The 57,671-nt window shown below is 65.4% G+C and carries 54 protein-coding genes and 2 pseudogenes (1 of these 56 running past the window's edge); 27 read left to right on the forward strand and 29 right to left on the reverse strand.

Annotated elements, in window-relative coordinates; genetic code table 11:
• Positions 1 to 398 precede the first annotated feature (398 nt).
• Complete coding sequence (locus tag IEW22_RS20125; protein ID WP_229742587.1) at positions 399 to 629, reverse strand: hypothetical protein; 231 nt, start codon at positions 627 to 629, stop codon at positions 399 to 401.
• A 36-nt stretch (positions 630 to 665) separates the two neighbouring features.
• Between IEW22_RS20125 and IEW22_RS20130 the strand changes: the two are divergent.
• The 7 genes and pseudogenes from IEW22_RS20130 to IEW22_RS12515 all read left to right on the forward strand — a co-directional run.
• Positions 666 to 731, forward strand: a pseudogene (locus tag IEW22_RS20130) (hypothetical protein); the annotation flags it as partial.
• Between the two features lie 255 nt (positions 732 to 986).
• Positions 987 to 1,253 (forward strand): annotated as a pseudogene (locus IEW22_RS12490) (DsrE family protein); the annotation flags it as partial.
• Positions 1,254 to 1,577: 324 nt separating this feature from the next.
• A complete protein-coding gene (gene dnaK, locus IEW22_RS12495) occupies positions 1,578 to 3,431 on the forward strand; it encodes a molecular chaperone DnaK (RefSeq protein ID WP_188586945.1) in 1,854 nt (617 codons plus the stop codon).
• Positions 3,428 to 4,060, forward strand: a complete 633-nt coding sequence (gene grpE / locus IEW22_RS12500) for a nucleotide exchange factor GrpE (protein WP_188586946.1) — start codon at positions 3,428 to 3,430, stop codon at positions 4,058 to 4,060. The genes dnaK and grpE overlap by 4 nt, the downstream gene beginning before the upstream one ends.
• 164 nt (positions 4,061 to 4,224) lie before the next feature.
• The gene (dnaJ, locus tag IEW22_RS12505; RefSeq protein WP_188586947.1) at positions 4,225 to 5,412 is read left to right on the forward strand and encodes a molecular chaperone DnaJ; all 1,188 of its coding nucleotides are present in this window, start codon (positions 4,225 to 4,227) and stop codon (positions 5,410 to 5,412) included.
• Complete coding sequence (locus IEW22_RS12510; RefSeq protein WP_188586948.1) at positions 5,409 to 5,831, forward strand: heat shock protein transcriptional repressor HspR; 423 nt, start codon at positions 5,409 to 5,411, stop codon at positions 5,829 to 5,831. The genes dnaJ and IEW22_RS12510 overlap by 4 nt, the downstream gene beginning before the upstream one ends.
• 192 nt (positions 5,832 to 6,023) lie before the next feature.
• A complete protein-coding gene (locus IEW22_RS12515) occupies positions 6,024 to 7,232 on the forward strand; it encodes a hypothetical protein (RefSeq protein WP_188586949.1) in 1,209 nt (402 codons plus the stop codon).
• A gap of 13 nt (positions 7,233 to 7,245) precedes the next feature.
• On the opposite strand, the gene IEW22_RS12520 is transcribed toward IEW22_RS12515, so the two are convergent.
• Positions 7,246 to 8,439 carry a globin domain-containing protein gene (locus IEW22_RS12520; RefSeq protein ID WP_188586950.1) on the reverse strand — a complete coding sequence of 398 codons (1,194 nt, stop codon included), beginning with the start codon at positions 8,437 to 8,439 and terminating at the stop codon, positions 7,246 to 7,248.
• 223 nt (positions 8,440 to 8,662) lie between these two features.
• Between IEW22_RS12520 and IEW22_RS12525 the strand changes: the two genes are divergently transcribed.
• The 3 genes from IEW22_RS12525 to IEW22_RS12535 are packed head-to-tail and all read left to right on the forward strand — an operon-like array spanning position 8,663 to position 12,345.
• Entirely contained in the window at positions 8,663 to 9,847 is a 1,185-nt protein-coding gene (locus tag IEW22_RS12525) for an amidohydrolase family protein (RefSeq protein WP_188586951.1), read from the forward strand.
• A gap of 47 nt (positions 9,848 to 9,894) precedes the next feature.
• The gene (locus IEW22_RS12530) at positions 9,895 to 10,734 is read left to right on the forward strand and encodes an NmrA/HSCARG family protein (protein ID WP_188586952.1); all 840 of its coding nucleotides are present in this window, start codon (positions 9,895 to 9,897) and stop codon (positions 10,732 to 10,734) included.
• A gap of 51 nt (positions 10,735 to 10,785) precedes the next feature.
• Complete coding sequence (locus IEW22_RS12535; protein WP_188586953.1) at positions 10,786 to 12,345, forward strand: MFS transporter; 1,560 nt, start codon at positions 10,786 to 10,788, stop codon at positions 12,343 to 12,345.
• Between the two features lie 63 nt (positions 12,346 to 12,408).
• Here the strand turns inward: IEW22_RS12535 and IEW22_RS12540 are convergent, their stop codons facing one another.
• Positions 12,409 to 13,386, reverse strand: a complete 978-nt coding sequence (locus IEW22_RS12540) for a helix-turn-helix domain-containing protein (protein WP_188586954.1) — start codon at positions 13,384 to 13,386, stop codon at positions 12,409 to 12,411.
• Positions 13,387 to 13,538: 152 nt separating this feature from the next.
• Here IEW22_RS12540 and IEW22_RS12545 point away from each other — a divergent pair, with 152 nt between their 5' ends.
• The 3 genes from IEW22_RS12545 to IEW22_RS12555 all read left to right on the forward strand — a co-directional run bounded on the left by IEW22_RS12545 (position 13,539) and on the right by IEW22_RS12555 (position 16,123).
• The gene (locus IEW22_RS12545) at positions 13,539 to 14,396 is read left to right on the forward strand and encodes an alpha/beta hydrolase (RefSeq protein ID WP_229742589.1); all 858 of its coding nucleotides are present in this window, start codon (positions 13,539 to 13,541) and stop codon (positions 14,394 to 14,396) included.
• Entirely contained in the window at positions 14,393 to 15,232 is an 840-nt protein-coding gene (locus tag IEW22_RS12550; RefSeq protein WP_373284182.1) for an alpha/beta hydrolase, read from the forward strand. The genes IEW22_RS12545 and IEW22_RS12550 overlap by 4 nt, the downstream gene beginning before the upstream one ends.
• 66 nt (positions 15,233 to 15,298) lie before the next feature.
• Positions 15,299 to 16,123, forward strand: a complete 825-nt coding sequence (locus IEW22_RS12555; protein WP_188586956.1) for an alpha/beta fold hydrolase — start codon at positions 15,299 to 15,301, stop codon at positions 16,121 to 16,123.
• 82 nt (positions 16,124 to 16,205) lie between these two features.
• On the opposite strand, the gene IEW22_RS12560 is transcribed toward IEW22_RS12555, so the two are convergent.
• From IEW22_RS12560 to IEW22_RS12580, 5 genes are all read right to left on the reverse strand, one after another.
• The gene (locus IEW22_RS12560; protein WP_188586957.1) at positions 16,206 to 17,144 is read right to left on the reverse strand and encodes a DUF5996 family protein; all 939 of its coding nucleotides are present in this window, start codon (positions 17,142 to 17,144) and stop codon (positions 16,206 to 16,208) included.
• Entirely contained in the window at positions 17,141 to 18,907 is a 1,767-nt protein-coding gene (locus IEW22_RS12565) for a pyruvate dehydrogenase (protein ID WP_188586958.1), read from the reverse strand. Before IEW22_RS12565 ends, IEW22_RS12560 begins: the two co-directional genes overlap by 4 nt.
• 161 nt (positions 18,908 to 19,068) lie before the next feature.
• Positions 19,069 to 19,476 carry a DUF732 domain-containing protein gene (locus IEW22_RS12570; protein ID WP_188586959.1) on the reverse strand — a complete coding sequence of 136 codons (408 nt, stop codon included), beginning with the start codon at positions 19,474 to 19,476 and terminating at the stop codon, positions 19,069 to 19,071.
• 111 nt (positions 19,477 to 19,587) lie between these two features.
• Positions 19,588 to 20,412: a family 1 encapsulin nanocompartment shell protein gene (locus tag IEW22_RS12575; protein ID WP_188586960.1), complete on the reverse strand. Its 825-nt coding sequence runs from the start codon at positions 20,410 to 20,412 to the stop codon at positions 19,588 to 19,590.
• Positions 20,413 to 20,491: 79 nt separating this feature from the next.
• A complete protein-coding gene (locus IEW22_RS12580; protein ID WP_268235484.1) occupies positions 20,492 to 21,574 on the reverse strand; it encodes a Dyp-type peroxidase in 1,083 nt (360 codons plus the stop codon).
• Positions 21,575 to 22,039: 465 nt separating this feature from the next.
• On the opposite strand from IEW22_RS12580, the gene IEW22_RS12585 reads away from it, so the two are divergent.
• Complete coding sequence (locus IEW22_RS12585; protein ID WP_188586962.1) at positions 22,040 to 22,717, forward strand: TetR/AcrR family transcriptional regulator; 678 nt, start codon at positions 22,040 to 22,042, stop codon at positions 22,715 to 22,717.
• A gap of 338 nt (positions 22,718 to 23,055) precedes the next feature.
• Here the strand turns inward: IEW22_RS12585 and IEW22_RS12590 are convergent, their stop codons facing one another.
• The 4 genes from IEW22_RS12590 to IEW22_RS12605 all read right to left on the reverse strand — a co-directional run bounded on the left by IEW22_RS12590 (position 23,056) and on the right by IEW22_RS12605 (position 26,087).
• Positions 23,056 to 23,907, reverse strand: coding sequence for a patatin-like phospholipase family protein (locus tag IEW22_RS12590; protein ID WP_188586963.1), 852 nt, complete (start codon positions 23,905 to 23,907; stop codon positions 23,056 to 23,058).
• Positions 23,908 to 24,035: 128 nt separating this feature from the next.
• Positions 24,036 to 24,884: a helix-turn-helix domain-containing protein gene (locus IEW22_RS12595; RefSeq protein ID WP_188586964.1), complete on the reverse strand. Its 849-nt coding sequence runs from the start codon at positions 24,882 to 24,884 to the stop codon at positions 24,036 to 24,038.
• A gap of 39 nt (positions 24,885 to 24,923) precedes the next feature.
• Positions 24,924 to 25,862 carry an alpha/beta hydrolase gene (locus tag IEW22_RS12600; protein ID WP_229742591.1) on the reverse strand — a complete coding sequence of 313 codons (939 nt, stop codon included), beginning with the start codon at positions 25,860 to 25,862 and terminating at the stop codon, positions 24,924 to 24,926.
• 66 nt (positions 25,863 to 25,928) lie between these two features.
• Positions 25,929 to 26,087: a hypothetical protein gene (locus IEW22_RS12605; RefSeq protein WP_188586965.1), complete on the reverse strand. Its 159-nt coding sequence runs from the start codon at positions 26,085 to 26,087 to the stop codon at positions 25,929 to 25,931.
• 62 nt (positions 26,088 to 26,149) lie between these two features.
• Here IEW22_RS12605 and IEW22_RS12610 point away from each other — a divergent pair, with 62 nt between their 5' ends.
• Together IEW22_RS12610 and clpB are read left to right on the forward strand one after the other, a co-directional pair.
• Complete coding sequence (locus IEW22_RS12610) at positions 26,150 to 27,229, forward strand: hypothetical protein (protein WP_188586966.1); 1,080 nt, start codon at positions 26,150 to 26,152, stop codon at positions 27,227 to 27,229.
• 262 nt (positions 27,230 to 27,491) lie between these two features.
• Complete coding sequence (clpB, locus tag IEW22_RS12615; protein ID WP_188586967.1) at positions 27,492 to 30,068, forward strand: ATP-dependent chaperone ClpB; 2,577 nt, start codon at positions 27,492 to 27,494, stop codon at positions 30,066 to 30,068.
• Positions 30,069 to 30,173: 105 nt separating this feature from the next.
• Here the strand turns inward: clpB and IEW22_RS12620 are convergent, their stop codons facing one another.
• Positions 30,174 to 30,569 carry a hypothetical protein gene (locus IEW22_RS12620; RefSeq protein WP_188586968.1) on the reverse strand — a complete coding sequence of 132 codons (396 nt, stop codon included), beginning with the start codon at positions 30,567 to 30,569 and terminating at the stop codon, positions 30,174 to 30,176.
• A gap of 300 nt (positions 30,570 to 30,869) precedes the next feature.
• On the opposite strand from IEW22_RS12620, the gene IEW22_RS12625 reads away from it, so the two are divergent.
• Positions 30,870 to 31,886: a zinc-binding alcohol dehydrogenase family protein gene (locus tag IEW22_RS12625; RefSeq protein WP_188586969.1), complete on the forward strand. Its 1,017-nt coding sequence runs from the start codon at positions 30,870 to 30,872 to the stop codon at positions 31,884 to 31,886.
• 19 nt (positions 31,887 to 31,905) lie between these two features.
• On the opposite strand, the gene IEW22_RS12630 is transcribed toward IEW22_RS12625, so the two are convergent.
• The 9 genes from IEW22_RS12630 to IEW22_RS12670 form a co-directional block, all read right to left on the reverse strand.
• Positions 31,906 to 32,853, reverse strand: a complete 948-nt coding sequence (locus tag IEW22_RS12630; RefSeq protein WP_188586970.1) for an isopenicillin N synthase family dioxygenase — start codon at positions 32,851 to 32,853, stop codon at positions 31,906 to 31,908.
• Between the two features lie 123 nt (positions 32,854 to 32,976).
• Entirely contained in the window at positions 32,977 to 33,600 is a 624-nt protein-coding gene (locus IEW22_RS12635; protein WP_188586971.1) for a helix-turn-helix domain-containing protein, read from the reverse strand.
• A 111-nt stretch (positions 33,601 to 33,711) separates the two neighbouring features.
• Entirely contained in the window at positions 33,712 to 34,029 is a 318-nt protein-coding gene (locus tag IEW22_RS12640; protein ID WP_188586972.1) for a hypothetical protein, read from the reverse strand.
• Positions 34,030 to 34,343: 314 nt separating this feature from the next.
• On the reverse strand, positions 34,344 to 34,814 hold the full coding sequence (locus tag IEW22_RS12645; RefSeq protein ID WP_188586973.1) for a hypothetical protein: 471 nt from the start codon (positions 34,812 to 34,814) through the stop codon (positions 34,344 to 34,346).
• A gap of 110 nt (positions 34,815 to 34,924) precedes the next feature.
• The gene (locus IEW22_RS12650; RefSeq protein ID WP_188586974.1) at positions 34,925 to 35,698 is read right to left on the reverse strand and encodes a hypothetical protein; all 774 of its coding nucleotides are present in this window, start codon (positions 35,696 to 35,698) and stop codon (positions 34,925 to 34,927) included.
• Positions 35,695 to 37,890, reverse strand: coding sequence for a TPR repeat region-containing protein (locus tag IEW22_RS12655; RefSeq protein WP_188586975.1), 2,196 nt, complete (start codon positions 37,888 to 37,890; stop codon positions 35,695 to 35,697). Before IEW22_RS12655 ends, IEW22_RS12650 begins: the two co-directional genes overlap by 4 nt.
• A gap of 85 nt (positions 37,891 to 37,975) precedes the next feature.
• The gene (locus IEW22_RS12660; protein ID WP_188586976.1) at positions 37,976 to 38,284 is read right to left on the reverse strand and encodes a type VII secretion target; all 309 of its coding nucleotides are present in this window, start codon (positions 38,282 to 38,284) and stop codon (positions 37,976 to 37,978) included.
• Between the two features lie 119 nt (positions 38,285 to 38,403).
• Entirely contained in the window at positions 38,404 to 38,553 is a 150-nt protein-coding gene (locus IEW22_RS12665) for a hypothetical protein (protein WP_188586977.1), read from the reverse strand.
• 141 nt (positions 38,554 to 38,694) lie between these two features.
• The gene (locus tag IEW22_RS12670; RefSeq protein ID WP_188586978.1) at positions 38,695 to 40,335 is read right to left on the reverse strand and encodes a dihydroxyacetone kinase family protein; all 1,641 of its coding nucleotides are present in this window, start codon (positions 40,333 to 40,335) and stop codon (positions 38,695 to 38,697) included.
• 184 nt (positions 40,336 to 40,519) lie between these two features.
• Here IEW22_RS12670 and IEW22_RS12675 point away from each other — a divergent pair, with 184 nt between their 5' ends.
• From IEW22_RS12675 to IEW22_RS12685, 3 genes are all read left to right on the forward strand, one after another.
• Entirely contained in the window at positions 40,520 to 41,164 is a 645-nt protein-coding gene (locus tag IEW22_RS12675; RefSeq protein ID WP_188586979.1) for a DNA-3-methyladenine glycosylase I, read from the forward strand.
• Between the two features lie 62 nt (positions 41,165 to 41,226).
• Positions 41,227 to 42,672 (forward strand): DUF2079 domain-containing protein, encoded by a 1,446-nt coding sequence (locus tag IEW22_RS12680; RefSeq protein WP_188586980.1) that lies wholly within the window; start codon positions 41,227 to 41,229, stop codon positions 42,670 to 42,672.
• Positions 42,673 to 43,009: 337 nt separating this feature from the next.
• A complete protein-coding gene (locus IEW22_RS12685; protein WP_188587003.1) occupies positions 43,010 to 44,416 on the forward strand; it encodes an MFS transporter in 1,407 nt (468 codons plus the stop codon).
• On the opposite strand, the gene IEW22_RS12690 is transcribed toward IEW22_RS12685, so the two are convergent.
• Positions 44,360 to 46,456, reverse strand: a complete 2,097-nt coding sequence (locus IEW22_RS12690) for a DEAD/DEAH box helicase (RefSeq protein ID WP_188586981.1) — start codon at positions 46,454 to 46,456, stop codon at positions 44,360 to 44,362. The two genes, IEW22_RS12685 and IEW22_RS12690, sit on opposite strands and share 57 nt — an antisense overlap.
• 110 nt (positions 46,457 to 46,566) lie before the next feature.
• Complete coding sequence (locus tag IEW22_RS12695) at positions 46,567 to 47,766, reverse strand: M20 family metallopeptidase (RefSeq protein WP_188587004.1); 1,200 nt, start codon at positions 47,764 to 47,766, stop codon at positions 46,567 to 46,569.
• Between the two features lie 226 nt (positions 47,767 to 47,992).
• On the opposite strand from IEW22_RS12695, the gene IEW22_RS12700 reads away from it, so the two are divergent.
• The 5 genes from IEW22_RS12700 to IEW22_RS12720 all read left to right on the forward strand — a co-directional run bounded on the left by IEW22_RS12700 (position 47,993) and on the right by IEW22_RS12720 (position 51,870).
• Complete coding sequence (locus IEW22_RS12700) at positions 47,993 to 48,493, forward strand: hypothetical protein (RefSeq protein ID WP_188586982.1); 501 nt, start codon at positions 47,993 to 47,995, stop codon at positions 48,491 to 48,493.
• Positions 48,494 to 48,616: 123 nt separating this feature from the next.
• Positions 48,617 to 49,894, forward strand: coding sequence for a hypothetical protein (locus IEW22_RS12705; RefSeq protein ID WP_188586983.1), 1,278 nt, complete (start codon positions 48,617 to 48,619; stop codon positions 49,892 to 49,894).
• Positions 49,895 to 49,962: 68 nt separating this feature from the next.
• Positions 49,963 to 50,478, forward strand: coding sequence for an orotate phosphoribosyltransferase (pyrE, locus tag IEW22_RS12710; RefSeq protein ID WP_188587005.1), 516 nt, complete (start codon positions 49,963 to 49,965; stop codon positions 50,476 to 50,478).
• Between the two features lie 37 nt (positions 50,479 to 50,515).
• On the forward strand, positions 50,516 to 51,226 hold the full coding sequence (locus tag IEW22_RS12715) for a TrmH family RNA methyltransferase (RefSeq protein ID WP_188587006.1): 711 nt from the start codon (positions 50,516 to 50,518) through the stop codon (positions 51,224 to 51,226).
• Between the two features lie 140 nt (positions 51,227 to 51,366).
• Positions 51,367 to 51,870 carry a hypothetical protein gene (locus IEW22_RS12720; protein ID WP_188586984.1) on the forward strand — a complete coding sequence of 168 codons (504 nt, stop codon included), beginning with the start codon at positions 51,367 to 51,369 and terminating at the stop codon, positions 51,868 to 51,870.
• Here IEW22_RS12720 and IEW22_RS12725 read toward each other — a convergent pair.
• Together IEW22_RS12725 and IEW22_RS12730 are read right to left on the reverse strand one after the other, a co-directional pair.
• On the reverse strand, positions 51,852 to 52,247 hold the full coding sequence (locus tag IEW22_RS12725) for a hypothetical protein (protein ID WP_188586985.1): 396 nt from the start codon (positions 52,245 to 52,247) through the stop codon (positions 51,852 to 51,854). The genes IEW22_RS12720 and IEW22_RS12725 overlap by 19 nt on opposite strands.
• A gap of 12 nt (positions 52,248 to 52,259) precedes the next feature.
• Entirely contained in the window at positions 52,260 to 53,081 is an 822-nt protein-coding gene (locus IEW22_RS12730; RefSeq protein WP_188586986.1) for a DedA family protein, read from the reverse strand.
• A gap of 176 nt (positions 53,082 to 53,257) precedes the next feature.
• On the opposite strand from IEW22_RS12730, the gene fbaA reads away from it, so the two are divergent.
• Positions 53,258 to 54,292 (forward strand): class II fructose-bisphosphate aldolase, encoded by a 1,035-nt coding sequence (gene fbaA / locus IEW22_RS12735; RefSeq protein WP_188586987.1) that lies wholly within the window; start codon positions 53,258 to 53,260, stop codon positions 54,290 to 54,292.
• 153 nt (positions 54,293 to 54,445) lie between these two features.
• Here fbaA and IEW22_RS12740 read toward each other — a convergent pair whose 3' ends face one another.
• A complete protein-coding gene (locus IEW22_RS12740; protein WP_188586988.1) occupies positions 54,446 to 55,636 on the reverse strand; it encodes a serine hydrolase domain-containing protein in 1,191 nt (396 codons plus the stop codon).
• Positions 55,637 to 55,932: 296 nt separating this feature from the next.
• Between IEW22_RS12740 and IEW22_RS12745 the strand changes: the two genes are divergently transcribed.
• The gene (locus IEW22_RS12745) at positions 55,933 to 56,400 is read left to right on the forward strand and encodes a hypothetical protein (protein WP_188586989.1); all 468 of its coding nucleotides are present in this window, start codon (positions 55,933 to 55,935) and stop codon (positions 56,398 to 56,400) included.
• An 87-nt stretch (positions 56,401 to 56,487) separates the two neighbouring features.
• Here IEW22_RS12745 and IEW22_RS12750 read toward each other — a convergent pair whose 3' ends face one another.
• Complete coding sequence (locus IEW22_RS12750; RefSeq protein WP_188586990.1) at positions 56,488 to 56,724, reverse strand: hypothetical protein; 237 nt, start codon at positions 56,722 to 56,724, stop codon at positions 56,488 to 56,490.
• A 78-nt stretch (positions 56,725 to 56,802) separates the two neighbouring features.
• On the reverse strand, positions 56,803 to 57,671 hold the end of the coding sequence (locus tag IEW22_RS12755; protein WP_188586991.1) for an Rv0361 family membrane protein. 1,093 nt of this gene lie beyond the right edge of the window; the window shows 869 of its 1,962 coding nt (coding positions 1,094-1,962); its start codon lies beyond the right edge, outside the window; it ends in the stop codon at positions 56,803 to 56,805.

The raw sequence follows: 57,671 nt of genomic DNA on the forward strand, positions 1-57,671 counted from the left end.
AACAAGCCGACATCAGAGATCGGCGACATACTCATGCCCATCACCGGCCTAAACGTGCTCAACACCTTTCATCACACCTCAAAAGCCGATCGGTGGATCGAGGCTTAGACCATCTCGAACAGAGTCTAAGGAATTTGGTTGTAGAGAGAAGGCCACCCTCCGCTAACGTAGAGATTGTCGTGCTCGATGCCTCTCGGATTCGCCCGAATGCTGAACTCTTCTCGCGCCCTTGATACTAGCTGCAGCGCCGATGGCACCCGGATCTCGTAGGCCGTGCACGGCGCGGGTCCGCCGTTGCTGCTCGCGTCATGCTGGCTCAGCCATCTCGAATTCGATTGGGAGAGCCCGGTCTGGCACCACTTCCTCACTTATCTTGGCCGGATCGCGACGGTGATCCGTTACGATAACCGGGGCTTCGGAACGTGGAGGATTTCGGTCTCGACGCCCGCATTGCCGAACTCGCCGCGGTCACCGACGCCGCCGGCCTCGACAAGTGCTATCGCCGACGCCCGGCTGATGACGCTCGACAGCGACAACCACATCACTCTCGCCGACGAGGCGGTGTAGCCGGACGTGGTCGACGAGATGCGGTCGTTCATCGCCAGCGACGCGGTCTCGGCAATCGACACCCAGCCCTGCGCAGCCTCAGTGCTGGCGAACTCGGCGTGTTGCGTCTGGCGAGCAGTGGCTATGACAACTCGGCGATCGCGTATGAACTGTCGTTGTCGGTCCGCGCGGTCGAGCGTCATATCGGAAGCATTTACTCGAAGTGGGGGCTCACCGGCCGTTCGGCGCGGGCGGCTGCCGTCGGGGCCTGCTTCGAGGGTGAACCTACGTCCCACCTGGGTGCGTGTCACCCGCCGTCGCCAGAGCCTCGATGGCGTCCGACACGGATTAGCCCGCGCCCACATTTTCCTAGCGTTGATCGTGTCGAAGCCGGCAGCTCGAAAGACTGCCAGGCAACAAACTGGGCGCCGTCCAGGAGAGGTCGTCCCACCACCATGTTCCTCACAAAGGAGGCCGTCCGGCTGGCGGTCAAAGGCGTGGCACTGGGGACCGCCTGCGCGGAGTGCCCGTCGCTGGAGAGTCTGATGGAGCGCTACGAGTCCGCCGGTGGCCGGTACCTCGTCTGTCCGATCTGTGTGAACTCCAAACAGATCGATCCGTCGACCTTCATCTCGGGAGCCGAGATGGGCGGCACGGTGCAACTGTGGGAGTGGATCGGCGACGGCGCCACCGCGTTCAGCTATTGAAGTGGTGATCACGCGGAATCGGGGTCAACGCCGTGGCCGTCGTACCCGTATTGCTGACGGCCGCGGCATCGCGCCCGGCCCATATCGACCACCGGACCAAACTTGATCGACATCGACTCAACTTTTTTCTCCAGATCGGGAATGGACTCCCAGACTCCTGAGTTGCACCCTGTGACGAACTTGAGCGTGACCGGCTCAGGGCTACTTGACGAGGTGATCCTCGCCGGGTAGGACTTGAGTCGGACGCGCTGAAGTTTTGCATCAGACGTGCACACACGAACTGCTCCGGACGCCGGAGCAGCCCATATCAGGAGGCAAACAAACATGGCTCGTGCTGTTGGAATCGACCTCGGTACCACCAACTCGGTGGTGTCCGTACTCGAAGGTGGCGAACCTACCGTCATCGCCAACGCCGAAGGCTCGCGTACCACTCCGTCCGTCGTCGCCTTCGCCCGTAACGGCGAGGTGCTGGTTGGCCAGCCCGCCAAGAACCAGGCGGTCACCAACGTCGACCGCACCATCCGTTCGGTCAAGCGCCACATGGGCGAGAGCGACTGGAACGTCGAGATCGACGACAAGAAGTACACCCCGCAGGAGATCAGCGCCCGCACCCTCATGAAGCTCAAGAGGGATGCCGAGAGCTACCTCGGCGACGACGTGACCGACGCGGTCATCACCGTCCCGGCGTACTTCAACGACGCGCAGCGTCAGGCCACCAAGGAAGCCGGCCAGATCGCCGGCCTCAACGTGCTCCGTATCGTCAACGAGCCCACCGCTGCCGCACTGGCATACGGCCTGGACAAGGGCGAGAAGGAACAGACCATCCTCGTGTTCGACCTCGGTGGTGGCACCTTCGACGTGTCGCTGCTGGAGATCGGTGACGGTGTGGTCGAGGTCCGCGCGACCTCCGGTGACAACCACCTCGGTGGTGACGACTGGGATCAGCGCATCGTCGACTGGCTCGTGGAGAAGTTCAAGGGCACCAGTGGCATCGACCTGACCAAGGACAAGATGGCCATGCAGCGTCTGCGTGAGGCTGCCGAGAAGGCCAAGATCGAACTGTCTGCATCGCAGTCCACCTCGATCAACCTGCCCTACATCACCGTCGACGCCGACAAGAACCCGCTGTTCCTCGACGAGACGTTGACCCGCAGCGAATTCCAGAAGATCACCAACGATCTGCTCGAGCGCACCCGCGCTCCGTTCCAGGCCGTGATCAAGGACGCCGGCATCTCCGTCGGCGACATCGACCACGTGGTGCTGGTGGGCGGTTCGACCCGTATGCCGGCCGTCACCGACCTGGTGAAGGAACTGACCGGTGGCCGTGAGCCCAACAAGGGTGTCAACCCCGACGAGGTCGTCGCCGTGGGTGCCGCACTGCAGGCCGGTGTGCTCCGTGGTGAGGTGAAAGATGTTCTGCTGCTTGACGTGACGCCGCTGTCCCTCGGTATCGAGACCAAGGGTGGCATCATGCACAAGCTGATCGAGCGCAACACCACCATCCCGACCAAGCGGTCGGAGACCTACACCACCGCTGAGGACAACCAGCCGTCGGTGCAGATTCAGGTGTACCAGGGTGAGCGCGACATCGCCGCGCACAACAAGCTGCTCGGATCGTTCGAGCTCGCCGGTATCGCCCCTGCGCCGCAGGGTGTTCCGCAGATCGAGGTCACCTTCGACATCGACGCCAACGGCATCGTGAACGTCACCGCGAAGGACAAGGGCACCGGCAAGGAGAACACCATCCGCATCCAGGACGGCTCGGGCCTCTCGAAGGACGAGATCGACCGGATGATCAAGGATGCCGAGGCTCATGCCGACGCCGACCGCAAGCGTCGCGAGGAGGCCGAGACCCGCAACCAGGCCGAGTCGCTGGTCCACACCACCGAGAAGTTCCTCAAGGACAACGAGGACAAGGTGCCCGCCGAGGGCAAGGCGAAGGTCGAAGAGGCCATCGCCGGAGCCAACGAGGCGCTCAAGGGTGACGACATCGCCGCCATCAAGAGCGCGATCGAGAAGCTCAACACCGAGTCCCAGGCGCTCGGACAGTCGATCTACGAATCGGCTGCCGCCGCGGGTGCCGCATCCGAGGGTGCTGCCGGTGCGACCGCTGCCGACGACGGTGTCGTCGATGCTGAGGTCGTGGACGAGAGCGCCACTGACGAGGAGAAGAAGTGACATCAGCGCAGCCCGGCAACGACGGCGCAACCGAGCCGGAGAACGGGGCTGCCGAGCCGGTGACGGTCACCGATCGCCGACGGATCGATCCCGAGACGGGAGAGGTCCGCGGCGGCGGTGCCGACACCGCGGGAGCCGCCGACGAGGCGCAGGTCTCGCCTGAGGCCGACGAGGTCGAGGTGGTGCGCGCTGAGCTCACCGCAGACCTGCAGCGAGTACAGGCCGAATACGCCAACTACCGGCGACGCACGGCCAACGACAAGCGTGAGGGCTTCGAGAGCGGCAAAGCGGCGTTCATCTCCGAACTGCTGCCCGTTCTCGACGATCTCGACCGCGCCCGTGCACACGGCGATCTCGAGGCCGGGCCGCTGAAGTCGGTCGCCGACAAGATCGCCGGCGTCTTCGGCAACCAGGGCGTCATCGCCTTCGGCGCCGAGGGTGACGCGTTCGACCCGGCACTGCACGAGGCCGTGCAGCATGAGGGAGACGGATCGAACCCGGTGATCGGGTCGGTGTACCGACAGGGCTATCGCCTCGGCGACAAGGTGTTGCGCACCGCGATGGTCACCGTCACCGACGGAGTCGATGAACCGGCCGCCGATTCGGCGACCTCCGGTCAGGAGAACTGAGTTGTGAGAGTTCAGGCGCCGCCTCGCCACGGCGGCGCCTGAACTCTCCTCTCCCGCACTCGTGAGCCGTCACAGACAAGTGAAAACAGCTATACATACAGACATAGCGATACATACCCATCACCACATACACAGACTTTTCAGACATGAGGAGGTGACGCCCGGTGGCCCCGCAGCGTGAATGGCTCGAGAACGACTACTACAAGGACCTGGGCGTTGCCCAGGACGCTTCGGCCGACGAGATCAAGAAGGCCTACCGCAAACTCGCGCGCGAGCTGCACCCGGACGCCAATCCCGGTGACACCGCGGCCGAGGAGCGATTCAAGCGCGTGTCGGAGGCCAACAGCATCCTGTCGGATCCCGACAAGCGCAAGGAATACGACGAGACCCGCCAGATGTTCGCCGGCGGCCGATTCCGCGGAGGCGGAAACGGATTCGGCGGTCAGACCCCCGGGTCGGGCGGCTACCCCGGTGGATTCTCCACCGGTGGCGGTGATTTCAACGTCGAGGATCTGTTCGGCAACGACGGCGGCGGTCTGGGCGACCTGTTCGGCGGACTGTTCAACCGCGGTCAGCGTGCAGGAGCCACCCGCCCCCGGCGTGGCAACGATCTCGAGACCGAGACCACATTGCCGTTCCGTGCCGCAGCCCTGGGCACCACAACGCCCATCACATTGACCAGCCCGGCGCCGTGCACGAACTGTCATGGCAGCGGCGCGAAGCCCGGTACCAGCCCGCGGGTGTGCCCCACCTGTAACGGTGCCGGCGTCATCAGCCGCAACCAGGGTGCCTTCGGCTTCAGTGAACCGTGCCCGGATTGTCAGGGCACCGGCTCCAAGGTCGACGATCCCTGCCCGGTGTGCGACGGCAACGGCGTGACGGTGCGTACCCGCACCATCAACGTCCGCATCCCCGCCGGCGTCGAGGACGGTCAGCGCATCCGCTTGGCCGGACAGGGTGAGGCCGGCCTGCGCGGCGCGCCCTCGGGTGACCTGTACGTGCTGGTACACGTCACGCGCGACAAGATCTTCACCCGCAGCGGTGACGACCTCAAAGTCGAGCTACCGGTGAGTTTCTCCGAACTCGTGCTCGGTGCGACGGTCTCGGTGCCCACACTGGAGGGATCGGTGGGTGTGAAGATCCCGCCGAACACGTCCGACGGTCGTACGTTGCGCGTACGCGGCCGGGGTATCCCCAAGCGGTCGGGCACCAAGGGAGACCTGCTGGTCACCCTCAAGGTCGCCGTTCCGCCGACTCTCGACGAGGCGGCCACCGAGGCGCTGCGCAAGTATCAGGCGGCCGAACGCGCGAGCGGCTTCGAGCCGCGCAGCGGGTGGGGAGGTGAACGATGAGCGATCATCCTCACGAGAGCGCCGGACATGCCAGCGGATATGAGGGACCGACCTTCGTGATCTCCGTCGCCGCCGAACTCGCCGGAATGCATGCGCAGACCCTGCGCAACTACGACCGGCTCGGGCTGGTGCGCCCGCAGCGTGCCGCAGGCGGAGGTCGGCGGTACTCCGAACGTGACGTCGAACTGCTCCGCGAGGTGCAGCGGCTCTCGCAGGACGAGGGAGTCAACCTCGCCGGCATCAAGCGGATCATCGATCTGTCCAATCAGGTCGACGCGTTGCGGTCGCGGATCACCGAACTCGAATCCGAGCTGCGGGCACCGCACCGTCATCCCACGGGTGGCGGCGAATTGGTGCCGATCCCGCGCACCAGCGCGCTGGTGGTGTGGCAGCCACGCCATCGGCGAGTGTCGGGTTGAGGGTGAACCCGTCGGTGTGATCAGATCGACCATCTGAACGGACTACACAGATGCCTCCACCTGGGAGGTCGGCGTGAGCGGCGCCACGTCCGCCGCTACTCTATGGGCGCCGGAGTTGCCCGACTCCGGCGCCCTTTGCCATGCGTAGCCGTGTGCGGGGTTGAGTAGGCACGAGAGCTTGGGGGATGACAGGTGCCCGATGTTCTAGGCATTTCGTTCGACGGTGATCAGGTGTCGTCGGTGGTGGTCGACGCCGACAGCGGGGAACTGCTCGCCCACAACGTCGTCGACTCCGCAGGTGACTCGGCCGACGAGGCGCGGTCGGTGGTCACCGAACTCGTGGAATCCTCACCGTTCCCGATCGAACGCGTCGGCGTCACCGTCCGCGACCCCGCACATCAGGCGGAGCTGGCCTCGGCCTTCACACCGGACAAGCAGGCGCCGGACTGGTATGCGAAGGTGGTCTTCTCCGAATCGCCTGTGGCGTACGCCTTCCTGGCCAAGTCCGTCCTCGGCTCGCGCGGCGTCGCGATCGTTGCCGATCTCGCCGCCGACGGTGCACCGTATCCCGACCTGTCGGTCGCGGCGGTCGACACCGCCACCTCGTCTCCGGTGTGCGCGGCGTCCACACCCACAGACGCGCACCGTGTCCCGGTGACCGATCCGGCCGGCGCCGACAGTCTGGCCGATGGCATCGCGCTCATGCCGGTGGGCGATCAGGCCGCCACAACTCTGCTCGCGTGCGGTGTCGGTGCCGACCTGCCCGGTGTCACACCTGCCCTCGAGGCGGCACTGGACATGCCGGTGCAGGTGGCCGATGATGCCGCGTTCGGCGCCGCCACCGGTGCCGCGCTCGCGGCGGCCGCCGCCCCGGCACCCGCACGCGGGATGGCCGGGCGCTGGTTGGTGGCCGGCTCGGTCGCCGCTGCCGCGGTGCTGTTGTCGGCGGGCGTCGCCAGCGCGATGCTGCTGACGGGCAACGACAACAAGACCCAGAACGTCGCCGAGACGCAGACGATCTCCACCACGAGCTCTGCTGCGCCCGCACCGACCTCGACGGTGACGCACACGAAGCGGCCGACACCGCGCCGGACGATCACCCCGGTGCAGACGCCGATCGAGACGCCGACCACCACCGAGATCGTGCCGACCACCACAGAGGCTCCGCCGGTGGTCACGTCGTCGGTCGAGCCGACACCCACCGAGACCGAGACGTCCACGGTCGCGCGCCGGCCCGACCGCGACGTCACTGTCCCTTCGCGAGGTGTCTCGGGTCCGTCGATGACTTACACCTACACGCCGCCGACGACGAAGGCGACGCAACCCGACACCGACACAGACGACGGCTCCGGCGAGAGCGACCCAGCCGAGTCCGGCAGCGGATCGACTCCGTCGCAGTAGCACCCAGCCCCGTTCAGCGTCCCTCGGCGCACAGCGGATCCAGCTGAATGTAGCGGGCTGGCAGTCCCGCGGCGATCAGCCGAGCACGTGTGGCGGCCATCATCTCCGCTGATCCGGCGATGAGTGCCTGATGGTCGGCGACGTGATCGCCCGGTTCGGAGCCGGTCTGCAATACGGCCTCGACGCCGATCCCGTCCCGCCAGGCCACCCCGAGATCGTCGGGTGTCGGGCGATCCTCGAGCCACCACGGGTTCTCCCGATGCTCGGTCACCGCGATCACGCGCAGCCAGGGATTGGTCGCGGCCACCGCGGTGAGAGTCTCGAGGTCGAACAGATCGCCCGGGTGGCGTCCGCAGTAGAAGAACCAGGTGAGCGGGCTGTCGGCGCGCATGGCCATCTCGAAGACCATCGCCCGCAGTGGGGCCGCGGCGGCGCCCTCGGCGATCATGATCACCGGCCGGTGCGGTTTGATGTGCAGCGCGCCGTGAGCCTGCGCCAGCCGCCACACGTCGCCGGGCCGGGTCTCGGTGACGATCGAACCGGTCACCTCCGACCCCGCCCCCTCCTGGCCGGATGCTCTCTGCACGTGGAACTCCAGCTGGCCGGCCGGGTTGGGCGGAGTCGCCGGGGACAGCATCTGCCAGCTGGTCGGCCACTGCTGGATGGAGACCTCCACATACTGGCCTGCGCGGTGGAGCAACGGTGCGTCGGCGATGAGTCTGATCACCGCGGCGTCGCGGCTCACCCGATACGTCTCGACCACCGTGGCCGAGACCCAGGCCGGGCCCTGCGCCGAAAGGGCGGCGCCACGCATCACCCCGGTGAGCAGCAGCATCGAATGTTGCGCCGACGCGGCCACCTCCGGCGTCCACGCCGATCCGAGCAGCTGTGGCCACTGCGCCATCAGCGCCTCGTACATCCACGTGTAGTGAACGTCGGTCAGACCGTACTTGCGGTGGTCGCGGGCGAGCCGACCGAGGAACTCCACCAGCTCGGTCGGATCGGTCTCGTCGGCGATCGCGGTCAGCACGTGGTCGAGCACGAGACCGAACGAGCGGCGCGTCTGCTCGAGGTTGGCCGGGAACAGCGCGCGTAGTTCCGGGTGCGCCGCGAACAATCGCATGTACACGCCATCGACGAAATCGTGTGACCCCGCGCGCAGGTGGTCACGCAACACCACGATCTCGGTGTGTGCGTGAGTGGTCATCGCGTGTGTTCCCCCGTACTGCCTTGCCGTTGCCCTGTGGCCTGTGGCCTGTGGTCTGTTGCCCAGTGGCCTGTTGCCCTGTGGCCTGCCAGACCACGATAGAGCCAATGCCAGTGTTGACCGGTTTGTGCTGTGCCGCAGAGTGTCCCCGCGTCGTGTCCACGGCGTTGTGGACTTGCCGCATCTGCGGTCCGCACTCGTGGCAATGGATACAGTCGGGTACATGCCGCTTCCACTCTCCTACATCGAGGACGGCTCACGACCGGCGTTCCGATCCTCGGCGTGTGGTCTCGGCGAGTCGGTGGGTGCAGGGATCGTCGACACACAGCTGACATTGTTCGATCTGGGCTGGCCGTATGAGGCGCGCGATTCGCTCGCGGAACGCACCCGACGGGCCGCGCGGGCTCGCCGACGCGCGGTGGCGCTGTCGATGAACTCGAACAATCGCATCGTCGGGTTGTCGCGTCGTCGCCTGATCCGCGGGTACGGGTTGGATGACTATCTCACCGATCTCCAGGAGCTGACTGCCGAACCTGGTACGACGGTCGATTCGGTACTGGTTGCCGCACCGACACGCGACGGTCTCACCGACCCGGACACCGCGTCGTTCGTGATGTGGGTCGAGTCGCTGGGATTCGGGGCAGCCGGTGCGCCGTCACTACTCGGTGTGATCGCCCATGCGGATCCGCGCGACGACGGCTTCGGCCCGGCGATCGACACCGCGCTCATGACCACGTCGAGTCTGCGAGGGATCCGGATGGGGTGTGCCTGGCACCCCGACCCCAAGGTCACCCGTTTCGCCAGTCGCCCGAAGATCTTGCTCAGCCCCGACTTCCTCAGATCTTTCGCTGCCGTCGCCGAACGCGATCTGCTGTTCGAGGTGCCGCTGTACTCCCATCAGTTGCGTGACATGTTGGCGCCGGTCAGGGAGTATCCCGAGTCGACGTTCGTCTTGGAGTACGCGGCGTTGGCGCCCGGATTGTTCGGCCCGGTGGGTGAGCGGACCGGTGTGACCGCTGCCGCTCGCGCCGAACTGTTGCGGCGCTGGCGTGAGGACATGGCCGCGCTCGCACACCATCCCAATGTGATGGTCAAGCTGGCGGGTCTGGCACATCCGCTGCTGGGCTACGGGCCCGAGCGGCGCGGCAACATCGGCTCTCAGGAGACACTGGCCGAGATGATCGGACCGCTGATCGACTTTCTGCTCTTGCACTTCGGACCGCGGCGCCTGATGTTCGCCACTGGGTTCCCGATCGACCGGGCCAACGCCACCGTCCCGATGCTGGCCGGGGCTGTCTACGACACACTTCAGCCACGTGGTGAGTCGGTGCTGCGAAAGGTGTTCCGCGACAACGCGCTGTCGCTGTACTCACATGCGGATGGATCGAAGACCGCGGCACAGGGCTGACGCGCCCGCATCTGTTAGTCCTCTCCACCTCACCAGGAGGTCAACTCATGTCGGATGAATTCGTCATCCTCGGAGCCACCGGCGGCCAAGGTGGTGCGGTCGCGCGGCAGTTGCTGCGCACCGGACACAGGGTTCGTGCGGTCGTGCGAAACCCCGAGTCGACGCGATCGCGAGAGCTCGTCGAGGCCGGTGCCCAGCTCGCGGTCGCCGACCTGACGAAGGTCGATCAGCTCGCCGAGGCCTTCGCCGACACTGCCGGGGTGTTCGCGGTCACAACGCCGTTCGAGGACGGCGAGGATGCCGAACTCGCGCAGGGCGACGCCATCCTGACCGCTGCGACGCGATCGGAGGTGAGACATCTGGTGTTCTCGTCGGTCGCCGCCTCCGCCGCCTTCACCGGCGTCCCGCATTTCGACACCAAACACCGCATCGAGGTGGCGTTGCAGGAGACGTCGTTGCGGTACACAATCCTGGGATGTACGTACTTCTACGACAACATGATGGGTGATCGCGACGCCATCGATCAGGGCGTGCTGATGATGCCGATCCCCACCGACGCGCAACTGCAACAGATGTCACGAGATGACCTCGGGCAGTTCGTGACCGCTGTCTTCGACGCACCCGACGACTTCGGGGGCCAGCGGATCTCACTGGCCTCTGATTCGGTGACTCCGACGCAGATGGCGCAGACCCTGACCGAGGTGCTCGGTCACCGGGTGCAGGCCGAGTCCTACGACCCCGATCGCATCGACAACGTCGACATGCGCACGATGTGGAAGTACTACGCCGATCACCGGTCTTTCGTCGACATCGACGACTTGCACTCGCGCTACCCGTCGATCGGCTGGACCTCATTCGCACAGTGGGCACAGGGCGCGCTCGGGTGACCGGCGAGCAGTCATGACGGCAACGGCGCAGACCGCGGAAGAGGGTTCGGCGTGGGCTCCGTTGCGCCGCAAGTGGTTCCCGCGCTCTTCATCGCGCAACTGGTGTCCAACATCGGGCTGTGGATGGAGACCGTCGGTGCACAGTGGTTTCTCGTCGACCGCCACGCCGGACCAGTGGTCATCGCACTCGTCCAGACCGCGAGTCTCGCGCCGACGCTGCTGCTGTCACTGATCGCCGGTGTCTTCGCCGACACCTTCGATCGGCGGCGCCTGCTGATCTGGCTGTCGTTGTATTCGGCGATCGTCGGTTTCGTCATGGCGATTCTGGCCTGGACCGACGTGCTGACCGCGGTCGGTCTGCTGGTGACGACCTTCCTCCTCGGTGTCGGGGTGGCGCTCACATCGCCACCGTGGCAGGCGATCCAGCCAGAGCTCGTCGACCGCGACGAGATCCCGGCGGCCTCGTCGCTGGGCAGCTTCACCGTCAACGCGGCGCGGGCGATCGGGCCGGCGATCGGCGGGGTGTTGGTCGCCGCCGCAGGGCCGGCTGCGGTGTTCGCGCTCAACGGGGTGAGCTATCTGGCGGTGGTCGCGGCGTTGATCGCCTGGCGGCGGCAACCCCAACAACGTGTGGTCGAGCGCGAACACCTGGGCACCTCGATGCGGGTGGGGGTGCGGTATCTGCTCGCGGCCCCCACGGTCCGTCGAATCCTGTTGCGGTCGTTTCTGTTCGCCTTCCCCGGGTCGGCGTTGTGGGCGCTGCTGCCGGTGGCCACGTCGAAGCATCTGCACCTCGGTTCCTCCGGCTATGGGCTGGTGCTGGGGGTGTTGGGTGTCGGCGCGATGATGGGTGTGGTGGTGGTCGGGTGGGCACGCCGGAAACTGCCCAGCAGCGTCATCCTCGCCGTGTCGGCACTGCTGTTCGCCATCGCCACCGCAGCACTCGCCGTCGCACCACTGTGGGTTGTCCTGGTGGTGTTGTTCATCGCCGGCATCGCCTGGATCGAGACGCTCACGACGCTGAACGCCGGCCTGCAGCTCACCCTGCCGGCGTGGGTGCGCGCCCGGGGGATGGCGATGTATCTGATGGTCTTCATGGGGTCGCAGTCGATCGGCTCGCTCATCTGGGGTGCTGTGGCCTCGGCGATCGGATTCCGCGACGCCCTGTTCATTGCCGCACTGCTGTTGATCCTCGCGGCGGTCAGCGTCTGGTTCTGGCCGCTCAAACCCACCACCGGCACCATGAACCGTGATCTGTCGATGGCCTGGCCGACGCCCACGCTGATCTTCGAGCCCGCACCCGACGACGGGCCGGTGTTGGTATCGATCACCTATCACCTGAAACCGGGCTCCCTCGCGGACTTCACGAAAGCGATGGCGCGAGTGGGACGTTCGCGTCGACGCACCGGCGGGCGCAGTTGGCGGCTTTACTGCAGCGCCGACGACGACAATCTGGCCGTCGAGCAGTTCGTGGTGGAGTCCTGGTCGGAATATCAGCGTCAGCATTCGCAGCGATGGACCGAATACGACCATGAGGGTGTCGCGGCGGCGCTGCAGTTCACCACTGACGGTGTGACGCATGAGGAGAGACTGTTCGGGCTGTCGGCGTGATGCAGATGTAGCTGTAGACGTAGATGCGGTGGGAAGCGCCGACGCCCGGTCTTGATGAGCTGGTTACTCCTGTGCAGGGAGCTTGTGAACGGCGCGACTACGCTGGCGCCATTCCGATGGTGACATCCCGAATTCACCGCGAAATGTTCGGGAGAAATGCGCGTGGTCGGCGAATCCGCAGTGATGGGCGATGGTCGCGATCGTGGCGTTTTCCGCGCGGGGATCCTCCAGCATCCGTGCGGCACGAGCGAGTCGGTGCCGCCGCATGAGAGCACCCAGGTCGATGCCGCGACGCTCCAGGATCGTGTAGACGTAGCGCTCGGAAATCGCGAATGTCGTTGCGATGGAACGAATCGACAGCTGCGGATCCTCCAGTCGCGACCGCACGTATTCCTCGACGCGCGTCGCGAGCGACCGGCTCTCCGATTCGCGGCCGCCGGTCGTCGCGGCGTCGACCCGGGTGAGCAGCAGGCGGATGAGCGCCAGGGCTGGCGCTTCCAGTGAGGTCTGTTCGGCCAGTGGGGCACGAGGTGCATTGCGTGCGGTGCTGCGCAGGAATGCTGACACCGCGGCAGTCGTTGCCTGGTCGGGGTGGATCACCCGTCCGAGCTGCTCGTATACCGCCCCCGGGGTGAGGTCGAGATCGTCGAACGAGACCTGGAACGTATGCCCGTGTGTGCCGTCGGTGAAGCGCAGGCGATAGGGCTCATCGGTCATACAGACCGCCATGTCGCCGGCGCGCAGTGTGACGGTGCCCTGGTCGCCGTCGATCACCGACGTGCCGGATTCGATCACCGTGATCAGAGCGCTGTGCCTCGGGGTGGCTCGCGTCAACCGTGCGCTGCGCACCACGTCGGCGCCGCTGGCTTTTGTCGACAACAGGTGGACGCAGCCCAGCTCGGCGACGCGGGAATGTACGTGGATGTCGGATTCGGGATGGGGATCCAGCTGCAGCGGCACCGGTGCGGTCAACATCCGCTCCCGCAGAAATTCGACCCGATCGGTGACCGGAAGCCCCTCGACGTCGATGATCGCACTCATCTGCGCTCCCTTCGGATGGTGACCACTTTAGCCTCGTCGTCAAGGCAGTGCGGTGTGGTGCAAGGCTTGTGCACGTCAGGTCAAGACGGCCCGCATGCGGGGGGCTGACGATGACAGACGTCACGAGCGGGCCACGACACCAGGAGGGCGCAGTGCCCGAAACCGCATCAACTCTCACCGAAACCGAACGGGCGGAAGTAAATTCGGCCAATGATTCTGGACGGCGACCGGTGGTCTTCGTCCACGGTCTCTGGCTGCTGTCGAGTAGCTGGGATCGATGGCGTGCGATGTTCGACGACGCCGGCTATGCGGCCGTCGCGCCCGGGTGGCCGAACGACCCGACATCTGTCGAGCAGGCACGAGCGGATCCGGACGCGTTCGCCGCGACGATGGTCGGCGAGGTGACCGACCACTACCTGGAGGCCATCGCGGAACTGACGATGAAGCCCGCGGTCGTCGGGCATTCCTTCGGTGGCTTGATCGCGCAGAAGATCGCTGGTGAAGGAGCGTCGTTGGCCACTGTCGCCATCGACCCGGCCCCGTTTCGCGGCGTGCTGTCGGTACCGCTGTCGTCACTGAAGTCGTCGGCTCCGGTCGTCTCCCATCTGAGCAGCCTTCGTCACGGTGTCACACTGTCGTTCGACGAGTTCCGCTACGGCTGGGCCAATGCCCTCGATGAGGACGAGGCACATGCGTTGTACGACGAATTCCATGTCGCGGCCGCGGGAAACCCCATCTTCCAGGCCGTCACGGCCAACCTCAATCCGTTCACCGAGGTCCGCGTCGACACGAAGAATCCCGACCGAGGCCCGTTGCTGTTGATCGGTGGCGAGTCCGATCACACCGTGCCGGTCAAACCGACCGAGCAGGCCTACAAGATCCAGTCGAAGAACGACGGCATCACCGAATTCGTGGTGATGGCCGACCGTGGGCACTCGCTGACCATCGATCACGGCTGGAGTGAGGTCGCCCAGACGACACTCGACTTTCTGGAAAGGTTCGCTCGATGACGGGAAAGAATCGGCCGGATCGTCGGCTGTCGTACGCGGCGGCCACGGTGTGGACATGTCTGTGTGTGGTCGCGGCGTGTGTCCTCGCACTCATGTCGACGGCATTCGCCGACGCGGCCACTCGGCCGACAATCGTGCTGGTACACGGCGCATTCGCCGATCAGACCAGTTGGGACGGCGTCGCCGCCGACCTGCGTCATGATGGATACCGCGTTCTCACACCCGTCAATCCGCTGCGTTCGCCGTCCTACGACGCCGCCGCAGTCGAGCGGACCGTCCGGGAGATCTCGGGACCCGTCGTCCTCGTCGGTCATTCCTATGGTGGTGCGGTGATCACGAATATCCACGATGCGTGCGTGGTGAAGCTCGTGTACATCGCGGCGTTCGCGCCGGCTGCGGGCGAGCCGATTTCGTTTGCTATCGATCCGCTGCAGTTCCCCGGCAGCAGGTTGGTCCCGCCCGCGTTGGCGTTGAAAGTGGTGCCGGACCCGACGACGAGAATCGGCGTCAATCTGGACGGCTACATCGAACCGTCGCAGTTCAAAGAGGTGTTCGCGCAGGACGTCGACGACGCGACGGTGGCGACCATGATCGCCCATCAGCGGTCGATCGCCGCGTACACGAATATCGAGCCCAGCGGTCCGCCGTCGTGGGCCACCACGCCGAGCTGGTATCTGGTATCCCGGCAGGACCGGGTGATTCCGCCTGCGGCCGAGCGCTTTTACGCGACGCGGATGCATGCTCACACACGCGAGATCGACTCGTCTCATGCGTCGCTGGTCGCCCATCCGGCGGCGGTCGCCGATTTCATCGCGGGTGCAGCCGCCGCCTCCTGAGTCCGACACGCCCGTGTCGGCAACACCCCGAGAATTCCTCCTCATTGCTTCGGTGAAAGGCTCGTCATGCCAACGATCACGACATCAGACGGCGTCGACATCTTCTACAAGGACTGGGGATCGGGTCAGCCGATCGTCTTCAGCCACGGATGGCCGCTCTCGTCGGACGACTGGGACGCCCAGATGATGTTCTTCCTTGCCAAGGGATTTCGTGTTGTCGCCGTCGATCGACGCGGACACGGACGCTCGGCTCAGGTGGCCGTCGGCCACGACATGGATTACTACGCCGACGATCTGGCCGCTGTTGTCGACCATCTCGATCTCCACGACGCGGTACACGTCGGTCACTCCACCGGTGGCGGTGAGGTGATCCGGTATCTCACCCGTCACGGGCATGATCGAGCCGCGAAAGCTGTTCTGATCAGCGCGGTTCCGCCGCTCATGGTTCAAGACGAATCCAATCCCGGCGGTACGCCCAAGGACGTCTTCGACGGTATCCAGGAGCAGGTGGCGACCAACCGCTCCGACTTCTTCTGGAACTTCGCATCGGGCCCGTTCTACGGATACAACCGGCCCGATGCCACGCCGTCTGCGGGCATCATCGCCAACTGGTGGCGGCAGGGGATGATGGGTGGGGCGAAAGCCCACTACGACGGCGTGGTTGCGTTCTCCCAGACCGACTTCAGCGACGAGATGCGGTCCGTCACGATTCCTGTTCTGGTGTTGCACGGCGACGACGATCAGGTAGTGCCGTACGAAGATGCGGGCGTTCGATCAGCCGAGATCTTGCCGAACTCCACACTGAAGATCTATCCGGGTTTCCCGCACGGCATGCCCACCACCGAGGCTGCGACGATCAACGCCGACATCCTGAAATTCATCACGACATGATCTGAGGAGTCTCGTCAAGAAACGAGTCTCGTCAAGAAACTTGACCTGAGGAGTGATGACCGTCTGGGTAGCCGGGCGGTCGTCATTCCGTCGCCGTGTCGCGCAGCATGCCGTCGCGCGTACACGGCCAGTGGCCGTGGTCATAAGCCGCGGCGTAGGTGGATTCGAGAAACTCCAATGCGAGTTCGTCAGGATCTGCCGCCTCGCGAACTGCCTTGTAGGGCAGGATGAACTCGCCGAGATCGTGATCGTAGTAGGCCTGATTGGGCAGCACGTGATACGACTCGAATCCGTCCGGTGCCGGATAGGCGTAGGAGTAGAACGCGCCTTCTTCGGCGCCGCCCGGCCAGAACCCCGCACTCGACAGCTGAGCGTCATACGCCTCGTGCATCACCGAGTCCGGACAGTTCGGCACACTACCCGGATAGGTCGGTGCTGACGCCCCGGAGAATCGTGTGACGGCGAGATCGACTGCGCCCCAGAAGAAATGGACCGGGCTTACCTTGCCGCGGAAGCGTGACCGGAACTCGGCGAACACGCGCGCGGCATTGACCATCGAATACCAGAATGCGCGAATGGCCACCGCGTCATAACTGTCGTGCACGGTGTCCTGGGCGAAGGGGATCGCATGAGCCAGTTCCACCGGAACGGCATGGATCGGCACCGAGATACCCAGCTCGTCGAGTGCGCCGATGTATCGGTCGTAGAACTGCGCCACCGACATCGGTTCGAGCGCGATGCTGCGTGACTGGCCGGATGTGGTGAGGATGTCCAGCCGGTGTGACAGGAAGTCGAACACGATCTCCAGACCACCGTCGCCGTAAGGCATCAGCGAGGTGGTGAGCCCGCGTGAGTTCACATACAGCGTCACATTCCACCAGTGGTTCTCGGTGGGCGCCAGGGCGAGTCGGGTCTTCCCGACGATCTGCGTCCACAGGTGCACGGTGTCGCGGGTGGGTTCCCACACTTGCACGGGCAGTTGCGGCCACGTCAGCGCCGACCCGGCCTCGCGCGAGGTCATCGCGTGGTGTGCGGCTTGGGGATGTTGCGGAGATTCGATTTGGCCATCCGAACCGCTTCTCCGGCACCGCCGTTGAGGACGACCTTGCTCAGCCCCATGGCGAAGCCGCTGATCTGTGAACCGCTGATCTTCGGCGGTACCGACAGTGCGTCGGGGTCGGTGACCAGCTGCACCAGTGCTGGTCCGTCGACTGCGAACGCCGCTTCCAGTGCGGCGCGGATGTCGCCGGGTTGCTCCACCTTTCGCCCCCAGAAGCCTGCCGCCTCGGCCAGTGCGGCGTAATCGGCGTGGGGTACGTCGACGCCGTAGTCGGGATAGCCGTCCACGAGCATCTCGGCCTTGACCATGCCGAGTGTGGAATTGTCGAACAGCACGATCTTCACCGGGATCTTGTACATCGCCACGGTGAGGATCTCCGAGAGGAGCATCGACAGGCCGCCATCGCCGGAGATCGAGATCACCTGTCGCCCAGGCGACGCCATCTGTGCGCCCATTGCCTGGGGAAGCGCGTTGGCCATCGATCCGTGCAACATCGAGGCGATGAACTTCCGCTTGCCGGTGGGGTTGATGTAGCGCGCAGTCCACACATTGCACATGCCGGTGTCGGTGGTGAAGATCGCGTCGTCGTCGGCGACGTCGTCGAGGATCGACGCGGCGTATTCGGGATGGATGGGCACCAGATCGGCGGCCTTCTTGCCCGAATAGGCGCCCACCACATCTTTCATCGCCTTCTCGTGGTTGCGCAGCCACCGGTCGAGGTATTTGCGATCGGACTTGCGCGCCACCAGCGGTTCGATTGCCTGCAGTGTCGACCGGACATCGCCGTGCACGGGGATCTGTACCGCGGTACGGCGACCGATTTTCGTGGGGTCGATGTCCACCTGCGCGGTGGTCACCTTCTCGGGCAAGAACTGCGAGTACGGGAAGTCGGTGCCCAACATCAGGAGAAGATCGGCGTCGTGCATACCCGCATGTGCCGCACCGTAACCCAGCAGGCCGGTCATCCCCACGTCGTAGGGATTGTCGTATTGGATGAACTCCTTGCCGCGCAACGAGTGTCCGATCGGCGCACCGATCTTCTCCGCGAGAGCAACCACCTCGTCATGTGCGCCGGCCACGCCGTAGCCGGCGAAGATGGCAACCTTCTCGGCGTCGTTGATCGCGGTCGCGAGGCGGTCGATCACCTCCTTGGGCGGTGTGATCGCCGGATGCGACGGGATGGCGAGCGGATCCATCGCGGCCGCCGCGGTCTGTGAGGCGATGTCGCCAGGCAGCGTGATCACCGAGACGCCACCGCCGGCGCCGGCGGCCTGGATCGCCGAACGGATCACGCGCGGAGCCTGTTCGGGGGTGCTGATCAGCTCGCGGAAGAGCGAACACTCCACGAACAGCCGGTCGGGGTGGGTCTCCTGGAAGTACCCCATGCCGATCTCCGAGCTCGGGATGTGTGAGGCGATCGCCACCACCGGAGCGCCTGAGCGCTGGGCGTCGTAGAGGCCGTTGATCAGATGCAGGTTGCCCGGGCCGCAGGAGCCGGCGCAGGCGGCGATCCGGCCGGTGGTCTGCGCCTCGGCCGATGCGGCGAATGCTGCCGCTTCCTCGTGGCGTACGTGTATCCAGTCGATGCCGCCCTGCTTGGAACCTCCGGTTCGGCGTACCGCGTCGACCACCGGGTTCAGGCTGTCGCCGACGATCCCGTAGATCCGTTGGACTCCCGCCTCGATGAGGCCTGCGACGAGCTGATCGGCCACAGTGGTTGCCACGTAGTGCTCCTCCCGGTCAAAGGTATGGCACCCACGCTACTCGGGATGGGATGGTCGAGCGGCAGTGAAGCGGCAGTGAAAGAGCCCTCGCCGAGCGCTTTTCGGGCATTACCGACGTGTGCGCGTGACGTCGATGTTCGCCGGTGCCGGTGCCCCGACGGTCAGCCCAGGCCGTAGTAGTGCGGCATCTCGCTGGTGCAGTAGACGGTCAGCGACCACTTGACGACCTTGCTCGCATCCTCGGGATCCAGACCGCTGGCCTGGCGCATACCCTCCTCGACCTCATCGGAGGACTTGCCGTTGCTCAAGCCGGAGCACACCGCTTTGCCCGCGGCGACCATCGTCGCCTCGTCGCCGAAGGTCAGGTGTTCGGTACGCAGTGCCGAGACGAAGAAGTCGTCCATGTTGTTGATCGTCGGCGCGTCGGCTTCGGCCGATGACTCCGCAGCCGCAGACGTGGTCGCGGCGGATGTCGCGGGCGTTGCCGTCCCCGATGACGTGTTCGACGAGCAGCCGGCAGCCCCGGCGAGGGCGAGCAGCAAGGCCGCGGACACCATGATCTTCTTCATCGAGTGGTGCACCTTTCGTGTCGGTCGAGTCCCGCTCGGGGCGAACCCGACCATAGGCATGTTCCGGACAGCCACCCTACGGTGGGTCGGGATCGCCGACGGTGCTCGGGTTCAGTCCAGCCCTGTGGCGGAGCCGTCGTAGGTGAGGGCCACTGCCGCTTCGCCGGTGAACACCTGGAAGGTGAACGACTCCTGGAAGTACAGGCCCACGTTCGTCGCGTCGTGCCAGTCGTAGCCGATCGACAGGTCCTGGCCGATGGTCAGCTCGTAGTCGCCGCCGCGGGTGCTGATCACGAAGGCTCCGTCGATGGCGGGTGCCCACACTATGTCGCCGTCGCCGATGAGTCGCTGCAGATGTTCGCGCACCGGGTAGCCGTGGTTGGAGGTCTCGTTGACCAGGGAGTAGACGTCGGCCGCGAGGACGAACGAGTACGGTCCGTTCACCGAGGCCAGACGAAGGGTGGACAGTGCGTGGCTGAACGCCTCGGGGTATTCGCGCACGTCGGCGGGCAGAGCTATCGGTTCGGCCTGTACGTGATCGCGCACGCCGCCGATGTCACCGGCGGCGAAGCTCTCGAAGACCGCACGGTCCTCGGCAAGCGCGGCGGCACGCGCCGCGGCGATCACCGGGTCCCAGTCGGAGTCCTTGGAGCCGCGATCGACGTCGTCGATGGCCGCGCGGCTCACGGTGAAGGGGATCTTGAATTCGATCAGCGGCTGAGACAGTCGCATCGAGGCGGTGATGCCCTCACCGGGAGCGTCGATGGGGGCGCGATGACCGGTGGTCACGGCGGCGACGTCGAGCCCGACCGGTCCTGTCACATCGACCACCCGACGCCCGGCGATGTTCCGGCGGAACGAGCGCTTCGCCTCTTCCTCGATCTCGGACCATGCCGCATCGGAGATGGGGGCGAGTTGGCGGTGCAGGTTGTTCATCGTGTCCCTCCGGAGGAGTCGGGTGTGACGGTCGAGGAAGTGCGGTGGTGGGTACGCGCGGTGGCAGTCAGTGGGTCGGTCAGCGCGGTTTCAGTGCGCCGATCCCCAGGGATCCGTCGCCTGGGTCGCTCGGGGTGGACGGGGTCACCGCAGCGCTCGGATCGGCGTCGCGATGTGACTCGTCTGGCTCGGCGGTCGTCTGATCGGTCGCCGATTCATCGTCGAGAAGCGGTGGATCGTCGAGGAATTCGACGGAGGGCACGAAAAACAGTCCGCCGGTGACCGCGGTCGAGAAGTCCAGGATGCGGTCGTGGTTACCCGGAGGTTTGCCGATGAACATGTTGGTCAGCATCTCCTCGGTGACAGAGGGATGCGCCGCGTATCCGATAAAGTAGGTGCCGAATTCGTCGCTGCCCACCCGGCCGAACGGCATGTTGTCACGCATGATCTGTTGTTGCACGCCGTTCTCATCCTCGATCACGGTCAGTGCGGTGTGCGAGTTGGTGGGTTTGGTGTCGTCATCCTGCTCGATGTTGTCCCACTTCGACCGCCCGATCGCATTCTCCTGCTCCTCGGTCGACAGCGCGTTCCATGCATCCATGTCGTGCAGATACTTCTGCACGATCACGTAGCTGCCGCCGACGAAGTCGGGTTCGTCGGTGATCGAGACCGCCACCGTGGCCGCGGGTCCGTCCGGATTCTCGGTGCCGTCGACGAATCCGATGATGTCGCGCATGTCGAAGTACCGGAATCCATGCACCTCGTCGACCACTCGGACACCGTCGCCGAATGCCGACATCAGCTGTGTGGCCATCTCGAAGCACACGTCCATACGTCCGCCGCGGATGTGAAAGAGCATGTCGCCCGGAGTGGATGGGGCGGTGTGGATGTCGCCGGCGAGCGGGATGAACGGATGCAGACCGTCGGGGCGCGGGCCGGAGAACAGTCGATCCCACAGGGCCGAGCCGATGCCGACCACGCAGGTGAGGTGGGCCTCGACCGAGCGTGAGGCTACCGATCGCACCAGGCCGGTGAAATCCGGCAGCGTCTCGGCGACCACGTCTTCTGCGCCCGAGTCGACCGTGACCACGAGAAAGATCGCGGCCTCGGTCATCGGGGACAGGATCGGCTGGGGGGTAGGGGTCGTTCCCGGCGCGCTCACTCCGCCATTATGGCAACTGGTTTCCGGTTGTGACCGTGAGCGTGGTCCCCGGCGCGCTCCTCGCCTGCGGCCGGGCTGCGGGACCTCGGCCTCTCATCCCGCAGAGTGGGAAAATTTCGTCGTCGGACATCTGTACGATGTGACTTCAGTCACATGAAGATGCTCGCGTGGCGCGGTGTTGCAACGGTCGGCGATGTCAGGGGTCGCGGTGGCACAAAGTTGCTTCACGCGAACGGTTTTGATGTTCCCTTCAATCGAAAAGTGTCCGTTTTGTGCGTCTTGGCTTGGCAGTCAACGACTCTCGTGGACGAGGCCGTCTTTGCGTGGTCTGCCGGCCGTGTCGCGCATCTGAGTGAATCGGGCGACTGCCATGTTCGAACAACGAGACAACGGCATCCGATCGGCCTTCCTATCGCTAGACGAGCGTATAAATTCCCAGTGCCACAAGGGTTCTAACCTGTCGTGGTGACATCGGGGCACCAGGGTGACGGTACGAGGGAGCTTCTCCTTCGTGCAGCGGCAGAGGAGATTCTCGGTACCGGCTATGCGGGCGCGTCACTGTCGGCGATCGCGGCCCGACGCAACGTGACCAAAGGCGCGCTCGCGTACCACTACCCGGCGAAGAGTGACATCGCCGCAGCCCTGCTCGAGCGTCAGGCGGCCACTCTCCAGGCGTTGTTGGCTGCTTCGCAGGCCCGATATCCCCAATGCGGTGTCCGTCAGCTGATCGATTTCCTCTACAACGTGGTCTCCGTGCACTTGGCTGACCCTCTGATGGCGGCGGGCAACTCGATCGCCTTCGGCCCCGCGGTGCCCGGACTCCCGGCGACGGGCGGCGTTGCGTGGTGGCAGCACACCTATCAGGAGATGTTCGACGCGGCGCTACAGGTGGGGGAGCGCAGCGCCGGTGTACCCAGTGGGACGGCCGCGCTGACGCTGACGTCGATGCTGATAGGTGGCGCGGACATGGTCCGGGTGATACCACAGCCTGCCATCGACCTCGACGTGGCGATGTCGATGGTCGGCGTCGTGCTCGCCGGGTGCGGCGTGAGTAACGCCTCGACTCTGATCGGTGAGGTCGTCGCACACGCGGGGGAGGCGGCCGGACGGCAAGCGGCTGGAGACTTCACCGCCACCGAGTGATCGGGGGCGAACCCGAACTGCGGGGTCGAGTGGGGTGGAGAAGTCGAGAGGCGGTCAGCCTGAGTATGTCGACTGGAGCTGGCCGATGCCTTCGGCGATGCTCGGGATCAAACCCATCACCGCATCGAACGGGGATGCGAGCACAGTCAGTACGACCAGAACTCCGTCAACTACAGCAAAGAATGGATTCATAATCTACGTATACGCCGTGGCGTGACGACTGTTACCGTGTCAGGTGATGTTCTGGCGCTTTGACGGGAATGTCGTCTATGCCTGTGCTGCAACGTGTCTGGGTTATGCGGCACCGTCTACGGACCGGTGGTTCGTGACGGTATGAGTCACAACTCCACCAGCGGCTTGAGCCAGGCGGCCTCGGTGATGGCCTGCTGATATCCGGCGCGGGCTGCCCTCGCCTGGCGGGCGGGGTCGAGTGCGTTGCGTCCCATGGCCTTGCGGCTCTGTTCGTCGGGGACGATCAGTTGCGTCGGAATGGTCAACGCTGACACCTGTTCGTGCGCACTGGTTCCCGGCCGCATGGCGCCGGGCATCGGCGCGATCACCACGGCACTCTCGGGTTCGATGTCGGTGATCAGATCGGCGTTGGTCGGCGACCAGGTGCCGCCGTCGATGTAGCGGCGACCGTCGATGGGTACCACCGGCCACACACCGGGGACAGCCGCCGAGGCCTCCACGGCCTCGAGCAGGCCCGCGGGTCCGGCTGCGTCGAACACCACGCGCTCTCCGGAGTCGGCGTCCACAGCCACGATGCGCAGATCGCGGTCGATCGGCCAGCGGCGTTGCGGGAGTCGGCTCTCGATCACGCGGTGTCGGTCGTGTGCGTTGCGGAATCCCATGCCCAGGCCGAGCTGCCCGGCGGCCAGCATCGCGGCGTGGTTGTCCGGGGCCGAGCGGACGGTGCTGATCATCCGCTTGAAGCCGCCGCGCGGCCCGGCGATCTCGTGGGTGCGTCCCTCGAGCTGCCAGCGGAACAGCATCTCCAGTGAGGTGTTGCTGGCCAACTGTGCGGCCACCACCGATCCGGCCGAGGTGCCGATGAGTGTCCGGGAGTCGCGCAAATGTGCACCGGCGTGCTCGAGGCCGCGAAGCAGGCCGACCATCCATGCGATCCCGGTGAGTCCACCTCCACCGAGAACCAGAGCGGCACTGTTTTCGGTTCCGAGATCGGCCATCGGAGAGTCCTCTCACTCGCTGTGTGCGTTTGAGGTCGCCGTTGACCTGTCCCGTTACTGATGGCACAACGGCGGGTGCGAGGGATTAATTCCTTAGGGGATCTAACAAGTTGGTCACGGCGGGCAGGTCAGCGCATCAGCTCGCGTAAGCGCTCTTCGGTGGCCGAGCCTTCTTCGGCGATATTGAGGACCAACTGCTGTTCGGGTGCTCCGGCGTACCGGAAGATCTCCCAGTCCAGAGTGAGCTCGCCGACCTGTGTGTGGTTGAGGACTTTCGTGCCGAAGTCCTGTCTGGCGACGTTGCGCGCCGACCACCACTGGCCGAACTGGCGATCGGCGATCGTCAGCTCACCGACCAGCGCTGCCAGTGCCGGGTCGCCCGGATTGGTGACGGCTTCTCGCCGCAGGATCGACACGCAGGACCGCGCAACGGCCTGCCAATCGACGAAGAGCTCACGCATGCGCGGATCCACGAACACCAGCCGGACGAAGTTGAGCCCGTGGCCGCCGAGTTCGTTGAAGTCCACATAGACCTTGGCCGCCAACGGGTTCCAGGCGAGTATCTGCATGCGGGGCCCGAGCACGATCGCGGGAGTGTCGGTGAGGCGATCCACGATTCGTCGCACCTGCGGTCTGATTTTCGACGTGGTGCGCGGCACCGAAGTGGAGACCGGTTGGTGGCCGGCGCGATTGGCGAGCTCGTCGAGATACTCCGCCTGGTCGGGGTCCAGACGCAACGCGTTGATCAATGCCGCGAGAACAGGGGCCGACGGAGCGAGACGCCCCTGTTCGATCCGGGTGTAGTAGTCCGTGCTGATCGAGGCGAGCGCGGCGACCTCCTCTCGACGCAGCCCGCTCACCCGACGCCGACGATCGTGATCGGGCAGCCCCGCGTCGCGTGGGGTCAGCTCACCTCGACGCGTTCGTAGGAACGCGCCGAGTTCCTTGAGCTGAGCCTCGGAGGTGGTTGCCGGCATGACGTCAGAGTAAGTCGTCGCCGGTACCGGGCGCTGTGGTCACAGGTGGTCGGCGAAGAACGGGATGACCGTCTTCAATGCCTCGCCGGCGCCCTTGGGCTGGTCGTACAGGTCGTAGTGGGAGACGCCCGTGAGCTCGAGTAGCCGCTTGTCCTTGGATGCGGCCCGGTCGATGATCTCGTGACCGTCGCGGTAGGCGCCGAAGGCGCCCGGCTTGTCTCCGACCACCACGAGCAGCGGCTGGGTGAGCAGTTCCTCGGCCAGATGGAATGCGTCCCACCCGAATGCTGCGGCATTGTGCGCGGTGTCGAACAGTACGCAGCCGTTCGCCGACTGGCCGCGCGGTGTCCGGTAGTAGTCGTAGGCCTCCACGATGTCGATGTCGCCGATCTGAGCCGCGGCCTCGGCACTGTCGGGCAGCAGAGTGGTGGCCGCGGAGTCAGCGCCGCGCGCCTCCTTCGTGCGCTGGGCGTCGATGGCCCGCAGAGCTGCGACAACACCGTCGGCCGAGCCCTGGTTCTCCCGCATCATCCGGCCGTAGTTGACACCGGTGATCGACACGACGGCCTTGAACCGCTTCTCGGTCATCGCAGCGTTGAGGGTGTATCCGCCACCGCCGCAGATGCCGAGCACACCGATCCTGTCGGCGTCGACATAGGGCAGTGTCACCAGGTGATCGACCACGCGGCGGAAGTCCTCGACACGCTGCGCGGGATCCTCACGGAAGCGGGGTGTGCCGCCGCTGGCGCCCTGGAAGCTGGCGTCGAAGGCGATGACCACATAGCCCGCATCGGCCAACGCGGTGCCATAGATGTTGCCCGACGTCTGCTCCTTGCAGCTGCCGATGGGGTGTGCGGTGACGATCGCCGGATACGTCGTCGACGTGTTGAAGTTCGGCGGGAAATAGATGTCGGCCGCGATGTCCCAGTACATGTCCGGGTTGCGGAAGGTGATGTGCTCGATGCTGTCGGTTGCCACGGTTGGCCCTCCTCGTGGGTGTCTGTCGGGTCGCGGCGTTGGCCATCGTTGGCCACTGCCCCTTCCTCATCCACTGTGGGCGTGCTCCGGTGCAGGCAACAGGAAGAGTTCTTTCCTGGGAAGGATCGTTCCTAGGAACAGTTTCTGGGCTGCCCCGGGGGGTCGGCGGGTGTCCTTGACCGCGGCGGCGTACTCCCGCTGCGCGGCTTCGTGGGCGACTGACACGCTGTCATTCGAGCGCTCGACGTGGGATTTTGGCGCTCTGTTCAGCTGATATCGTCTCCGCCGTGTCGTATACGGAGGGTCGTGTGGGTGGACGGTGCGCGGCGATCCTCGCCGTACTGATCGCAGTGATAACACTCGCCGGCTGCAGTGAGGTCGTCCACGGGCAGGCGGCCCCTGCCTTGCGTTCGGGCGTCCTCGGCATACCAGGGCCGGACGAAGCGGAAACGGCATCCTTTGCCAAGGTGCGCGAACTCGATCCGTGTGGGTTCATCGACCTCCGCGCCGTCGGTGCCGTTCTGTCGCCGCCGACATGGGTCGGCACAGATCAGAAGCCCAGTGAGTGCGAGGTCAAGATCGATCCCACCAAGAATCGTGAGCGGATCGCGTCGATCTCGGTGAGCCCCGATGTGCAACTGGACGACGCAGATGTGCCGGCCCTTGCCGATTCGAATTTCAATGGTGGAGGAACGTCATGTTCGGCAGCCATTCCCTATCAGGGCGAGCGCGGACTCTTCTTCTATGAATCCGACGACTACAACATGTTCGACAGTGACAGCACGCCGACTCAGGTCGACCACTGCCCGAGTCTGAAGAAGATCGTGGCGGCCTCGTTGCCGCTCTTCACGACCCGTCCATTGCGCGCCACATCGACGCACGTGGTGAATTTTCAGCTCGCGCGGATGGATCCGTGTGCGATCTCGACGCTGCTGAAATGGCGTTATCCCCATATGTCGTTCGGTACGGACGGCAGTACTCATCGAGCCTCGACGGCGCTGAGTGAATGCGACATCTGGACAGACGGATACCGCAGGGACGACTCCGATCGGATCGGGGTGTCGCTGTGGTACCAGGACAAAGATGTCACCGTGCATCTTCCGGCGGATCCCGGGGCTCCACCCGGGCTGATGAATCCGATGTGGGAAACGATTCGCGGGGTGGACTCCCGGGTGGTTCCGCCGAGCGGGGTGGCAACTCTGTGCGAGATCAACTCCTACGTGAAGGTCAATGATTCGGTGCTCATTCCGTTCTTGAGCAACGAATCCCCTCAGCCCATGGTGGAGACGATTCAGTCCACTGCTCATGACTGTGACACCGCCCGCATCGTCGCCGACGCCGCGGTGCGCGTGTATCAGCGGAGCTGAGCGCCCGGAATCGGGCCGCCACCCCGCCTGTGTATGCCCGGCGGTGTATGTCTGGCGGAGCCAGGACCCACATGAGTCCACAAGACTCAACTCTGCTGGAGAAATTTCTGCAGATTCATTACCCTGAGCGGAACAGACTCAAGTCTGATGGTGTTACACCCTGTGACAGGTGCGAACACCGTGCCTGACCTCGGCTCTCTGTTGATATCGAGAGCCGGGGACCATGAAGACTTAGTGGTACTGAACAGAAAGGGTCCGCGAAGTGGATAGCTTCAACCCCACGACCAAGGCGCAGGCTGCGCTGGCTTCGGCCATGCAGGATGCTGCCGCCGCGGGGAACCCGGACGTCCGGCCGGCGCACATTCTGGTCGCCCTGCTCGATCAGTCCGACGGGATCGCATCGCCGCTGCTCAAGGCAGTGGGTGTGGAACCGTCGACCGTTCGCGCTCAGGCGCAGGCGCTCGTCGATCGGATGCCCAAGGCCTCCGGCGCCAGCTCCACCCCGCAGCTCTCGCGTGAGTCCATCGCGGCGGTCACCGCCGCACAGAAATTGGCCACCACGCTCGACGACCAGTTCGTCTCGACCGAGCATCTGGTGGTCGGTCTGGCCGAAGGCGACTCCGACGTCGCCAAGTTGCTGGCCAACGTCGGCGCCACACCGCAGGCGCTGCAGGAGGCATTCGTCAAGGTTCGCGGCACCGCCCGCGTGACCAACGCCGATCCCGAGGCGACGTATCAGGCGCTCGAGAAGTACTCGACCGACCTCACCGCCCGTGCTCGCGAGGGCAAACTCGATCCGGTGATCGGCCGTGACACCGAGATCCGTCGTGTGGTGCAGGTGCTGAGCCGTCGTACCAAGAACAACCCGGTGCTCATCGGCGAACCCGGCGTCGGCAAGACCGCCATCGTGGAGGGCCTGGCCCAGCGCGTGGTGGCCGGCGACGTCCCGGAGTCGTTGCGCGGCAAGACCGTCATCTCCCTCGACCTCGGTTCGATGGTCGCGGGTGCGAAGTACCGCGGCGAGTTCGAGGAGCGCCTGAAGGCTGTTCTCGACGAGATCAAGAACTCCGACGGCCAGATCATCACCTTCATCGACGAGCTGCACACCATCGTGGGCGCCGGTGCGACCGGTGAGTCGGCGATGGACGCCGGCAACATGATCAAGCCGATGCTCGCCCGCGGTGAGCTGCGTCTGGTGGGCGCGACCACCTTGGAGGAGTACCGCCAGTACATCGAGAAGGACGCCGCCCTCGAGCGCCGCTTCCAGCAGGTCTACGTCGGCGAACCGTCGGTGGAGGACACCGTGGGCATCCTGCGTGGACTCAAGGAGCGCTACGAGGTGCATCACGGCGTGCGGATCACCGACTCGGCGCTGGTCGCTGCCGCGTCACTGTCGGATCGCTACATCACGTCTCGATTCCTCCCCGACAAGGCGATCGACCTCGTCGACGAGGCCGCGTCGCGGCTTCGGATGGAGATCGACTCTCGCCCGGTGGAGATCGACGAGCAGGAGCGCATCGTGCGTCGCCTGGAGGTCGAGGAACTCGCACTGCAGAAGGAGACCGACGCAGCCTCGAAGGAGCGTCTGGAGAAGCTGCGCGGCGAACTCGCCGACCACCGCGAGAAGCTCAACGAGCTGACCGCGCGCTGGCAGAGCGAGAAGGGTGCCATCGACTCCGTTCGCGAACTCCAAGAAGAGCTGGAAAGCCTGCGCGGAGAAGCTGAACGCGCCGAACGTGACGGCGATCTGGGTCGTGCCGCCGAGTTGCGGTACGGGCGGATTCCCGCACTGGAGAAGCAGTACGAGGCCGCGATCGAGAAGAGCGGTGCCGATCCTGCCGACGGCGACGTAATGCTCAAGGAGGAGGTCACCCCCGACGAGGTCGCCGAGGTGGTCTCGGCGTGGACCGGCGTTCCGGCCGGCCGCATGCTCGAGGGTGAATCGGCGAAACTGCTTCGGATGGAAGACGAACTCGGTTCCCGGGTCATCGGCCAGCACGAAGCCGTGGAGGCCGTCTCCGATGCTGTACGCCGTGCGCGTGCCGGCGTCGCCGACCCGAATCGTCCGCTGGGATCGTTCCTGTTCCTCGGACCGACCGGTGTGGGCAAGACCGAGCTCGCCAAGGCGCTTGCGGAGTTCCTCTTCGACGACGAACACGCCATGGTCCGTATCGACATGAGCGAATACGGCGAGAAGCATTCGGTGGCACGGCTTGTCGGTGCTCCTCCGGGGTACGTCGGATATGAGGCGGGCGGACAGCTCACTGAAGCGGTTCGACGCCGCCCCTACACGGTGGTGCTGTTCGACGAGGTGGAGAAGGCTCACCCGGATGTGTTCGACGTGCTGCTCCAGGTGCTCGATGAGGGCCGTCTGACCGACGGGCAGGGTCGTACCGTGGACTTCCGTAACACGATCCTGATCCTCACCTCGAACCTCGGCGCCGGTGGCGACAAGGACCAGGTGATGATGGCGGTGCGTTCGGCCTTCAAGCCGGAGTTCATCAACCGTCTCGACGACGTGGTGATCTTCGACCCGCTGAGCCCCGAACAGCTCGTGTCGATCGTCGACATCCAGCTCGGACAGCTCAAGAGCCGTCTGGCGCAACGCCGCCTCGACCTCGAGGTCACCGACGAGGCCAAGACCTGGCTCGCCGAGCGCGGCTACGAACCGGCTTACGGTGCTCGCCCGCTGCGCAGGCTGGTGCAGAAGTCGATCGGCGACGCCCTGGCAAAGGAGTTGCTGGCAGGCAAGATCCACGACGGAGATGTCGTGCCGGTCGACGTCAGCCCCGACAAGGAGACCCTCGTCGTCGGCCGATCACTCTGCCACGCAGCGTGATCGAGTGATACGAAACAGGGCCTGTCCTCTTGTGGAGGACAGGCCCTGTTGTCGTGCGGGGGGACGCACGTCTGGTGGGCGGGACAAGTATCGGTGCGACAGAACTCAGCGCAGGACGGCGAGTGCGCGAATCAGGTCGCGGACGTCGTTCTCGAGCGTGGTGTCTGAGCCCTTGTCGACCTTGCGCAGTTGTGTCAGCAGTTGTTTGGCGATCTGCAGAGCGATCTGATCGACCCCGGCCGCTCGCAGGATCTGCACCGGCTGGGCGACAAGGTCCTGAGCAAGCTGATTCTCGAGCCTGGTGCTGCCCGCGGAGTCGAGGAGGCCGAAGATCACAGACACCGCAGCGTCGATCGCCGTCGTGTTGGCGCGGGCGGCGGCCGGCGTGGCCACTGGTGCGGCCGAGGCGATGCCGGGAGTAGCCGCTGCCGCCGCCGCGGTGACCGCCAGTGCCGCGACCACGATGCGCAACCGGTTGACGCGGTGGGACAGGGCGGCCAAGGTTGCACTCCTTCATTTGTTACCCGTGATGGCCACCTACCCGTGATGGCAGCGGTGTGGCGTATGGGACTGAAGAGACAATCGCATGCGACGGGGGTTCATGTCCATGGACCACGGGCATATATGTGAGGCGGTCGGTAACTCGTCAACTGCTGTGGCGCAGGACAATACCGTCGAATGCCGACCGGTCGACGCGTCGTCGACCCGGTGTCACCTCCTCGATTTCGCATCATTCGCAATACGTGCTTTCCGGTGTCCGGCCCACGGCGCATCGGCGGTCTGATGATTACCGTGAAGTTCATGGCTCACACAGCATCGGCAATCGCCTCACTCGCCCCCGGACCGGTCGACGCGGATCGGTCCTTCGCCGAAGTGGAGATCAGCGTCGGCGATCCCGGTCCTCACGACCTGCTGGTCGAGGTTCATGCCGTGTCGGTCAATCCGGTCGACGTCAAGACGCGTGCGAGCTTCGACGGTTTCGAGGCGCCCAAGGTGCTCGGCTACGACGCGGCGGGCGTGGTCGTCGCCGTCGGCAGTGAGGTGAGCAGGTTCGCGGTCGGTGACGCGGTGTACTACGCCGGTGCGATCAACCGTCCCGGCAGCAATGCGCGACTGCAGTTGGTCGACGAACGCATCGTCGGCCACAAGCCGTCGTCGTTGAGTTTCTGCTCGGCCGCGGCACTGCCGCTGACCACTCTGACTGCATGGGAGTGCCTGTTCGATCGGCTGCATCTCGACAAGGCAGGCAACGGCACGCTCGTCGTGGTGGGAGGCGCCGGCGGTGTCGGCTCGATGGTGATCCAGCTCGCGCGTCGACTCACCGCGATGACGGTGATCGCCACCGCATCTCGCGACGTGTCGGAGAGTTGGGTGCGCTCGATGGGTGCCGACGAGGTGGTCGATCACCGGCAATTGCGCGACGCGGTACCGCCGTTGGCTCCCGACGGGGTCTCGGCCGTCTTCTCGTCGCACTCGGCGGGCAATGTGGAGAGCTATGCGCGCATTCTGGGCGTGCACGGGCAGGTGGTCGCCATCGATGATCCGGAGGGTCTGGACACGATGCCGCTCAAGCAGAAGAGCCAGAGCTGGCTGTGGGAGTTCATGTTCACCAAGCCGCTGTATCTGCCCGAGGACGACAGCCAGCACCGAATCCTCGATGAGGTCGCGAGGATGGTCGACGCCGGACACCTGCAGTCGACGGCGACCACCGTCTACGACGAATTCACCGTGGACACTCTGCGCGACGCCCATCGTCGATCCGAGAGTGGATCGACGATAGGCAAGATCGTGCTGATGCGCGCCGACGAGAACGACTGAACCACAGTACTTCTCGAGGTCAGTTGCCGTACTCCTGTAGTTCCTTGGCCGGGATCTTCTGCGCCTCGTATGGGGTGATCGGCTCATAGTGCGGGCCGTCGGCGCCGACACAGCGTGCGATCGGGGTGATCACCGCATCGGGAGAGGGCATGTAGAACAGCACGATCGAGCGCCGGAAATCGTCGGCAGTGGGGGCGTCGATCACGCGATGCGGGGTCGACGGGAACAGGTCGTTGGTCCACCGGGTCATCAGGCGCCCGACATTGATCACGTAGGCGTCGTCGCGGACCGGCACGGTGATGCGTTCGCCGTCGCGGCAGAGTACTTGCAGCCCTTCGTATGTGCCGCGCTGGTGCAGTACGGTCAGCATCCCGCTGTCCTGGTGTTCATCGAGCAGGACGTTCTGGTCGGTGACCGCACTGGTGGTGGAGTAATACCGACACATGAAGTTCGATCCGTCGGTAGCGACGTAACGGGTGAAGTAGTTGTCAGGAAGGCCCAAAGCCGTTGCGAACAGCGACATCACGGTCGCTCCGACACCACGCGTCCGATCCCGCAGCTCCAGCAGGGTGTCGGCGAAGCCGTCGATGTCGGGCCAGGTCCAGGGTTCGAAGAAGTCGGTGAACGCCGGGTCGATGCCCAGCCCCTGAGCTTCCTCAGGGGTTGCGATGCTCGCGATCTCATAACTCTCGACGCGCGAGCCGGCGTTCGCAGCGCGTTCGGCGCGGAAATAGCCCCGGAACGGATTGCCGTTAGGTGATTCGAGCGCCTCCTTGTACTCGTCGGGACGGTCGAAGAGGTTGTCGTACATGGCATACGCGCGATCGATCAACTCCATCGGAACACCGTGTCCGACGATCTGGAAGAACCCGGCGTCGACGATCGCGTCGTAGATCGCGGCCGCGGCCTGCTTGCGGCCCTGGGGTGTGTCGATGGTGCTGATGTCGATGACGGGGATGGCGTTCATCAGGCTCCTCTGCGATGTGCATGTTTGGGGGTCTGCATCAAATATAACCAATATGCATACTCGCAGGTGTTACCGCGATGTTAAAGCTCGCAGCGGTCGCAGTGACTCCGGGCGGGAGGCAGATCAATGCTGCTGAGGGGAGGTCGGATGGCCCGACGCGGTGACGATGAGGACACGAATCGTCTCGTCGTCGGCGGTGTCGGGCGAGTCGACGAAGGTGTGCGGCAGTTCGCCGGAGTGATGGATGGAGTCGCCGGGTCCCAGGTAGTAGGTCTGTTCGCCGATGCGAACGCCGACATGGCCTGAGATGACATGAAGAAGGTCTTCGCCGGCATGGGTGAATGTGTCGCCGGAGAGGTGACCCGGCCGCATGGTGTGTAGCAGTCCGGTCAGCAGGGTGCCGCTGGTGGGGTCGGTGAGCACCAGTGAGTCGCCGACCGACGTGTTGTCGCTGTGGGCGAGTGTGCGTGCGGCGCCAGACCGGGTGACCGATGGTTCGCCGGTGGGCGGCTGGTCGCCGAGCAGGCTTCCGACACTGACGCCCAGCGCTTCGGCGATCGAGTACAGCCGCGCGACGCTGGGTGTCGCAGAACCGTTTTCGACTCTGCTGAGAAATGGTTGGGACACTCCGGATCGCTCGGCGAGCTGGACGAGCGTGAGGCCGCGATCCTTGCGGGCTCGTCGCAGCGCGGCCCCGACATCCGCGGGCATGGCGCCGTCGGCTTCAGATGGCTTGCGATCGGACACGTGGGGAGTCTAGCCAGTGATCCACACGGCTCCTGCACAACGATTTCCCTCGGGCATCATCGCCGCGCAGCAGGAATGAGGTGGGGGTGCTGGAGGAAGGTCGCAGTGACGTCATCGGGACATTCCGAGGCTCTTCAGGTGGGCGCGGTGGTTGGCCAGGATGTCGGCGAGAACGTCGTCAGGCACGGGTCGGCCGTCGTGGGTGTCCACCCATTCGTCAACCTCTTCATCGAGGGATTGGTAGCGACCCAGGTAGTGGGTCTCCACGTCGTATTCGTCGTCGGTGAGGTGAGCGCCCGCGATCGGGCGGTCCTTCACGGTCGTGGGCGGCTCGTCTGCATCGTCACGATAGAGCTCGGGTGTCTGTGATTTCGGGGTGTGAAGGGCCCGAATGATGTCGGATGGCAGCTTCTCGAGGTCTGAGTTCATGAGATCACTCCTCAGTCTCCCGCTCGTGCCCAGCCGGGGTATGGGGGGAGGGCTTCGGCAGGTTGGTCGACATAGGTGTCTTGGGTGCGGTCCTTGCCATAGGGTGCGGGATCGTTGCGGGGATCTCGGCATGCTTCGGCCGCTGCACGGTCTTCGCCGTGGTGTGGAGCGGAACGTACGACTGTCCATCCGGTGAAGACGTCGGTGACGGGGTAGCGGGCGGGGCCTTGTCCTATAGCGCGGTAGTCGATCTTCGATTCCGAGGTTTGGCGCCACAGGATTTCGGTCGAGTATGTGTACTGGCTGAGTGCGACTTACTTGCCGTCTGGTTGTCGAGTGGTTGTCGCCTCATCGGGATACGTGCAGGTGACTGTCGTCCATTCGTTGTGGCGAAGCCTTTGTGCCTTCTGTAGTCGGTGGTAGACGGTGCCGTCGACCGTCACAGTCCCGGGTGTTGCGGATTCCATGAAGCCGGGTGGGCCGGCCACGACTCGATACCAGCCCGGGTAGGCCCCTCGGAATTGGCTGATGGTCTTGATGTAGTCGGATTCGATGAATGCGCGCGTGACGACTGCGATCGGGGAGAGTAGGTCGATGCCGGGCGCGGAGGTCCAGCGGAAGGTGGTCCCGATGTTGTCGGGAAGCTGGTAGGGGCCGTTGATGTTGCTGGTGACCCGTGCGGAGGAGCTGCTCGGCGCGGGTGTTGAGGGTGTTGAGCATGCCGTCATCGCGCAGACCCCGAGTAGGGAGGTTGCTGCGAGCGTCGTCGCGAATCGCCTTGTCATCGCACCCAATCGTCCGTTGAGCTGTCGTCAGGGACATCTGTGCGGCAGCGCGGAACGCGAAGTGCACGAACGATTGTAAGTACGGAATCCTCGGTACCGTGCTTCACTTCTCAGTCTCCTGCTCGTGCCCAGCCGGGGTATGGGGGTAGGGCTTCGGCAGGTTGGTCGACATAGGTTTCTTCGGTGCGGTGTGTGCCGTATGGTGCGGGATCGTTGCGGGGATCTCGGCATGCTTCAGCCGCCGAAATGTCTTCGATATGTTGGGGCGCCGACCGGATGACTGTCCATCCGGTGAAGACGTCGGTGACGGGGTAGCGTGCGGTTCCCTGTCCCACAGCGCGGTAGTCGATCTTCGAATCCGAGGTTTGGCGCCACAGGATTTCGGTCGAGTATGAGGAGTGCCTCAGGGCAAGAAACCTGCCATCTGGTTGTCGAGTGGTTGTCGCGTCGTATTTGTAGGTACACGCAACCGTGGACCATTCGTTGTGGGGAAGCCGCTGCACCTTCTGTAAACGGTGATAGACAGTGCCATTGACCGGGGCGACATAACGTGTAGCGGATTCCATGAATCTCGGTTGGCCTGCTACGACTCGGTACCAGCCCGGGTAGGCCCCGCGAAATTGGCTGATGGTTTTGATGTAGTCGGATTCGATGAATGCGCGCGTGACGACTGCGATCGGGGAGAGTAGGTCGATGCCGGGTGCGGCGGTCCAGCGGAAGGTGGTCCCGATGTTGTCGGGAAGCTGATAGGGGCCGTTGATGTTGCTGGTGATCGCCGCCGACGAGCTACTCGGCGTAGGTGTTGAGGGTGTTGAGCATGCCGTCATCGCGCAGACCCCGAGTAGGGAGGTCGCTGCCAGCATCGTCGCGAATCGCTTTGTCATCGCGCCCAGTCGTCCTTCGAGCCTTCTTCCCAATTATCCGAGATTCGGCTCATCGGCAGGACGTCGGCGTCATCGAGCGTGTCTTTGAACGCGTTGTAGTTCTGGCCGGCGTGATCCATTCCCGTCACGGACTCGAATGGAACGGGCACGCCATTCTCATCTACCCACTGGGCGAGCTTGGGATCGGTCGGGTCGATCGTCCCCGACTCCACCCCGCTCTTGAACACCTCGTAGTACTGACGCTGCAGAAGCGCGTCCTCGTGGACTTCGGTCGACATCGGGCCTCCATCAGACGGCTGTGTGACGCCGAAGAGGCTGCTTGCTATGTCGTCGGAGTTGTAATCGAGTGCAGCACTAGCGGTACCACCGAGTCCGGGGACATTGCCGACTGTCGTATCCGAGATCAGGTTGATGAGCCTGGCCTTCCCGGCGTGCGCCGCAGCCGAGTCGTGGTCATGGTCGGCGGCCGTCTGGTCGATTCCCGTTTGGGCTGCATAGGCGATATGAGCAGCGTTCCCGACTATCGAGGTGTGATGCTCGGGGTCGGCGCCGACCATGTGGTCGATGTCTTGCACGTCTGCGAATGCGGCGTGGTTGAAGTATTTTGCGGCCTCGTCATTGCTGTCTATCACAGAGAAGACGGCAGACATCTCCTTGTTTCCGGTAAATGGAGTGAAGCCGCTTGTTCCGGTGTAATCGTCTCCGACCTGTGCCATGCTGCCGATATACGGTGACAGGGTCTTTGAAAGTTCCTGGGTGATACCGGGATTCACCTTTCCGATCGAGTCATTGTTCTGTCCGGGGATGTTGAGGTAGTCGTTCTGATTCGCGGCGATGTGATGAGCGATGGCGCTGGCCGACTGGCCTGCTTCATCTCGCATGAAGCCGGCGCCATTGTGAGCATCCGATCCGACCGACGCCAGTACGTCTTTCACGCCTTGATCGTTGCTGCCCCACTCGTGGGTGAGCATGGTCTTGAGATTGGCATTGCTGTCGAAGTGTCCGCCATCCATCGTCTGATCCATGTTGACACCGGTCAGAACGTCATGGACAGCGACGTGATCTTTGCTCGCAGCGGACAGCATATGGCTTGCGGTGCTGTTGAGTTCGCCACGGAAGTTGGTGAGCTCGTCGTACGGTTTGTCAGCCAGTTGAGCGATGGCTGTGGACTGTCTGAGCATGCCTTTGTCGACGAAAGCCCCGCTTGCGGTACCGGGAGAACCCTTGTCGAGAATCGACGCGAGTGCGTTGAAATCGCTCGTATGTGAAACCCCGAACTGGTCTTTCGTCTCAGGATTGAAAAGCGTTCCGACATCCTTCGACGTCTTCACCACCGGGTCTTCTTTGAGCAGTGTCTGAACGCGCGTGGGAAGATTGTCCATCGATCCGCCGTGACCGCTCGAATCCTTGATGCCTGCGGTCGAGACCATGCGCATGGTGTCGGCTACGCCGCGTTGCACAGAGTCATGATCGTGACCCTCTCCCAGTTTCGCGATCTCGCTTGCCGGCATGTCATCGAGCGAGTGGGACAGTGATTTCAGGTACTCCATCTGCCCAGGGGCCAGTGTCACCGGCTTGCCGTTGGCGAGTGCCGACTTCTGATCGTCGGTGAGTGTCCAGGCGTCCCGCAGTCGCGCACGTTGCTCGGGCGATGCTTTGCCGTTCGCCATCGCACGAAGGTCGTCTTTGGCTGACGCACCCTTGTACAAACTCGATTGTGGTGCAGCCGTTCCCAACTCGGCGAGTGCGGAGTTGATGGCTTGGGCGACCGCGTTGTCCTCATCCCCGAGCGCTGTCGCTTTGCGAGTCAAGTCCGCCGCAGCTTCCTTTGCCTCACGTGCACGTTTGGCTTTGAGGTCGTTGATCTGCTTGATCGTCGCCTTGTTCCCGTCGGCGATGACGAGGGCGAGCGCGTAGTTGTAGTCGTCGGTGACCGTGTAATCGTCTGCGATGCTGAACATGTTGTCTTCGACCTGATGACCGAGATTGCGCACGCTGGTGATCAGCTCGGGTAGGTGCGCGGCACCGTTCGACAATGCCTTCTGCAGTGCCTCAAACGCGTCGGAGACGCGGAGCATCTCCTTGCGCTCACTGTCGGCTCGAGAGATCGCCGCCTCGTGGGCGGTGCCGGACCAGTCCAAGTTCTCGATGGTGGAACGAACGGATTGTGCCGTCTTGTCGGTGGTGGTCACCGAGGGCTTGACGCTGTTCGACGCCGAATAGAGGCCGTTCGCGTTGGCCGCTTGTACTTGGCTCCACGTGGGTCTGACCACTGTTCTACTTCACCTCAGGTGCGAGGCCACCCAGAGACTTGAGCTTGTCGGCAGCGTCGGTGTCGGTGTCGCGATAGTCGGCAGCCGACTTGTTGAGGAGATCTTCGATGGAGGACATCCGATTCGCCAGTACGTCGAGAGCACGCTTACACGTGTCGTCGACGGGCCCGAGCGCCTTTGCAGTGTCAGACCACTCCATGCCAGATGTCGTCGGAGACGCGGTGACGGGTGCGATGCCTCGGATGTCGCCGGCGAAGCCATTGAAGCTGGTTGCGGCGCCACGCAGCTCGGTGGGGTCAACACGCATGCTCATCAGGTAGATCTCCACTGTCGGGTGCGATGTCCGTATCGGACCCTAGCAGTGGAAAAGCGCGAGTAAAGAGTTGGTGACCGCGGCTGTCGTTCGGTTGATCGACGCGCGGTGGGGGTGGGTCAGCTTCCGAAGCTGCTGCCCAGGCTCTGCAGGCCCTCGACGACGCTCGGCAGCAGGGTGGTGGGCAGCTCGAGCGGTGACTCGAGCAGTGAGCCGCCGAGGATCAGGGCGTCGATCACAACGAAAGCCGGGTTGATGTTGTTGTTCATGGAGTCATTCCTCACTCGCTCTGGGCCACGTCGACGAACCGGTGAACCGGTTTTGTCGCCGCGTGGAGTCTGCGCGAGGTTTCTGCGGTACGGGACGCCTGTGATCTGTGGGTTCTGAGAGGCGTATGCGTCAGGAGTGCGTCACGAAGCGTCGTCGGCTGCCGCGGCGTACAGCCACGACACGACCAGTGCTCCCGGATCCACCACCCCGCGGGCGTTCTCGCCCACGTAGCTCGCGCGGCCTTTCGACGCGGTGGTGTCGCGGGTCGACTCGGCACCGTCGGCGGCTTTGCGCGCGACCTCCTCCAGCGAGGCTCCGTCGCGCAGTGCGTCGGCAGCAGGACTGAGTGAGTCGACGACGGTGTTGTCGCCGACCTGTGCACCGCCGAGATCCTGGATTTCCTGGAGGGCGGCGATGGTGCCGCTGCGCAGTGCCGACTCGAAATCCTCCTCATCGGCGAATGCTTCCGACAACTTCTGGAACATCGCGCCGAAGACCGCACCCGACGTACCGCCCGACCGTACGAAGTACGACCGGCTGATCGCGGTGAGCACGTCGGTGTCCGAGCCGCGCAGCGGCAGATCGAAATGCCCGAGTGCTGAACGCATATTCGTGCCGAAGTCGCCGTCGCCAGCACGCTGGTCGAGTTCGGTGAGGTCGTCGATCGACTCCTGCACACGCTGGACGAAAGCGGTCAGCCACGGGGACTCGTCACCTTCGTCGGCGGAGTCGTCGGGGTTGACCACCGAGGTATCGACGATTTCGGCGGGGGAGCGGTTGATGTCGCGGGGCCAGCCCGGCGCGGTTGTCGGCGCGTCGAACAGTGTGAGGAGTTCGTCGTCGGTCCGCACCAGCGTGAGCGAGAAGCCATCCATGTCCAGTGCGGTGACGAACTCGCCGACCATCGATCGCACCACAGTGATGTTGCGCCGCTTCAGCGCGGCCACGGCCTCGCCGAAGGCCAGGTAGAGCTCCAGCGGATGCGCCGACCCGAGGCCGTTGATCAGACAGATGACCTCCTCGCCCTCGGCGAGTTCCATCGCATCTGCCACACGGTCGACCATCCGCTCGAGCAGTTCGGAGGCGGGGACCTGATCGGTCCGCTCGACACCGGCCTCACCGTGGATGCCGACGCCGAACTCCATCTGTCCCGGTTGGAGATCGAAGGTGGGTGCCGACGAGCCGGGGATGGTGCAGGCGCGGTAGGCGACGGCGATGCTGCGGGCGTTCGCCGCGGTGCGCCTGCCCAGCTCGGCGACCCGCGCCAGGTCGTCGCCGCGCGCTGCCGCCGCACCGCAGATCTTCTCGACGATAATCGTGGCGGCTGTGCCGCGTCGCCCCGGGCCGGACTCCGATTCGGTGGAGACGTCGTCGTCGACGAGGACTTTGTCGGTGTTGACCTCGTCGTCGAGCAGATGGCGCGCGATGCGGAAGTTCATCACGTCGCCGGTGTAGTTCTTCACCACATGCACCACCCCGGCGCCCGCGTCGGCCCAGCGGGTGGCCGCGACGATCTGCAGCGCGTTGGGCGAAGTGAACACCAGTCCCGGGCACACGGCGTCGAGCATCCCCGCGCCGATCATCTCCGCATGCATCGGCTCATGACCCGAACCGCCGCCGGAGATGACCGCGACGTTCTTGGTGTTCGGCCGCGTGCGGCGGTGGAGGAATCCCGGATTGCGTTCCCAGGCGATGTCGCTGTGGTCGGCGACGAACCCGCGCAGTGCGTCGGACAGGAGCGTGTCGACAGAATTGATCACGTATTCGTGGGGTCGGCTCACGTGTTCACCGTATCCACTCCTGCGTCGATATCGCTGCACATCGGTGCATGCATTCAGTTCCGGGTCGACGTGTCAGCGGTCACCGACGAGGTGTCGGGGAGCTCGTCTACGGTGACGGAGTGTCGCCTGCCCGGGCTGCGACACGCGCGGCATGACGAGCCGGGTGAGATAGAAGGAGCACGCCATGAGCGAGTCCGAGGCAGCCGATCTGGTCGCGGACCAGCCACCCGATCTGGTCACCGGGGACGACGGGATCGTGCGATGCCGATGGGGTGGCGCCCCCGACCAGATCCGCTACCACGACACCGAATGGGGGTTTCCGGTCGCCGACGACCGGCGGCTGTTCGAGAAGGTGTGTCTCGAGGGATTCCAATCGGGGCTGAGCTGGCGGACGATTCTCGCCAAACGGGAGAACTTCCGAAAGGCGTTCGCCGACTTCGATGTCGCCGCGATCGCCGACTTCGATGACGGCGATGTCGAACGGCTCGTGGCCGATTCGGGGATCATCCGCCACCGCGGAAAGATCCGGGCCACCATCAACAACGCTCGTCGGGTACCGGAGCTGGTCGAGGAGTTCGGTTCGCTGGCCGCATTCTTCTGGTCGTTCGAGCCGTCGGTCGATGACACAGTGCCGGTGGGATTCGTCGCGATCACCGACGAGTCGACCGCGATGTCCACGGCGTTGAAGAAGAGGGGATGGAAGTTCGTCGGTCCCACCACGATGTATGCGCTCATGCAGGCGATGGGGCTGGTCAACGACCACGTTGCCGGCTGTGAGGCGCGCGATCGCGTGAGTGATGCTCGACGCGACTTCCACCGCCCGTCCTGAGTGCCCGGATCGAGCCCCGATGGTGCTTGCATCGTGGCACGCGGATGCATAGGAATGTCAGCGTGGCCGTGTACGCAGGCGAGATCGACTCGACCGCCGAGACAGACGACACCGCGGCAACCACCCGGTCGTGGGTGGTCGCCGCGGTGTGTGGCGTGGTGTTCGCCGCGGTCTACCTGCTCTACGTCGTCGCCGAGTACCGGCGGCTCGGCTATTCGGCGTGGGATCTGGGGATCTTCACCCAGGCGGTGAAGGCCTACGGACATCTGCACGCGCCGATGGTCCCGCTCGAGGGCGACAACGTGAACCTCATGGGCGACCACTTCCAACCGTGGATAGCCGCCATCGGACCGGTCTACCGGGTGTTCCCGTCGCCGATGACGCTGCTGGTGGTGCAGGCTCTGCTCTTCGCGGTCTCCGCCGTGCCGATCGCCCGCCTCGGTGTCGACCGGTTCGGGGCGCCGGCCGGGATTCTCGTCGCCCTGAGCTATGGGCTGTCGTGGGGATTGGCACGTGCGCTGTCGTTCGACTTCCACGAGATCGCCCTGGCCGTCCCGCTGATCGCTTTCTCACTCGTCGCATGGTGCGAACAGCGTTGGCGGGCATGCCTTCTCTACGCAGCGCCGCTCGTCTTCTGCAAGGAGGACCTCGGCGTCACGGTCGCGGTGATCGCGGCACTGGTCGCCTGGCGCGCTGGACGGCAGATGTATGTCCCGGCCGCGCTCACCGCGGTGTGGGGCGTGGGGTGGACGATCCTCGCGACGAAGGTGATCGTCCCCGCCATCGGTGCCGGCAATTACAGTTATGAGGCAAAGTTCCCGACCAGCCTGCACGATGCCGCGCACAGCTTCCTCGTGGGTCTCGCCGACGGCGACCAGCGCGGCTCGACGGCCTTTCTGCTGCTGGTGATCACGGTGTTTCTGGCGTTGCGGTCACCGGTGGCACTCGTCGCCGTCCCGACGCTCGCGTGGCGGTTCCTCAGCGTCAATTTCCTGTACTGGTCGCCGGGCTATCACTACAGTGCGACCCTCATGCCCATCATGTTCGTGGCGATGATCGACGCCTTGTCGACGATGCGTCAACGTGGCCTGTCCTCGCGAAAATTGATGGGGCTGTGTGCGATTGCCCTGATCGTGGCAGTGGGGCTGGCTCTCGGCGGCCCGCTGCGATCTCTGTTGCGCCCGCAATTCTATGCCGCTTCGTCACAGTACGAAGCGTTTTCGCGGATCCGATCACAGATCCCCGACGGCGCCTCGGTGGCGGCGACGAACGATCTCGGGGCGTTGTTGGTACCCGATCACACCGTCACGCTGTACCCGAAACGCAGCGGTGGCAATGCACGTCGCGACACCTCGACGCCGGCGTGGATCATCGCCAACACCGAGACGGCCGAGCGATTTCCCACCAACGCCGGCGGTGTGCGACGAGCGATCTCGGACTCGACCGCTCACGATGGCTATGTTCTCATGGCGCAGGACGACGGAATCGTCCTGCTGACCCGGCGATGAGAAGTTTTTCGAACTAATTTCACGTCTGTCATCTGTGCAGGTCAGCTGTGTGATCCGGTGAATATGCAGCTGGTCGAGGGGCTTTGAGTGACTTGACTCATTGATTACCCGCGTTACGGTGAACACCCGGCTCGTCCGAAGTGTCGGACTGGCGTTGGCGACGCTCTCCCGAGTCCGTGGAGATCCCGCTGCGGGCGCGCCCGGCACAGTCGCGTCGCGCGTCTGCGCCGACCGACGAGGTCATCGCACGTGGATGCGTGACGAGTGCGACGCGCGTGAAAACAACAACGGGAGAGGGAGAATGCCCGCGACCGAATACAGCTCCAACGCAAACCGGATGGGAACATCCGCACCGGCAGACAGTCAGATCACCGAGAGACCCGATCCCGATTCACCCGAGGGCAGGAAGACCCTCCGCAGAGCCATTGCCGCCTCGGCCATCGGCAATGCGACCGAATGGTATGACTACGGCGTCTACGCCGCGACCACCACATACCTCACCCACGCCTTCTTCCCGGGCCACCTCGGCACCATCGGCACGATGCTCGGCTTCGCGGTCTCGTTCATCCTGCGTCCGCTCGGCGGACTGGTGTGGGGTCCGATCGGCGACCGTGTCGGTCGAAAAGCGGTGCTGGCCACCACTATTCTGCTGATCTCGCTGGCAACGGCACTCATCGGTGTGTTGCCGACCTATGCCGTGGCCGGCGTGTGGGCACCGATTCTGCTGATCGCGCTGCGCGTGGTGCAGGGCTTCTCCACCGGCGGTGAGTACGGCGGTGCGGCGACCTTCATGGCCGAGTACGCGCCCGACAAGCGCCGCGGAAAGTACGGCAGTTTCCTGGAATTCGGCACACTGACCGGGTTCGTCATGGGTACCGCGATCGTGTTGTTCATGGAGCTGGGTCTCAGCGATCATTCGATGGAGACCTGGGGATGGCGTATCCCGTTCCTGCTGGCACTGCCGCTGGGACTGATCGGCCTGTATCTGCGTTCGCAGATGGAGGACACCCCGGTGTTCACCGAGGTGGAGGCCGGCAAGGAGATCGTGGGCTCGGCCTGGTCGCGCTTTGTCGACCTGATGAAGAACTACTGGCGCCCGATCCTCATCATGTTCGGCATGGTGGTGGCGCTCAACGTCGCCAACTACACTCTGCTGGCGTATCTGCCGACCTACCTGCAGAACAACATCGGCCTCACCGCGACCACCGGCTCGGTGGTGATCCTGATCGGTGAGCTGGTGATGATGGCGCTGATCCCGATCTTCGGCGCCTGGTCGGACCGCACTGGGCGCAAACCGATGTGGTGGGCCTCGCTGATCGGACTGTTCATCTTCGCGCTGCCGCTGTTCTGGCTGATGGGTCAGGGATTCGGTCGGGCCATCGTGGGATTCGTGGTGCTGGGGCTGCTCTACATCCCGCAGCTGTCGACGATCTCGGCGACCTTCCCCGCGATGTTCCCGACGCAGGTGCGGTATGCGGGCTTCGCGATCTCCTACAACGTCGCCACGGCGGCCTTCGGCGGCACCGCTCCGCTGATCAACGATGCGGTGACCTCCAACTCGGGGTGGGATCTGTTTCCGGCGGCGTACATGATGGCCGCCTGTGTGGTGGGCATGGTCGCGCTGAAATTCCTCACCGAGACGGCCGGCGTCTCGATCCGCGGCACCGAGACTCCTGGCGAGGAGACCTCAGACGGTGCGGTGGATCAGCAGGGGCAGAACCGCGCCGGCGCCGGCGCTGCGTAAGGCCGCGGTGGCAACGGTGACGGGCCAGCCGGTGGTCGAGGCGTCGGCCACCAGCAGGACCGTCGCACCCGACACCTCGGCTGCCTGTGGTGCCATCAGCGCGCGCCACATCGCAGCCTCGTCGGCACCGGACAGATCCCTGCCCGGCCGACGGGTGTCGGTGAGTTCCTGTGTGGCCCTGGGCAGTCGGCCCACCTCGGCGATGCGATCGGCGACCCCCTCGGTGAGCCGGGTGTCGGTGAGCGGCATCGACACCACGATCTGAGGCCGAGCGACCCACTCGGTCTTCCACGACGCCAGGGCCGCGACGCCGGCATCACCGATCTCGGTGATCGCCTCGGCATCGCCGCGGTGGGCGGCGGCGAGCGTGTCGGCCCACTCCGGGGCATCGGCGTGCACCAGTACCCGACCGGGTTCGGCCATCAGATGCGCCGGGATCCTCGACCGGGTGCCGAAGGCGCCTCCCGGCCACATCTTCCGCGGCTCGAGAACGTGTGCGCGCGAACGCAACGCCAGCGAGATCGTCCGGGCGATGGCCGGATCGGGAGCGTCGCCGAGGGCACCCGGAAGGTGGCCGACACACACCGAGCACCGCCCGCAGGCGGCGGCCGACGGGTCGTCGAGGGATTCGGTGAGCAGCGCCATCAGGCAGCGCTCACCTCGGATGTAGGCGTTCATGATGTCGGCCTCACGTTGCCGTGTGGCGATGATTCCCGCGTAATGCTCTGCGTCATAAGACCATTCGCGGCCGGTCACCGACCAGCCCGCAGCCTCGCGGCTGACCGCGCCGTCGACGGCGAGCTGTTTGAGCATCAGTTCGATCTTCGTGCGGCGCAGTCCCGTGGATGCCTCGAGTGACACCACCGACGCCGGTTCGTTCTCGTCGGCCAGTGCGGTGAGCAGCCCCGACATCTGCTCGGGGTCGGGGATCGTGGCCGTGGCGAAGTGGTCCCAGATGCCGCGATCGGATGCCGATGGCAGCAACACCACCTGGGCGTGGTCGATCGCGCGCCCGGCGCGCCCGACCTGCTGGTAGTAGCTCACCGGCGACGGTGGCGAACCCACGTGCACCACGAATCCCAGATCCGGCTTGTCATACCCCATCCCCAGTGCGGAGGTGGCGATCAGTGCCTTGATCTCGTTGTCCCGCAACGAATCCTCGAGCCGGTGTCGTTCGTCGGGCGGCAGCTGGCCGGTGTAGGCGGCGACCGGGACGGCGTCGCCGTGTACCGCGCGGATTGCGGCGGTGAGGCGTTGGGCGTCGGCGACGGTGAGCACGTAGACGATCCCGCTGCCGGGCAGATCGCCGAGATGCTGTGCGACCCAGGCGTAACGGTCCAGCGGCGTCATCTCCTCGGTGACGTTGAGTTGCAACGAGGATCGGGCGAGTGGACCGCGCAGCACCAGTGTCGATTCGCCGAGCTGATGCGCGACGTCGGCGCTCACGCGGGCGTTGGCGGTCGCGGTGGTGGCCAGCACCGGACTCGACGGGTTGAGCTCACGCAGTACGTCGGAGACGCGACGGTAGTCCGGCCGGAAGTCGTGACCCCAGTCGGAGATCGCATGCGCCTCGTCGACCACCAGCAGCCCGATCTGTCCTGCCATGGTGTCGAGCACCCGCGCCCCGAATCCCGGATTGGCCAGGCGCTCGGGCGAGACGAGCAGCACGTCGAGAACACCCGCGCGCAGATCGTCTTCGATCTGCGACCACTCGTCGACATTCGAGGAGTTCACCGTCGCGGCCCGCAGCCCCGCCCGCTGCGCGGCGCTGACCTGGTCGCGCATCAACGACAGCAGGGGGGAGACCACCAGCGTCGGGCCGGCGCCCTGCGCGCGCAGCATCGCGGTCGCGGTCCAGTACACCGCCGACTTGCCCCAGCCGGTCGCCTGCACCACCAGGACGCGTGCGGCGTCGGTGAGCAGAGCGTCCACGGCGGTGCGCTGGTCGTCGCGCAGCCGTGCCGAGGGACCGGCGAGTGCCTGGATGACCGAGTCGGCGACGTCGTTCTGCTGGCGGGTCCAGGCGGTGGAAGTGTTCACGCCTGGCAAGGGTAGGCGTGGGGGCGGACATCCCGGGCGTCGTGCGGGGGGCCTCGATCCGGAATGACTGTTGGGGAGAGGTCTGGGCGGGACGTGCTGCGCGACCGGTCTCAGCCGACGAGGCGGATGGCCATGTCGGCGTACGCGCGGGCGGCGGTCACGAGGTCGTCGATGGCCACCGACTCGTCGGGCTTGTGTGCCTGCTCGTTGATGTTTCCCGGGCCGAGCACGATCGGGGAGATGCCCAGGTCCCGGGAGATGTAGCCGCCGTCGCAGGCCGCGGTCCAACCGGTGATGGGGGAGTCGACACCGAGATCGGCCAGCGCTGCGACCGCGGTGACCGGCAGGCGATGGTCGGCCGGCGTGGCGAAGCCCGGCATCTCCATCGTCAACCGCACGTCGACCTCGATCCCGTCGGAGTCGATGCCCTCGGCGCGGATGCGGTCACGAAGCCACTGGGCGATGTCGCCGGCGTTCTCCTCGGGCATCAGCCGTCGGTCGCTGCCGAGTTCGCAGATCGGCGCGACGATGGAGATGCCCTGCCCACCGGAGATCGTGCCGACGTTCCACGTCCCGGCTCCGAGGAGCGGGTCGAGGGTCTGCTGCATCGCATCGTGGTCGGCGACGATGAGGTCGATGATCCGGGCGGCGGCGTTGATCGCGCTGCGCCCGTCCGACGGCCGCCCGGAATGCGCCGCCCGCCCGGTGACCGTGATCTCGATGTAGGACGCCCCGCGGCAGGCGATCACGGTGGACAGGTCGGTCGGCTCGGCGACCACGCAGCCGAGATAGGACCCCGGCCGGCTGCGGCTCACGAAATCACGGGCACCCGAACCGTGCTCCTCTTCGTCGACGGTGCACACGAGGGTCACCGGTCCGGCGAGTCCGCGGCCGGTGCGTGCGCGCCTGCTCAGCGCGGCCATCGACGTCACGATCGCGGCCAGACCGCCCTTCATATCCGCGCTGCCCCGGCCGATGATGCGGCCGTCGACCACGCGTGCGATGTAGGGATCTCCGGTCCAGCCGCCGCCAGCGGGGACCACATCGGAATGGCCGAGGAACATCAGGCCGGGTCCCGGGCCGCCCGGCAGCGTCGCGACGAGGTTCGGCCGGTCGTCGTCGACCTCGATCGTCTCGATGTCGAATCCGAGCGCCTGGCAGGCGTTCTCCAGCACCGCCACCGCCTGGCCCTCGGTGCCTCCGGGGTTCTCACTCGGCGCCTCGACCAATGCGCATGTGAGGTCCACCAGGAACTCGGTGTCGATGGTCAGGTCGTCCTCGGGGCTGCTCACCCCCACATCCTCACCCATCGCCGGTGCCTGCGAGAAGTTGCCTCCATCCGACACGCGAGACGGGGGTAATGTCCGTTTCGCACACGCATCTCACAGATGCATCTCAGGCTTCGCTCGTAACGTCCGACATCAGTTGGCCGGTCAGCTGCACGGCCGCCGGAGTCCATCGCGGTCAGGACTCCGGGAGATCCCCTCGGGGCCGATATCCCTCCGGGGCAAACTCTCTGTTGGATGAGGAGTGGTGGTGAGCCAGAAGTCGACCCCGAAGTCGACCCCGAGGTCGTCGGGGCGCCGGGTACTTCTCCTGTGCACCCTCGGCCTCGCGGTGGTCGCCGTCGGTCTGTCCTACTGTGTGCACCTCGGGGCGTCGCGAGAGGCCGACGAGGAGCCGCGCACCGCCGCCGAGTTCAAGGTCGTCTCCCCCGACGGCACCACCGAGGAGCCCACCACACCGGCGGCGGTCGCCGCCGGTGAGCAGATCGGGTCGAACGTCTCACGCGGCAAGGTGCTCTTCGGTGCCGTCGTCGACATCGATGCGCAGCACCTCACACTCCGGCTGACCGACGGACGTCAGCTGGTGGTCGACGTCAACGGCGAGACCAGGTACGAATCGATGAAGGCCGGGGGGCTCTCGGGCGTGCGACCGGGCGACATGGTGGTCGTCCACGCCATGGCCCGACGTGACGAGATGACCGCAGATCTAGTGATCGACAGTCGTATCAGCGCCGGCATGCCCACTGGCTGAGGTGCGACGTGACCGGCGACGAGTACCGATCACCCGCGTCGTCGCATGCTGTGCGCGCCGACCCCCGGCGCAGCGCAGCGCCCATGACACCCCGACGCCGTCTACTGATTAGGCTGTAGCGCGATGACCGCCCTCTATTTCGTGATCGCTGCGCTGGCCCTGATCGGCGCCGGCATCCTCCTGTGGCTCGACCGGCGACGCAGCCATGGCGTTGACGCGCGCGCGTCCTGGGCCGATTCCCACGACTTCACCTATCAGGCCACTGATCAAGCCGTGTCCAGGCGTTTCCACGCCGGCGGTATGGACGTGGTCACCGATGCACGGGTGCTCGCGGTCGCCGACGGCCGTTACCACGGTCGCCATGCGTTGGTCTTCGATCTCGGTGACGCCCTCACCGTGGCCGGTGTGCAGGGGAGCGTGGCCTCCGACGTGGTGGTCGACCTGCGACACGAGGACGCGCTCGCTCCGTCGGACGAGGATCTGGCTCCGCTGGGTGCGATGGGTGAGCGGGTGATGTTCGCCAATGACCTCGAGATCGCCCGCCGGGTCTGCGACCGGCGCATGATCGCGCTCGCCACCAATGCGCCCGGATATCTCGAGGTGATCTGGAACGAGGGCGAGTGGGCGTTGGCCGCGATGCCGCGCACCGACGACGCCGACCGCATCGACACCGCGCTGGAGACCGCGCGCCGCTACGGCGATCTGCTGCGTGTACTGCCCCCCGTCCAGCCGCCGGCCGCCCAGCGTGCCGACGCCCGTGACCCGCACGCCCCGGTCAGCGGCCGCATGCGTGCGGTTTCCGACCCTGCTCGTCGGTCGGAGGGCGGACGTGGCACCGGTGTTCGCTCGGAAGCCACTCGTGCTGAGACGGCGCGTTCGGACACGGCTCGTCCGGAGGCGAGTCGGGCGGCGGCTGTCGCCGATCCCGTCCGCACCCCACGCTCTCGCGGTGAGGCCACCCGTGAGGACTCCTCGCCGGGCGCGGACAGTGCACGCCGGATGCCCGCGACCCAACGCAGCGCGCAGCCGCCGGTCTCCCGACCAGCACCCCTCGCGCGACCGGTCGCCGGCGAACCCCGCTCGCCGCAGCCGGGTGCCGCTGACCCCGACGAGACCCAGGCGTGGATGCCCGCCGGGGGCCGCCCCACCCGGCCGCCGACACAGCCGCAGCCCGACACCCGGATGTTCGGAGCGCCTCCGCGCCGTCAGCCGTCGGACTATCGGCAGAACCCCCACTCGGCAGACAGCCGGCACGGTGAGCGGTCGGTCGATCGGCGCCGCGACGAGCAGGACCGCCTGGACCGTGATCCCCGCGACCGTGATCGCCGCGACCGCGATCCCCGCGACCGTGATCGCCGGGACAATCATCGACACATCCGGCCCGTGAGGGGAGACGAGTGAGCGCCGCAGGCGAGCAGCAGCAATCCGAATCGAACAGGACCGATCGGGATCCGCTCGCGCGGGCGCGACTGGCCGAGCTGGTCACCGAGCTGTCGGTGGTGCACGGCCGGGTGACGCTGTCGTCGGGCAAGGAAGCCGACTACTACGTGGACCTGCGCCGCGCGACGCTGCATCACGAGGCCGCACGCCTCATCGGGTCGTTGATGCGAGAGCTGACCGGCGACTGGGATTTCGACGCGGTCGGTGGCCTGACCCTCGGGGCCGATCCGGTCGCGACGGCCATCATGCACGCCCGCGGCCGTGACATCGACGCGTTCGTGGTGCGCAAGGCCGCCAAGGCGCACGGTATGCAGCGCCAGATCGAGGGGCCCGACATCGCCGGCAAGCGTGTGCTGGTGGTCGAGGACACCACCACCACCGGCAACTCGCCGCTTACCGCTGTCCGCGCCGCGCGTGAGGCGGGCGCGACCGTGGTAGGGGTGGCGACCGTCGTCGACCGTGCGACCGGCGCCGACGAGGTCATCCGCGCCGAGGGTGTGGAGTACCGCTCGTTGCTGAGCCTGCACGATCTCGGCCTTGGCTGAGCGCTTCGTATCCGATCCGGACAACTCCACCGATCGCGTGAACACCGATCGCGAGAACGCCGATCCAGAGAACACCGCCGACGACGCTGCCGGCATCGGGCCCACCGAATGGGTGATCGGCGCGCCGACCGTCGGTGTGGGGCCGTGGACGGTCGAACACGACGACCCCGTACCCGACGACCCGCGCTACGACCCGCAACTGCTCGCCGACGGGGATCGGCGCAATGTGGTCGATCACTACCGCTACTGGTCGCGCGAGGCGATCGTCGCCGACCTCGACGAGCGCAGACACCCCTTCCACGTGGCTATCGAGAACTTCGCCCACGACGCGAACATCGGCACGGTGGTGCGGACCGCCAACGCCTTCCTCGCCGCCGAGGTGCACATCGTCGGCCGGCGGCGCTGGAACCGCCGTGGTGCGATGGTCACCGACCGGTATCAGCATGTGCGCCATCATGAGTCGATCGCCGATCTGGTCGACTGGGCGCGCTCGGCCGGTCTGGCGGTGGTCGCCGTGGACAACACGCCCGGCGCCTCGCGGCTCGAGACCACCGAGCTGCCCCGGGAATGTGTGCTGATCTTCGGGCAGGAGGGCCCGGGCGTGAGCGAGGACGCCCAGCGCCGCGCCGATCTGACGGTGTCGATCGCTCAGTTCGGGTCGACGCGCAGTATCAACGCCGGTGTCGCCGCGGGGGTCGTCATGCACTCCTGGATCGCGGCGCACGCCGATCTCGACAGCGCATGGTGACAAGCGGCATGGTGACAAGCGGCATGGTGACAAGCCGGCATGGTGACAAGCCGGCATGGTGGCTGATGTGTGGTGAGAACTGGGCCGCGAGCTGAGGTCTGGTTTGCGTATCGGGCCCCGGCGGGGGAAGGTCGAACGTGATGGCTCGCCACACACCCACTGATGACATCGAGCGCGAGGTCGACAAGGTTCTGCGCTCGGTGCAAAAACGTGTCCTCGACGAGGTGCATCTGGGTCACCGGCGACTGTTCGCGCTGGTCATGACGATCGCGGTGATCGCAGTGGAGATCCCGTGGCTCATGGTCCTGTCGGATCTGTCCCATCATCACGCGTCGACGGTCGGGCTGGTCGCGGCCATCATCGCCGGCCTGGCCTGTCTCGCCTCGCTGATCGCCCTGGTGTGGCAACGTTTTCGGATGGTGTTCTGCGCGATCGTCCTGTGCGGCATCGCCACGGTCGCGATGTTGGGTGCCTACTGGTCGGTGAAGACGCTGGACACCTCGGAGATCACGGTGTGGGCGCTGGTCGCGGCCATCATCCTCGGCTTCCTGACGATGACCTGGGTTCGCGCGGCGTGGGTGCCCGTCGAGGAGTCACACCCCGATGCCATGCGCGGATCCTCTCCTCACCCGTGCGGTAAGTAGCGCACCACCCGCCGGTGCAGCGTCCGCGCGGCCACCATTCGGCACACCGCGAGAACCACCAGCGACATGAGCAGCAATGCCCCGCTGATCAGCCACGTGTCCACCGTGTGAGTGGTCGACGGCCGCGCCACCGCCACCGCGATGACACTTACCGCCACCGCGATCATCGCCGGTAGCGAGGCGGCGTTCTCCACCCGGTGTTTGCGGTCGATGACGGTGCTCAGATCGGCCGAACTCGGGTTCGGCGTGCTGCGCAGTGTCTGGACGGCCAGAAACAGGTCGGCGTCGTCGGGTGCCACACGGGTGCGGTTGATGGTCATCAACCAGCCGGTGACCGCGATGATCGCGGCAACCCAGGTGGTGATGACCGACGTCACGACGCACGATCCCTAGGGTCGGCTGTCGGTCCTGCGCTCTTCGTCATCGGACGTCGCCGGCGTGGAGGGCGTGGTGGGTGTGGCGGGCGTGGAGGCCGTGGGTGCGGAGGGCGCCGTGGGTGTGGCCGGGTCGTCGGCGAGGGCGAGTTCGGCCGCGCGCTTGCCGGCGCGGTGGCGTTTGTAGCCTTCCCAGAACATCGGCAGCACCGACACCAGCACGATGATGATGAAGATGGGTTCGATGGCCTTCTGGATGAACGAGAACTGACCCAGCCAGTAGCCGAGGAGCGTCACACCGCAACCCCACACGATGGCGCCGACCACGTTGTAGATGGTGAACACCGAGAACTTCATCCGGGCGGCACCGGCGACGATGGGTGCCAGCGTGCGGACGATGGGCACGAAGCGTGCCAGGAAGATCGTGATCGGACCGTGTTTCTCGAAGAATTCGTGCGCCTCGACGATGTAGCGCTCCTTGAGGAAGCGGGCGTCGGGTGTGAACATCTCGGTGCCCGCGTAGCGGCCGATCCAGTACCCCACCTGCCCGCCGAGGATCGCGGCGATCGGGATGAAGATCATCAGCTGCCACAGCGTCGCAAAACTCTCGATGTTGTCCTTGCCGCCGGCGGCGACGACCATCCCGGCGGTGAACAGCAGCGAGTCACCGGGCAACACCGGGAAGAGGATTCCCGACTCGATGAAGATCACGAGCAGCAGGCCGGCGAAGGCCCAGGTGCCGAAGTACCCGAGCAACTTGATCGGGTCGAGGAAGCCCGGGAGCAACGCCTCCTGCGTGGACAGGGCGGCCGTATGGGCGAGGGCGAGATCGATCACGGTGAGCAAGGTTACCGGGGGCGCCTGTGGACTGGTTGAGAGCATTCGGGAGGACAGTCCTCGCCAACCCGGCCAACCCGGCAACCGGCCTCGTCAGGGCCACCGGAGACGGTCATACTAGCGTTGAGTTCTCACGCTCTAGTGACGTCACCGATCTGTAGAGGAGTACGAGCACGATGCCCATCGCAACGCCCGAACAGTATGCAGAGATGTTCGCCAAGGCGAAGGAGGGTGGCTACGCATTCCCCGCGATCAACTGCACCTCGTCGTCCACCATCAACGCCGCGATCAAGGGATTCGCCGACGCGGGAAGTGACGGCATCATCCAGTTCTCCACCGGTGGTGCCGAGTTCGGCTCGGGCCTGGGCGTCAAGGACATGGTGACCGGCGCTGTTGCGCTCGCCGAGTTCGCGTACGTGGTGGCCGCCAAGTACGACATCACCATCGCCCTGCACACCGACCACTGCCCCAAGGACAAGCTCGACACCTACGTGCGCCCGTTGCTCGCCATCTCCCAGGAGCGCGTCGACGCGGGCAAGAACCCGTTGTTCCAGTCGCATATGTGGGACGGTAGCGCCATCCCGATCGACGAGAACCTCGAGATCGCCCAGGATCTGCTCGCCAAGGCCACCGCGGCCAAGATCATCCTCGAGGTCGAGATCGGAGTCGTCGGGGGTGAGGAAGACGGCGTCGAGGCCGAGATCAACGAGAAGCTCTACACCTCCGCCGAGGACTTCGAGAAGACGATCGACGCGTTGGGTGCAGGCGACAAGGGCAAGTACCTGCTCGCCGCGACATTCGGCAACGTCCACGGCGTCTACAAGCCGGGCAACGTGAAGCTGCGCCCCGATGTGCTGAAGATGGGTCAGGAGGTGGCCTCCAAGAAGCTCGGGCTCGCCGACGGCTCCAAGCCGTTCAACTACGTGTTCCACGGCGGCTCCGGCTCGCTCAAGAGTGAGATCGAGGAGGCGCTGAGCTACGGCGTGGTGAAGATGAACGTCGACACCGACACGCAGTACGCCTACACGCGTCCGGTCGCCGGACACATGTTCGCCAACTACGACGGAGTGCTCAAGGTCGACGGCGAGGTCGGCAACAAGAAGGTCTACGACCCGCGGTCGTGGTCGAAGAAGGCCGAAGCCGGAATGTCGGACCGGGTCGTGGAGGCATGTCAGGATCTCAAGTCGGTGGGCAAGTCGCTCACCGCGTGATGACCGCGCCGGGCCGGGCCGAGTCTGCGAACCGGATCGGTCCGGGCCGACAGCTGTGATGGCGATGGGCCGTTGCTCCTGGTGGGATTGTGTTCCCGGGTGGAGCGGCGGCCCATCGTCGGTGAGAAGCAGGGTTGCTCGAATTGTGGTGTGTCAGAGCGATTCGAGCGCCTCGAATGCCGTGGCGACATACTGTGCCGACCGGTCGGAGCCCAGCAGACCCGACCCCATCCGGTTCATCGTGTAGGAGATGGTCGCGCGTAGCTCGGTGTCGATGATGATCTGCGACCCACCCCAGCCGCCCCAGAAACAGATCCGTCGTTCGGGGACGAAGGGCACCGACGCCGGCGTCGGCAGGCCGAAGCCCATACCGAACCGGATCGGTGCGCCGAGCACGCGGTCGACCCCGTTGGACTGTTCGGTGAAGACCAGATCGATCGTGTCGGGTGAGAGCAGCCGGACCCCGTCGACGCTGCCCCCGCAGGCCAGCACCGACTGGATGCGGGCCAGGGCCCGTGCGTTCGAGTGGCCGTTGGCGGCGCCGATCTCGGCTGCTCGCCAGCCGTCGGTCCACGACACGGTCGCGTCGGCGACCGGGTTGCCGAACGTCTTCACGGCCGGTGACTCCGGATCGAGCTTCGTCACGTCGATCGAACGCGGCGGCGGCGCAACGACATTGGCGACCCGGCCGTAGTCGGCGCGGGCGACGCCGAACCGGAAGTCGGCACCGAGGGGGCCGGTGATCTCCTCGGCGACGAATGTGCCCAGACCGCGTCCGTCGACGCGACGGACCACCTCGCCGAGAAGATGACCGTGGTTCATCGCCTGGTAGCCCGACGCGGTACCGGGCGTCCACCAGGGTGCCTGCTCGGCCAGACGCGCGCAGGCGAAGGGGAGATCGTAGACCTGCTCCTGGGTGATCGGCTCCTGCCAGCCGGCCACACCCGACGTGTGCGAGAGAAGGTGGCGGACAGCCACATCGTCCTTGCCGTTCGCGGCGAATTCCGGCCAGTAGGTGGCCACCGGAGCGTAAGGGTCGATGCGGCCCCGGTCGATGAGGATCAGCACCGCCAGAGCCGTGACGGTCTTGCTGCACGACCAGACGTTGGTGAGCGTGTCGCGCCCCCAGGCGGTGGTGTGATCGGTGTCGGCCCAGCCGCCCCAGATGTCCACGAGCGGCCGGCCGTCGACCGTGACGGCGACCGAGGCGCCCAGGTCGGCACCCGACTCCACGTTGGCGCGCAGCACCTCTCGCAGGGCGGTGAAGTGCGGGTCGCACGTGCCCTGGATTTCCGCGCCGCGGTTCTGCGCACTTTGGACTCCGGTGTCCTGGGTATCGGTCATGGCCTGCATCCACTTCCTTCTGAGCTATTGCGTTCTGAGGCGTTGCCTTTTGAGACGTTGCGTTCTGAGCCGTTGCATGAGTGTGACGCTGATCATAATCATCAGCTGAACCCGGATTCAGGTTTTTGCCCGAGTCGGTGGGTGGTGGATCGAGAGGGTGCGTCTCGTGGCCTGGGTGGATGTCGGGCGCGGTCAGAAAGATGCCCGATCGGACCCATCCGCGTGGTGGGCGGCACCGAACTCGTAGCAACAGCCCAGGACGGAGCTGGACATCCGCACTACGTGAGGAGTTCGACATGGCACGTTTCTCCAAGACCAACACGCGTCGCATCGGCGCCGGAATGCTTGTCGCCGCCGGGGCCGCCGCAGTCGCGATCGGAGCCGCCCCCACCGCGTCGGCAGCGCCGTCGGAGGGACTCCAGCTGTGTCCGGCGCTGCCCGGTCAGATGGTGACCAAGGCGACCTGTGAAGCCAAGTCCGGACCCACTGGCCTGGCACTGGCCGTGACCTCCGGTGGTGGCAAGGCCACGTCGATGGCTGACAACTACTCCGGTCCCGCCGCGATCGCGCTCGGCAATGGTGCCGTGGTGACCATGAATGGAGTCAAGCCCGGTCTCGCAATCGGCATCGCCGGCGCCGACAGCACTGTGACGGTGGACGGCAAGAAGGGTCCGGTGTGCACCGGAAAGTTCGCCTTCTCCGGCGACTTCCAGACACTCAAGGGGTGCTACGCCAGCAATGGACAGGTGATCCCGCTCGGCTGATCGACATCGAGAATCCTTGTGAAGCAGGGTTTTTCGAGAGACACGCCTGCTTCGAGGGTGGTGTGTGCGATGCTCTGAGCGCAGTGCTCAGAGCATCGCCAGACCCACGATGACGGCCACCGCGAGAGCGGCCATGGCCACTGCGGCCAGTACCACTGACGGCTGCACCCGGCGCCTGGGCGCGTGGCGGGGAAGTCTCTCCGGAGCCCAGTCTGGGTCCAGATACGGTCTGCGGCTGAATTCGGCTGGGTGGCGGCCGATCTCACCGACGTACTGGTTGGGGAAGGTATTCGGATCGGGAAGGTGAGCGCGATCGGTGACCACGGGCAGTGGCGTGGTCCGCGGATCGCCGGCCGGTCCGGCAGGAGGCCACTCCCCATGCCCGGCACCCCCCCAGATGGGTCATCGGGTCCCGCAGACCTTCCACTGACCCTCTTCCTTGTGCAGGAACATCCGAACGTCTTGTGTCGCAGCGGGATCGGACACGCGACTGGCGGTCACCTCCACGATCGCGGTGTCTGAGCCGGTCACCTTGGCCGCGTTGACGCCGTGTACCTCGACGAGCTGCCCCAGCTGCTTCTGGGTCTGGAACTGCTGGGCGAAGGCGGCATCGTCGGCTGCGTCGTAGACGCGCTTGCGATCACCGCAGGTCACGTTGCGCAATGTGGTGAGGTTGCCGTTCTGCAGCGCATGCGCATAGGTGAGCGCGGCGTCTGCGGCTTGATCGGCGGCAGGAGTCTCCTTGTGGCGGTTGCTCGTCGCCACCACGGCCACCACCGCGACCACGACCACCACCGCGACCACGATGGCCAGGATCGAACCGATCAGCACTCCGCGGCGCGGCTTGTCCTTCGAGTCGTTCGACCGGCCGGATTGCGCGTCGGCGGGCCTGATGTACTCCGGCGAGGCGGCGGATGTGCGCCAGCCGCCATCGGTGCCCTTCGTATCGGTGCCGTTGGTGCTGGTGTCGTTGGTGTCGCGCAGGTCATCTCGCGCGTCGAGTGATGCGGTCGCGGTGCCCGAACCCTTACCCGCCGAACGTGTTGCGACCCCGGACCCTGCGAGAGCCATTGCGGCAGTGGGGGCATCGCTGTCGACCTCCTCGGCGGCCGGCGCGTCCCGCAGGGAAGTCTGCGTGGTGTCGGCTTCGGCTTCGGACTCGGCGGATGGCGCGCGGTCGGACTCGGCAGCGGCGCTGTCGGCAGTGGCGAATTCGGCAGCGGCGCTGTCGGCAGGGGCGAATTCGGGATGCGAGGTGGCGTACCACTCTT

The organism is Gordonia jinhuaensis, from assembly GCF_014639795.1.
Taxonomy (GTDB): domain Bacteria; phylum Actinomycetota; class Actinomycetes; order Mycobacteriales; family Mycobacteriaceae; genus Gordonia_B; species Gordonia_B jinhuaensis.

Excerpts from the sequence above, each read along its gene's own strand:
- dnaK (WP_188586945.1), top strand. The coding sequence starts at position 1,578 with ATGGCTCGTGCTGTTGGAATCGACCTCGGTACCACCAACTCGGTGGTG.
- IEW22_RS12510 (WP_188586948.1), top strand. The coding sequence starts at position 5,409 with ATGAGCGATCATCCTCACGAGAGCGCCGGACATGCCAGCGGATATGAG.
- IEW22_RS12520 (WP_188586950.1), bottom strand. The coding sequence starts at position 8,439 with ATGACCACTCACGCACACACCGAGATCGTGGTGTTGCGTGACCACCTG.
- IEW22_RS12525 (WP_188586951.1), top strand. The coding sequence starts at position 8,663 with ATGCCGCTTCCACTCTCCTACATCGAGGACGGCTCACGACCGGCGTTC.
- IEW22_RS12530 (WP_188586952.1), top strand. The coding sequence starts at position 9,895 with ATGTCGGATGAATTCGTCATCCTCGGAGCCACCGGCGGCCAAGGTGGT.
- IEW22_RS12540 (WP_188586954.1), bottom strand. The coding sequence starts at position 13,386 with ATGAGTGCGATCATCGACGTCGAGGGGCTTCCGGTCACCGATCGGGTC.
- IEW22_RS12550 (WP_373284182.1), top strand. The coding sequence starts at position 14,393 with ATGACGGGAAAGAATCGGCCGGATCGTCGGCTGTCGTACGCGGCGGCC.
- IEW22_RS12555 (WP_188586956.1), top strand. The coding sequence starts at position 15,299 with ATGCCAACGATCACGACATCAGACGGCGTCGACATCTTCTACAAGGAC.
- IEW22_RS12560 (WP_188586957.1), bottom strand. The coding sequence starts at position 17,144 with ATGACCTCGCGCGAGGCCGGGTCGGCGCTGACGTGGCCGCAACTGCCC.
- IEW22_RS12570 (WP_188586959.1), bottom strand. The coding sequence starts at position 19,476 with ATGAAGAAGATCATGGTGTCCGCGGCCTTGCTGCTCGCCCTCGCCGGG.
- IEW22_RS12575 (WP_188586960.1), bottom strand. The coding sequence starts at position 20,412 with ATGAACAACCTGCACCGCCAACTCGCCCCCATCTCCGATGCGGCATGG.
- IEW22_RS12590 (WP_188586963.1), bottom strand. The coding sequence starts at position 23,907 with ATGGCCGATCTCGGAACCGAAAACAGTGCCGCTCTGGTTCTCGGTGGA.
- IEW22_RS12595 (WP_188586964.1), bottom strand. The coding sequence starts at position 24,884 with ATGCCGGCAACCACCTCCGAGGCTCAGCTCAAGGAACTCGGCGCGTTC.
- IEW22_RS12625 (WP_188586969.1), top strand. The coding sequence starts at position 30,870 with ATGGCTCACACAGCATCGGCAATCGCCTCACTCGCCCCCGGACCGGTC.
- IEW22_RS12630 (WP_188586970.1), bottom strand. The coding sequence starts at position 32,853 with ATGAACGCCATCCCCGTCATCGACATCAGCACCATCGACACACCCCAG.
- IEW22_RS12640 (WP_188586972.1), bottom strand. The coding sequence starts at position 34,029 with ATGAACTCAGACCTCGAGAAGCTGCCATCCGACATCATTCGGGCCCTT.
- IEW22_RS12645 (WP_188586973.1), bottom strand. The coding sequence starts at position 34,814 with ATGACAAGGCGATTCGCGACGACGCTCGCAGCAACCTCCCTACTCGGG.
- IEW22_RS12650 (WP_188586974.1), bottom strand. The coding sequence starts at position 35,698 with ATGACAAAGCGATTCGCGACGATGCTGGCAGCGACCTCCCTACTCGGG.
- IEW22_RS12660 (WP_188586976.1), bottom strand. The coding sequence starts at position 38,284 with ATGAGCATGCGTGTTGACCCCACCGAGCTGCGTGGCGCCGCAACCAGC.
- IEW22_RS12665 (WP_188586977.1), bottom strand. The coding sequence starts at position 38,553 with ATGAACAACAACATCAACCCGGCTTTCGTTGTGATCGACGCCCTGATC.
- IEW22_RS12675 (WP_188586979.1), top strand. The coding sequence starts at position 40,520 with ATGAGCGAGTCCGAGGCAGCCGATCTGGTCGCGGACCAGCCACCCGAT.
- IEW22_RS12685 (WP_188587003.1), top strand. The coding sequence starts at position 43,010 with ATGGGAACATCCGCACCGGCAGACAGTCAGATCACCGAGAGACCCGAT.
- IEW22_RS12695 (WP_188587004.1), bottom strand. The coding sequence starts at position 47,766 with ATGGGTGAGGATGTGGGGGTGAGCAGCCCCGAGGACGACCTGACCATC.
- IEW22_RS12705 (WP_188586983.1), top strand. The coding sequence starts at position 48,617 with ATGACCGCCCTCTATTTCGTGATCGCTGCGCTGGCCCTGATCGGCGCC.
- IEW22_RS12720 (WP_188586984.1), top strand. The coding sequence starts at position 51,367 with ATGGCTCGCCACACACCCACTGATGACATCGAGCGCGAGGTCGACAAG.
- fbaA (WP_188586987.1), top strand. The coding sequence starts at position 53,258 with ATGCCCATCGCAACGCCCGAACAGTATGCAGAGATGTTCGCCAAGGCG.
- IEW22_RS12740 (WP_188586988.1), bottom strand. The coding sequence starts at position 55,636 with ATGACCGATACCCAGGACACCGGAGTCCAAAGTGCGCAGAACCGCGGC.
- IEW22_RS12745 (WP_188586989.1), top strand. The coding sequence starts at position 55,933 with ATGGCACGTTTCTCCAAGACCAACACGCGTCGCATCGGCGCCGGAATG.